The sequence below is a fragment of the Streptomyces sp. NPDC015171 genome (genome assembly GCF_043079545.1).
GTDB lineage: Bacteria > Actinomycetota > Actinomycetes > Streptomycetales > Streptomycetaceae > Streptomyces.
On the sequence record NZ_JBIBUO010000012.1, the window covers coordinates 227,624 to 285,294 of the forward strand.

General features: G+C 72.6%; 47 protein-coding genes and 1 pseudogene (2 of these 48 running past the window's edge). 27 read left to right on the forward strand and 21 right to left on the reverse strand.

What is annotated here, in order from left to right:
• Positions 1–920 (forward strand): annotated as a pseudogene (locus ACF073_RS29470) (nucleobase:cation symporter-2 family protein); its annotated part reaches 465 nt to the left of the window's first position; the annotation flags it as partial.
• Here ACF073_RS29470 and ACF073_RS29475 read toward each other — a convergent pair.
• Positions 846–1,238: an ArsR/SmtB family transcription factor gene (locus ACF073_RS29475; RefSeq protein WP_392074523.1), complete on the reverse strand. Its 393-nt coding sequence runs from the start codon at positions 1,236–1,238 to the stop codon at positions 846–848. The pseudogene ACF073_RS29470 and the gene ACF073_RS29475 overlap by 75 nt on opposite strands.
• Before the next feature lie 89 nt (positions 1,239–1,327).
• Here ACF073_RS29475 and ACF073_RS29480 point away from each other — a divergent pair, with 89 nt between their 5' ends.
• Positions 1,328–2,407: an NADH:flavin oxidoreductase/NADH oxidase gene (locus ACF073_RS29480; protein ID WP_392074436.1), complete on the forward strand. Its 1,080-nt coding sequence runs from the start codon at positions 1,328–1,330 to the stop codon at positions 2,405–2,407.
• Between the two features lie 117 nt (positions 2,408–2,524).
• On the opposite strand, the gene ACF073_RS29485 is transcribed toward ACF073_RS29480, so the two are convergent.
• The 6 genes from ACF073_RS29485 to ACF073_RS29510 form a co-directional block, all read right to left on the reverse strand.
• Entirely contained in the window at positions 2,525–3,847 is a 1,323-nt protein-coding gene (locus tag ACF073_RS29485; protein WP_392074437.1) for a benzoate/H(+) symporter BenE family transporter, read from the reverse strand.
• Positions 3,844–5,046, reverse strand: coding sequence for a trans-sulfuration enzyme family protein (locus tag ACF073_RS29490; RefSeq protein ID WP_392074438.1), 1,203 nt, complete (start codon positions 5,044–5,046; stop codon positions 3,844–3,846). The genes ACF073_RS29485 and ACF073_RS29490 overlap by 4 nt, the downstream gene beginning before the upstream one ends.
• On the reverse strand, positions 5,043–6,896 hold the full coding sequence (locus tag ACF073_RS29495) for an FAD/NAD(P)-binding protein (RefSeq protein ID WP_392074439.1): 1,854 nt from the start codon (positions 6,894–6,896) through the stop codon (positions 5,043–5,045). Before ACF073_RS29495 ends, ACF073_RS29490 begins: the two co-directional genes overlap by 4 nt.
• Positions 6,890–7,891, reverse strand: coding sequence for a 2,3-diaminopropionate biosynthesis protein SbnB (gene sbnB / locus ACF073_RS29500; protein WP_392074440.1), 1,002 nt, complete (start codon positions 7,889–7,891; stop codon positions 6,890–6,892). Before sbnB ends, ACF073_RS29495 begins: the two co-directional genes overlap by 7 nt.
• 59 nt (positions 7,892–7,950) lie before the next feature.
• A complete protein-coding gene (gene sbnA / locus ACF073_RS29505; RefSeq protein WP_392074441.1) occupies positions 7,951–8,898 on the reverse strand; it encodes a 2,3-diaminopropionate biosynthesis protein SbnA in 948 nt (315 codons plus the stop codon).
• Positions 8,899–9,144: 246 nt separating this feature from the next.
• Positions 9,145–9,924 carry a PaaX family transcriptional regulator C-terminal domain-containing protein gene (locus ACF073_RS29510; protein WP_392074442.1) on the reverse strand — a complete coding sequence of 260 codons (780 nt, stop codon included), beginning with the start codon at positions 9,922–9,924 and terminating at the stop codon, positions 9,145–9,147.
• Between the two features lie 71 nt (positions 9,925–9,995).
• Here ACF073_RS29510 and ACF073_RS29515 point away from each other — a divergent pair, with 71 nt between their 5' ends.
• A complete protein-coding gene (locus tag ACF073_RS29515; RefSeq protein ID WP_392074443.1) occupies positions 9,996–11,684 on the forward strand; it encodes a DNA alkylation response protein in 1,689 nt (562 codons plus the stop codon).
• A 144-nt stretch (positions 11,685–11,828) separates the two neighbouring features.
• The gene (locus tag ACF073_RS29520; RefSeq protein WP_392074444.1) at positions 11,829–13,820 is read left to right on the forward strand and encodes a HEAT repeat domain-containing protein; all 1,992 of its coding nucleotides are present in this window, start codon (positions 11,829–11,831) and stop codon (positions 13,818–13,820) included.
• Positions 13,821–14,434: 614 nt separating this feature from the next.
• On the opposite strand, the gene ACF073_RS29525 is transcribed toward ACF073_RS29520, so the two are convergent.
• Positions 14,435–15,028 (reverse strand): hypothetical protein, encoded by a 594-nt coding sequence (locus ACF073_RS29525; RefSeq protein WP_392074445.1) that lies wholly within the window; start codon positions 15,026–15,028, stop codon positions 14,435–14,437.
• A 285-nt stretch (positions 15,029–15,313) separates the two neighbouring features.
• Between ACF073_RS29525 and ACF073_RS29530 the strand changes: the two genes are divergently transcribed.
• The 4 genes from ACF073_RS29530 to ACF073_RS29545 all read left to right on the forward strand — a co-directional run bounded on the left by ACF073_RS29530 (position 15,314) and on the right by ACF073_RS29545 (position 19,322).
• Entirely contained in the window at positions 15,314–16,402 is a 1,089-nt protein-coding gene (locus ACF073_RS29530) for a WD40/YVTN/BNR-like repeat-containing protein (RefSeq protein ID WP_392074446.1), read from the forward strand.
• Positions 16,403–16,581: 179 nt separating this feature from the next.
• Positions 16,582–17,259, forward strand: a complete 678-nt coding sequence (locus tag ACF073_RS29535; RefSeq protein WP_392074447.1) for a uracil-DNA glycosylase — start codon at positions 16,582–16,584, stop codon at positions 17,257–17,259.
• The gene (locus tag ACF073_RS29540) at positions 17,256–18,230 is read left to right on the forward strand and encodes an N-acetylglucosamine kinase (RefSeq protein WP_392074448.1); all 975 of its coding nucleotides are present in this window, start codon (positions 17,256–17,258) and stop codon (positions 18,228–18,230) included. The genes ACF073_RS29535 and ACF073_RS29540 overlap by 4 nt, the downstream gene beginning before the upstream one ends.
• A 165-nt stretch (positions 18,231–18,395) precedes the next feature.
• Positions 18,396–19,322, forward strand: a complete 927-nt coding sequence (locus ACF073_RS29545; protein ID WP_392074449.1) for a sirohydrochlorin chelatase — start codon at positions 18,396–18,398, stop codon at positions 19,320–19,322.
• A 118-nt stretch (positions 19,323–19,440) separates the two neighbouring features.
• On the opposite strand, the gene ACF073_RS29550 is transcribed toward ACF073_RS29545, so the two are convergent.
• Positions 19,441–20,478 carry a lactonase family protein gene (locus ACF073_RS29550; RefSeq protein ID WP_392074450.1) on the reverse strand — a complete coding sequence of 346 codons (1,038 nt, stop codon included), beginning with the start codon at positions 20,476–20,478 and terminating at the stop codon, positions 19,441–19,443.
• A gap of 755 nt (positions 20,479–21,233) precedes the next feature.
• Positions 21,234–22,724, reverse strand: coding sequence for an FUSC family protein (locus ACF073_RS29555; RefSeq protein ID WP_392074451.1), 1,491 nt, complete (start codon positions 22,722–22,724; stop codon positions 21,234–21,236).
• Positions 22,725–22,954: 230 nt separating this feature from the next.
• Between ACF073_RS29555 and ACF073_RS29560 the strand changes: the two genes are divergently transcribed.
• The 3 genes from ACF073_RS29560 (at position 22,955) to ACF073_RS29570 (ending at position 25,685) form a co-directional block, all read left to right on the forward strand.
• Positions 22,955–23,431, forward strand: coding sequence for an Lrp/AsnC family transcriptional regulator (locus ACF073_RS29560; RefSeq protein WP_392074452.1), 477 nt, complete (start codon positions 22,955–22,957; stop codon positions 23,429–23,431).
• A 20-nt stretch (positions 23,432–23,451) separates the two neighbouring features.
• On the forward strand, positions 23,452–24,135 hold the full coding sequence (locus ACF073_RS29565; RefSeq protein ID WP_392074453.1) for an HAD family hydrolase: 684 nt from the start codon (positions 23,452–23,454) through the stop codon (positions 24,133–24,135).
• Between the two features lie 83 nt (positions 24,136–24,218).
• Positions 24,219–25,685: an MFS transporter gene (locus ACF073_RS29570; RefSeq protein WP_392074454.1), complete on the forward strand. Its 1,467-nt coding sequence runs from the start codon at positions 24,219–24,221 to the stop codon at positions 25,683–25,685.
• Between the two features lie 43 nt (positions 25,686–25,728).
• Here the strand turns inward: ACF073_RS29570 and ACF073_RS29575 are convergent, their stop codons facing one another.
• Entirely contained in the window at positions 25,729–26,514 is a 786-nt protein-coding gene (locus tag ACF073_RS29575) for a LysR family substrate-binding domain-containing protein (protein WP_392074455.1), read from the reverse strand.
• 58 nt (positions 26,515–26,572) lie between these two features.
• On the opposite strand from ACF073_RS29575, the gene ACF073_RS29580 reads away from it, so the two are divergent.
• On the forward strand, positions 26,573–26,983 hold the full coding sequence (locus tag ACF073_RS29580) for a DUF5997 family protein (protein WP_392074456.1): 411 nt from the start codon (positions 26,573–26,575) through the stop codon (positions 26,981–26,983).
• 276 nt (positions 26,984–27,259) lie between these two features.
• Positions 27,260–28,066, forward strand: a complete 807-nt coding sequence (locus ACF073_RS29585; protein ID WP_392074457.1) for a response regulator transcription factor — start codon at positions 27,260–27,262, stop codon at positions 28,064–28,066.
• Positions 28,067–28,943: 877 nt separating this feature from the next.
• Here ACF073_RS29585 and ACF073_RS29590 read toward each other — a convergent pair.
• The 5 genes from ACF073_RS29590 to ACF073_RS29610 all read right to left on the reverse strand — a co-directional run bounded on the left by ACF073_RS29590 (position 28,944) and on the right by ACF073_RS29610 (position 35,395).
• The gene (locus ACF073_RS29590) at positions 28,944–29,396 is read right to left on the reverse strand and encodes a hypothetical protein (protein ID WP_392074458.1); all 453 of its coding nucleotides are present in this window, start codon (positions 29,394–29,396) and stop codon (positions 28,944–28,946) included.
• A gap of 87 nt (positions 29,397–29,483) precedes the next feature.
• On the reverse strand, positions 29,484–29,696 hold the full coding sequence (locus tag ACF073_RS29595) for a hypothetical protein (RefSeq protein WP_362686037.1): 213 nt from the start codon (positions 29,694–29,696) through the stop codon (positions 29,484–29,486).
• Positions 29,696–34,003 carry a DUF6531 domain-containing protein gene (locus tag ACF073_RS29600; RefSeq protein WP_392074459.1) on the reverse strand — a complete coding sequence of 1,436 codons (4,308 nt, stop codon included), beginning with the start codon at positions 34,001–34,003 and terminating at the stop codon, positions 29,696–29,698. Before ACF073_RS29600 ends, ACF073_RS29595 begins: the two co-directional genes overlap by 1 nt.
• Entirely contained in the window at positions 33,993–34,358 is a 366-nt protein-coding gene (locus ACF073_RS29605) for a hypothetical protein (protein WP_362686043.1), read from the reverse strand. The genes ACF073_RS29600 and ACF073_RS29605 overlap by 11 nt, the downstream gene beginning before the upstream one ends.
• Before the next feature lie 614 nt (positions 34,359–34,972).
• Complete coding sequence (locus tag ACF073_RS29610; RefSeq protein WP_392074460.1) at positions 34,973–35,395, reverse strand: secondary thiamine-phosphate synthase enzyme YjbQ; 423 nt, start codon at positions 35,393–35,395, stop codon at positions 34,973–34,975.
• A gap of 122 nt (positions 35,396–35,517) precedes the next feature.
• Between ACF073_RS29610 and ACF073_RS29615 the strand changes: the two genes are divergently transcribed.
• The 6 genes from ACF073_RS29615 to ACF073_RS29640 all read left to right on the forward strand — a co-directional run bounded on the left by ACF073_RS29615 (position 35,518) and on the right by ACF073_RS29640 (position 40,798).
• Positions 35,518–35,601, forward strand: coding sequence for a putative leader peptide (locus ACF073_RS29615; RefSeq protein WP_365505671.1), 84 nt, complete (start codon positions 35,518–35,520; stop codon positions 35,599–35,601).
• Positions 35,602–35,774: 173 nt separating this feature from the next.
• Positions 35,775–36,695, forward strand: a complete 921-nt coding sequence (locus ACF073_RS29620; protein WP_392074461.1) for an ABC transporter permease — start codon at positions 35,775–35,777, stop codon at positions 36,693–36,695.
• The gene (locus tag ACF073_RS29625) at positions 36,668–37,423 is read left to right on the forward strand and encodes an ABC transporter ATP-binding protein (RefSeq protein WP_392074462.1); all 756 of its coding nucleotides are present in this window, start codon (positions 36,668–36,670) and stop codon (positions 37,421–37,423) included. Before ACF073_RS29620 ends, ACF073_RS29625 begins: the two co-directional genes overlap by 28 nt.
• An 80-nt stretch (positions 37,424–37,503) precedes the next feature.
• On the forward strand, positions 37,504–38,517 hold the full coding sequence (locus ACF073_RS29630) for an ABC transporter substrate-binding protein (protein ID WP_392074463.1): 1,014 nt from the start codon (positions 37,504–37,506) through the stop codon (positions 38,515–38,517).
• A 16-nt stretch (positions 38,518–38,533) separates the two neighbouring features.
• Positions 38,534–39,679, forward strand: a complete 1,146-nt coding sequence (locus tag ACF073_RS29635; protein WP_392074464.1) for an LLM class flavin-dependent oxidoreductase — start codon at positions 38,534–38,536, stop codon at positions 39,677–39,679.
• A 42-nt stretch (positions 39,680–39,721) separates the two neighbouring features.
• The gene (locus ACF073_RS29640; RefSeq protein WP_392074465.1) at positions 39,722–40,798 is read left to right on the forward strand and encodes an NAD(P)-binding domain-containing protein; all 1,077 of its coding nucleotides are present in this window, start codon (positions 39,722–39,724) and stop codon (positions 40,796–40,798) included.
• A 12-nt stretch (positions 40,799–40,810) separates the two neighbouring features.
• Here ACF073_RS29640 and mltG read toward each other — a convergent pair whose 3' ends face one another.
• Complete coding sequence (gene mltG / locus ACF073_RS29645) at positions 40,811–41,752, reverse strand: endolytic transglycosylase MltG (RefSeq protein ID WP_392074466.1); 942 nt, start codon at positions 41,750–41,752, stop codon at positions 40,811–40,813.
• 43 nt (positions 41,753–41,795) lie between these two features.
• On the reverse strand, positions 41,796–43,598 hold the full coding sequence (locus ACF073_RS29650; protein WP_392074467.1) for an ABC transporter ATP-binding protein: 1,803 nt from the start codon (positions 43,596–43,598) through the stop codon (positions 41,796–41,798).
• Positions 43,599–43,711: 113 nt separating this feature from the next.
• Between ACF073_RS29650 and ACF073_RS29655 the strand changes: the two genes are divergently transcribed.
• Positions 43,712–44,161, forward strand: coding sequence for a MarR family winged helix-turn-helix transcriptional regulator (locus tag ACF073_RS29655; RefSeq protein WP_392074468.1), 450 nt, complete (start codon positions 43,712–43,714; stop codon positions 44,159–44,161).
• A 50-nt stretch (positions 44,162–44,211) separates the two neighbouring features.
• On the opposite strand, the gene ACF073_RS29660 is transcribed toward ACF073_RS29655, so the two are convergent.
• Complete coding sequence (locus tag ACF073_RS29660; RefSeq protein ID WP_392074469.1) at positions 44,212–45,834, reverse strand: peptide-N4-asparagine amidase; 1,623 nt, start codon at positions 45,832–45,834, stop codon at positions 44,212–44,214.
• 270 nt (positions 45,835–46,104) lie between these two features.
• Here ACF073_RS29660 and ACF073_RS29665 point away from each other — a divergent pair, with 270 nt between their 5' ends.
• Together ACF073_RS29665 and ACF073_RS29670 are read left to right on the forward strand one after the other, a co-directional pair.
• Positions 46,105–47,799, forward strand: coding sequence for a M1 family metallopeptidase (locus tag ACF073_RS29665; protein ID WP_392074470.1), 1,695 nt, complete (start codon positions 46,105–46,107; stop codon positions 47,797–47,799).
• 198 nt (positions 47,800–47,997) lie between these two features.
• Positions 47,998–50,397 (forward strand): N-acetylmuramoyl-L-alanine amidase, encoded by a 2,400-nt coding sequence (locus ACF073_RS29670; RefSeq protein ID WP_392074471.1) that lies wholly within the window; start codon positions 47,998–48,000, stop codon positions 50,395–50,397.
• A gap of 74 nt (positions 50,398–50,471) precedes the next feature.
• Here the strand turns inward: ACF073_RS29670 and ACF073_RS29675 are convergent, their stop codons facing one another.
• The gene (locus ACF073_RS29675; RefSeq protein WP_392074472.1) at positions 50,472–51,236 is read right to left on the reverse strand and encodes a L,D-transpeptidase family protein; all 765 of its coding nucleotides are present in this window, start codon (positions 51,234–51,236) and stop codon (positions 50,472–50,474) included.
• Between the two features lie 261 nt (positions 51,237–51,497).
• On the opposite strand from ACF073_RS29675, the gene ACF073_RS29680 reads away from it, so the two are divergent.
• The 4 genes from ACF073_RS29680 (at position 51,498) to ACF073_RS29695 (ending at position 56,392) form a co-directional block, all read left to right on the forward strand.
• Positions 51,498–53,303 carry an ABC transporter transmembrane domain-containing protein gene (locus ACF073_RS29680; RefSeq protein WP_392074473.1) on the forward strand — a complete coding sequence of 602 codons (1,806 nt, stop codon included), beginning with the start codon at positions 51,498–51,500 and terminating at the stop codon, positions 53,301–53,303.
• Entirely contained in the window at positions 53,300–55,084 is a 1,785-nt protein-coding gene (locus ACF073_RS29685) for an ABC transporter ATP-binding protein (protein ID WP_392074474.1), read from the forward strand. Before ACF073_RS29680 ends, ACF073_RS29685 begins: the two co-directional genes overlap by 4 nt.
• Positions 55,085–55,606: 522 nt before the next feature.
• Entirely contained in the window at positions 55,607–56,077 is a 471-nt protein-coding gene (locus ACF073_RS29690) for a DUF5709 domain-containing protein (RefSeq protein WP_392074475.1), read from the forward strand.
• Positions 56,078–56,128: 51 nt separating this feature from the next.
• Positions 56,129–56,392: a type B 50S ribosomal protein L31 gene (locus tag ACF073_RS29695; protein WP_392074476.1), complete on the forward strand. Its 264-nt coding sequence runs from the start codon at positions 56,129–56,131 to the stop codon at positions 56,390–56,392.
• A gap of 14 nt (positions 56,393–56,406) precedes the next feature.
• On the opposite strand, the gene ACF073_RS29700 is transcribed toward ACF073_RS29695, so the two are convergent.
• Positions 56,407–57,201 carry a metal-dependent hydrolase gene (locus tag ACF073_RS29700; RefSeq protein WP_392074477.1) on the reverse strand — a complete coding sequence of 265 codons (795 nt, stop codon included), beginning with the start codon at positions 57,199–57,201 and terminating at the stop codon, positions 56,407–56,409.
• Between the two features lie 145 nt (positions 57,202–57,346).
• Here ACF073_RS29700 and ACF073_RS29705 point away from each other — a divergent pair, with 145 nt between their 5' ends.
• A protein-coding gene (locus ACF073_RS29705) for a DUF3516 domain-containing protein (RefSeq protein ID WP_392074478.1) crosses the window boundary here: on the forward strand, positions 57,347–57,671 show its 5' portion. The gene runs 2,189 nt beyond the window's last position; 325 of the gene's 2,514 nt are visible here — the first part of the coding sequence; it begins with the start codon at positions 57,347–57,349; the stop codon falls past the right edge of the window.

Here is a 57,671-nt window from a genome sequence, read left to right on the forward strand (position 1 = left end):
ACTGGGCGGCGGGCGGCGCGGGCGCCAAGGACTTCGGGGCGCCGAAGAACCTGGCGCTGGCGGGCTTCGTCCTGGTCGTGGTGCTCGGTGTGCAGCGGTTCGCACCGCCCTTCCTCGCCCGGATCGCCGTGCTCATCGGCATCGCGGTCGGCCTGGCGGTGGCGGTGCCGTCCGGGTTCACCGACTTCGGGGCGGTCGGGGCTGCCGACTGGGTGGGCGTGAGCACACCGTTCCACTTCGGTGCGCCGGAGTTCCGGGCGTCCGCCATCGTGTCGATGCTGGTGGTGGCGCTGGTGACGATGACCGAGACGACTGGTGGCCTGATCGCCGTCGGTGAGCTGACCGGGCGGAGGGTCGAGCCGCGCCCGCTGGCCGACGGGCTGCGCGCCGACGGCCTGTCGACCGTGCTGGGCGGGGTCTTCAACACCTTCCCGTACACGGCGTACGCGCAGAACGTGGGCCTGGTCGGGATGACCCGGGTGCGTAGCCGCTGGGTGGTCGCGGCGGCCGGTGGGCTGCTGGTGCTGCTCGGCCTGTTGCCCAAGCTGGGCGCGGTGATCGCGGCGATTCCGGCGCCGGTGCTCGGCGGGGCCGGTCTGGTGATGTTCGGGACGGTCGCGGCGAGCGGTCTGCGCACGCTGGCCCGGGTCGGCTTCAAGGACAACGACAATCTGACCGTGGTGGCCGTCTCGGTGGCGATCGGCATGCTGCCGGTGGGCGTGCCCACGGTGTACGAGAGGTTCCCGGACTGGTTCCGGACGGTGATGAACAGCGGCATCAGCGCGGGCTGCCTGTCCGCGATCCTGCTGAACCTGCTCTTCAACCACCTTCCGGCGAAGGGTGGTTCAGCCGCCGATGCGGGCGGCCTGCCGGTCGGCGGCGGCGAGGAGGCTGTCGAGCAGTCCCGGGAAAAGCCGGTCCAGGTCGTCCCGGCGCAGGCCGTTCATCTTGGCCGTGCCCCGGTAGACCTGCCGGATGACCCCGCTCTCGCGCAGCACCCGGAAGTGGTGCGTGGTGGTGGACTTGGTCACCGGCAGGTCGAAGAACGAGCAGCTCAACTCCGCTTCCGTCGCGGCGAGTTCACGCACGATCCGGAGCCGCATCGAGTCGGAGAGCGCATGCAGCACGGACTCCAGGCGGATCTGCTCGCACTCCGGGTGCGGCAGTGCGCGACCGGTGGTGGCGCTGTCGGTCACGGCGGGTGCCCCTTCGTCACGGATTCCTTCGACGCCGACCATTGTACGAGAGGTGCCGTAGTTTGACATCTCTCGTAGTACGAGGGGTATCGTACGAGCCGGTCAGCGGTCCGTGACGAATGGAGTCCGTCGTGAGCGCGCTCTTCGAGCCCCTCTCTTTGCGTGAAGTGACCATCCCGAACCGGGTGTGGATGGCACCGATGTGCCAGTACTCGGCCGAGCCGGAGGGCCCGCTCGCCGGCGCCCCGCACGACTGGCACTTCGCGCACTACGCGGCGCGGGCCACCGGCGGTACCGGCCTGATCCTGGTGGAGGCCACCGCGGTCTCGCCCGAGGGCCGGATCACCCCCTACGACCTGGGGCTGTGGAACGACACCCAGGTGGAGTCCTTCCGCCGGATCACCCGCTTCCTGGCCGGCCAGGGCACCGTGCCCGGGATCCAGCTCGCCCACGGCGGGCGCAAGTCCTCGACCGACCAGCCGTGGAGGGGCGGAGCACCGGTCGGCGCGGACGCCCACGGCTGGCAGCCGCTCGCCCCGAGCCCGGTGCCGTTCGACGAGCGCCACCCCGTCCCCACCGAGCTGACGGTCGGGCAGATCGCCGAGATCGTGGACCAGTTCAAGGCCGCCGCGCTCCGGGCACGTGCCGCCGGCTTCGAGGTCGTGGAGGTCCACGGAGCCCACGGCTATCTGATCAACGAGTTCCTGTCCCCGTACTCCAACCACCGCACCGACGCCTACGGCGGCTCGTACGAGAACCGCACCCGGTTCGCCCTGGAGGTCGTGGACGCCGTACGGGAGGTGTGGCCCGCGGACAAGCCGGTGTTCTTCCGCATCTCCGCGACCGACTGGCTCGAGGACGCCGGCTGGACCCCGGACGACACGGTCCTTTTCGCCCGCGATCTGCACGCCCACGGCGTCGACCTGCTCGACGTCTCCACCGGCGGCAACGCCGCCCGCGCCAGCATCCCGGCCGGTCCCGGCTACCAGGTCCCGTTCGCCGCCCGGGTGAAGGCCGAGACCCCGCTGCCGGTCGGCGCCGTGGGCCTGATCACCCAGGCCGGGCAGGCCGAGAAGATCCTGGCGAACGGCGAGGCCGACGTGGTCCTGCTCGGCCGCGAGCTGCTGCGCAACCCGTCCTGGGCCCGGCACGCGGCCCGGGAGCTGGACGCGGAGATCCGGGTGCCGGACCAGTACCACCGCATGGTCTGAGCCGGCGCCCCCGGTGCCGGGCGGTCTGGCACCGGCCCGGCAAGGGGGCGGGCGCCCATCGACGTCCGGCACCCCGCTCGGCCCCGGCCGGGCGGGGTGCGCCACGGGCAGCCGTGCTCAGACGGCGGCCGTCCTCCCGCGCCACTTCCCGGACAGGACGAGATGGGCGGCGACCCCGAAGACCAGGCCCCAGAAGGCGGAGCCGATGCCGAACAGGGTGACGCCGGACGCGGTGGCCAGGAACGTGATCAGCGCGGCCTCGCGGTCCTTCTCCTCCTTGACCGCGCCGGTCAGGCCGCCGGCGAGCGCCCCGAACAGGGCGACACCGGCGATGGCGGCGACGAGCTCCTTGGGCAGCCCGGCGAAGAAGGCCACCAGTGTGGACCCGAAGGCTCCGATCAGCAGGTAGAAGGCGCCGCACGAGACACCGGCGACATAGCGCCGCCGCGGATCGGGGTGCGCCTCCGGACCGGTGCAGATCGCGGCGGTGATCGCGGCCAGGTTGATCGCGTGCGACCCGAAGGGGGCGAGCGCGGTGGACGCCAGGCCCGTGGTGCCGATGAGCAGACGGTCCTCGGGCCGGTAGCCGGAGGCGGAGAGCACCGCCATCCCGGGGGCGTTCTGCGAGGCGAGGGTGGCCAGGATCATCGGCACGGCGATGCCGATGAGCGAGGCGACGGAGAACTCCGGCGCGGTGAGCACCGGCCGGGCCAGTTCGATCTTGTCCACGTGGACGTGCAGCCTCGAGGCGGCCGCGCTGGCGGCGACCCCGACGGCCAGCGCGATCAGCACCGCGTACCGGGGCAGCAGCCGCTTGGCCAGGAGGTAGGCGAGCAGCACGGAACCGGCGATGACCGGCGCCGTCTTCAGCGAGGTGAAGACATGGGTGCCGAAGCTGAAGAGGATCCCCGCCAGCATGGCCGAGACCACCGCGGCGGGCACCTGGCGGATCAGCCACCCGAACACCCCGGTCAGCCCGACCAGTGTGATGACGGCGCCGGTGATCAGGAACGCGCCGACGGCCTCCGCGTAGGAGTACGAGCCGAGGCTGGTGACCAGGAGCGCCGCGCCCGGTGTCGACCACGCGGTGATGACCGGCATCCGGGTGCGCAGGCTGAGCCCGATGCAGGTCAGGCCGCTGCCGATGGAGATGGCCCACACCCAGGAACTGGTCTGCCCGGTGTCCAGGTGCCCGGCCGAGGCCGCGGAGAGCACGATGACCAGCGGCCCCGAGTAGGACACGACGACGGCCACGAAGCCCGCCAGTACGGCGGAGAGCGACGCGTCGCGCAGCAGCCGGGGGCGGGGCCCCGGCCCCGGCTCACCGGCCGGTTCCGGGGCCCCGGGCCGCTCCGGTGCGGAGCGGCCGGGAGCGGAGGACGGCGCGCTGGAGCGCGCCGCGTCCGCGGTGGTGTCGGTGTCGGGGGACTCAGGGCTCAACGGTCTTCCTTCGCGGCCCTTTCCAGGGCCTGTTCCAGGTCGGCGGCGAGATCGGCCGGGTTTTCCAGGCCGATGGAGAGACGGACCATGTCCTTCGGTGCGGTACTGCCCGGCCCCTCGAAGGTATAGCGGTGTTCGATCAGACTTTCCACGCCGCCCAACGAAGTGGCGCGGATGAAGAGTTGACAGTTCTGGGCCACGCGGAGCGAGCGCTGCCAGTGCCCGGTGACATGGAGGGAGAGCATGCCGCTGAATCCGCCGGTCATCTGGCGGGCGGCGACCTCGTGTCCCGGGTCCGTCGGCAGGCCCGGATAGGCGACGCGGCTCACCAGCGGGTGCTCGGCGAAGTGCTCGGCGAGGGCGAGGGCGGTGGCCGATATCTGCCGCATGCGCGGGAACAGCGTGCGTATGCCGCGGGTCAGCAGGTAGGTCTCCAGCGGGCCGAGGATCGGACCGGTGAGCCTGCGGTGGAGCTGGAGCCGCTCCCAGACCCGCTCGCGGGCCTCGGTGCGCTCCGGAGCCAGTACGAGGAAGCCGGCGACGACATCCGTGTGTCCGTTGAGGTACTTGGTGCCCGAGTGCATGATCAGGTCGGCACCGAGCTCGAAAGGCCGGCTGTGCACCGGGGTGGGCACGGTGTTGTCGACACCGAGCAGCGCACCGGCCCGGCGGGCGATCTCGCCGACGGCCGCCACATCGGTGACCGTCCAGGTGGGGTTGGCCGGGCTCTCCACCCAGACCAGGGCGGTGGGAGCGGCGCTGACGGCGGCGGCCACGGCGTCCAGGTCGTCCATGGGCACCTGGACGACCTCGAGGCCGCGCTGCGGCCCGAACTCCGTCAGCCACCTGGTCAGTCCGAAGTACATGGTCCTGGGCACGACGACCCGGGAGCCGCCGGGCAGCACCTGGAACACCGCGGTGGCCGCGGCCATGCCGGAGGAGAACACCAGGGCCTCGGCGCCGCCCTCCAGGCCGGCGACCACGTTCTCGACCTGCTCGTAGCCGGGGCTGCCCTGGTCCCGCAGGTAGGCGAGCGAGCCGGGCAGCTGGTAGTCGGCGCCCCTGGCGAAGGTGGCGGCGAGGCTGATGGGCGGCGGCACGGCTCCCGTCACCGGACCGCGCCAGCCGTCGCCCTGCGCGGCCCGTGTCTCGGCCCGGTACTGCGTCGTCCACGGCGTGAACTTCTCGCTGTTGGTCATCGCTTCCTCCTGATCACTGACGGCAGACAGGCGCTCAGGGCGAGTTCCGCGTCCATCAGTGCGCGGGACGGCATGCCCGGAGAGGGGACGTAGTGGTTGTAGTAGCTGGAGCCTTCGGTGTGCGGGCCCAGGAAGAACAGCCGCGGCTGGGTGTCGCCGGCGCGGCCGACGCCCCGGCCCTCGCGGGTGACGTCCAGGCCGTGCGCGGGGCCGCCGCGGGCGCCGAGGGTGCGGACCCGGCCGGCGCCGGCGAGCGTGCCCAGGAGCGAGCCGGGCACCCGGTCGGGGGCGGGCTCGCGGACGTGCGCGTGCACCACGTGGTCGACCTCGACGGAGGCGGGTCGCAGCAGGGCGGTGGATTCGAGGATCCAGGGGCCCTGCCCCGCGGGGGCGATGACCTTGGCCAGCGGGCCGGGGCCGAGTCGCACGACGCCCGCGTCGACGAGGGCCAGCAGTTCGGCCGAGCGGTCCAGCTGCGGTCCGATCACCAGCCGGTTGACGGTGGCGCTGAACGTACCGAAGAACCCGGCCAGGGACGCGTCGTCGAGGCCGGGCGCGTCGACGGCCGTCCGCAGCACGTCCCGGTGGTCCCGCAGGACCTCCAGTGCCTCCTTGAGGGGGCTGCTGCCGAGTCCGGCCCGGGCCTCCACCAGGTCCGCCGCCACCTCGTCGGTGAACCAGCGGGTGTACGCGGCGTGGTCCGCCCACTGCCGGCCGGTCGCGGCCGGGGCGAGGACGCCGCTCAGCGGGCTCGGCCCCCAGCGGGCGCGGCACTCCCGCAGCAGCGCCTCGTACCCGCCGTGCGCGCGGCGGTCGGCGAACTCGCGGCCCGCTGTCGCCGCGTCGCCGCACTCGTGGGACCGCAGGGTGCGGTAGTAGGCCAGCTCCATCTCGGCCTCGACCAGCGGCAGTACGTCCTCGGCGAAGCGCAGGCGGCCGTCGGCACGCCGCAGGCGCAGGCGGGCGATCCCGTCCGCCGTGAGGGCGAGCGGTGCGCATCGCACCCGGTCCGGGGCGAGGTACGGGCGGCTGCGCGAGGGCAGGCCCGAGCGGTTGGCCAGGACGATCGCGGGCTCCCGCCCGCTGGGCACGTACCGCTGTCCCGAGGGGTGCGGTTCGTGCCGGCCGCCGCGGCCGAGGGTCAGGCTCGCGATGACGTCCATGGCGGTGAGGCCCATGCCGAGCACGGCCACGCGCTCGCCGGGCGCGATGCCGTCGAGCACCTCGGGCAGCGGGTACGGGCGGGTGACCAGCCGCGGTTCGGCGGCCGGTGCGGCCGGGCGGTACAGGGAGTGGTGGCCGACGGTGACGAACACGGCGTCGGCGTCGAGCAGGGTGCCGTCGGAGAGTTCCACCGCCTCCGTGCCGCCGGGGCGCGGCCGTACGTCGAGTGCCTCGCAGCGGTGCCGGACGATCGTCAGGCAGTCGGGTGCGGCGGCGACGATCTCGTCCGCGGCCCAGGCGAGGTACTCGCTGAGGAGCCTGCGGGGCAGGAAGTCGTTCGGACGGACGGGGCGGCCCTCGCCGGCGCGCACGGTGTGGCCGTCGTCGGCGAGGCGCAGGTCGCGCTGCCGGCACCACTCGGCGAGCGAGGGGCCGGACAGGGGTGCGGGGCCCTCGACCATCCGCTCGTCGGCGAAGGCCGTCAGCTGGGAGCAGACGGTGTTGAGCAGCAGGTGGTCGGGCTGGTCGGCGCGGTGGAAGCCGGGGCCGGGGGGCTGCGGGTCGACGAGGTGCACGGTCACCGGCGTGGGCCGGGTGAGGAGGTGGGCGACCAGGCGTTCCAGGAGTCCGAGGCCCCGGGAGCCCATGCCGATGATCGCCACGGAGGGTCGTATCGGGGTCACCATCGGCTCGTCTCCCCGAAGAAGTCGGGGATCTCGATGGCCGTGCCGTCGCGGCGGGCCTCTTCGAGGACGAAGGCGCCGACCGCGAGGTCCAGTACGCCGAGGCCGAACGGCGAGAAGATCACCGGGTGTTCGCCGTCCGGCGTCACCTCGCCGTTCAGGACGCCGGCGAGCGTTCCGGTGACGAAGTCGCGGGAGCCGCAGGCCTGTTCGGCGAGGTGCGGGGACGTGTCGGCCTTCAGGCAGTGGTCGACGTCGTCCACGATGTTCTGTGCGCGCAGCACCACTTCGGCGGCCAGGTCGCGCAGCGAGATGTGCAGCACGAGCTGGCCGGGCCTGAACGGGGTGGTGACGTACGGCTTGAGGGCGGTGGTCGCGAACACGACGGTGTCGGCCGCGAGGGCCTCGGCGAGATCCGTGGTGAAGGCGACCGGCGCGGGCTGGGTGGCGCGCAGGTGGTCGGTCAGGGCCTGGCCGGAGGGTTCGTGCAGGTCGTGGACGAGGTAGCGCTCCGGGACGCAGCCCGCGGCGTGCAGGTAGTCGCAGATGTTGCGGGCGATGACCCCGGCCCCCACGACCGCGATGGTCTTCCCCTGGTGTCCCTCGGGGCGCAGGGCGCCGGCCGCCACGGCCGCCGACGCGGCGGTGCGGGCGGAGCTGATGGCGGCGGCTTCCAGGCAGGCCACGGGGTAGCCCGTCGCGTAGTCGTTGAGGACGAGCACCGCGGAGGCGCGGGGCATGCCCCGCCGCGTGTTCTTCGGGAAGCTCGCGATCCATTTGATGCCGGCCACGCCTTCTTCGGGGCCGAGGAAGGCGGGCAGCGCGATGATGCGGGAATCCGGCTTCTCCGGGAAGCGCAGGAAGTAGCTGTCGGGATTGACGGTCCGGCCGGCCTCGTGAATGCGGTAGGTGCGGCTCACCAGGTCCAGGACTTCGCGACGCCGGTTCTGCAGCACATTGCGCACGGTGCCGCCGGCGACTATTTCAAAGTTGAACACTTTTGTTTTCCCCCGTGCCCGGGACACCGCCCGGGCTTTGTTTCCGCCGTGATGGCCTTTCAGAGGTGTCCGGGCCAGCGCTCGGCCACCCATGAATCGTCGTAGACGGAGTCCAGATAGCGGTCGCCGAAGTCCGGCGAGATCGCCGCGACGACGCTGCCGTCCGGAATCTTCTTGGCCGTGCTCTGGACCGCGCTCAGTACCGTTCCCGTCGAACCGCCGAGCAGCAGCCCGCGTTCCCTGGCGAGGGCGCGGCACATGTCGACGGCCTCCGTCTCGGATACCAGCACCACTTCGTCGACCAGGCTCTCGGTGACTATTTCAGGGCGCCTGCTGGTCCCGAGTCCCGGAATGTGCCGGCGGGCGGCCGGTCCCCCGAATGTCACCGACCCCACGCTGTCGACGGCGATGATCCGGGTCCCGGGGCTGTGGCGGCGGAAGAACTCCGCACACCCCATCAGCGTCCCCGTGGTGCCGGCGCCGACGAACACGTAGTCCACCCGGCCGAGCGCCTCGAAGAGGGACCGCCCGGTCCGCTGCCGGTGGGCCCGCGGGCCGGCGGGATTGGCGTACTGGTTGAGCCAGTGCAGGTCGGGCTCCCGGCGGAGCCGGTCCTCGATGTAGTCGATGCGGGACTGCAGATATCCGCCGTTGCCGTCCCGGACGGCCACCGTCACGACCTCGGCGCCGAGGGCCTCCATGAGGCGGACCGTCTGCGCGTTGGCGTTGGGGTCGGTGACACAGGTGAGGGAGTAGCCCTTGGCGGCACAGACCATCGCCAGGGCGACTCCCAGGTTTCCCGAGGTCGATTCGATGAGCCGGGTCCGCGGAAAGCGGAATCCGGACGCCTCGGCTTCTTCGACAAGGGCCACCGCGGTCTTGAGCTTCACCGATCCCGCTGGATTGAGGCCCTCGATCTTGAGGAAGACAGAGCTTCCCGGAACCAGTTGATGGAGCTGGATGAACACGTCGTCCAGCACAAGGTCGTACACTTCTTCCGCTATCACCAGAATCCAAACCGTAGAACTGGGCACGCTCGGCGGGGTCAACGCCGGAGCAGGTGGTGCCCATCGGGCTCGCCGGTCGGTGCGCAACATTCAGCGCACGCTACGCAGAAGGGACTTCTTTCCCCCGTCCCCCGTGTATCGCTGTATCCCCCAGTCATTCGTCGCGATGACGCAACTCTGACATGACGCGACTTATAAGACAAGCAAAGTCTTTCCAACGGGCGTGTCGGCCAGGGGCGTTGATCTTTATGAAGGGCTCATTCGGCGGACGGGACTCCCTTGGGATACGCCCAGCTCCGCCGCCAGTTCCCGCCGATAACCGGCGTAAGCCGTCCGCAGCGCTTCTCCCGGCCAGTCGGGGGGCAGCAGTTCGGACGGCAGGACCGGGTCGGTGAGGAGATGGCGGACGGCCGCCGCGTACGCGGTGAGCCGGTCGGCCGGGCGGCCGGTGCCGGACGCGTGGGCGATCAGGGCGCGGGCGGTGTCCGCCCAGCCGGCCGACGGCCAGAGCCGGGCGGCCAGTTCGCGCGCGGGCTCGTCGGGGCGGGCGGTGTACGTGAGGGCCACCCGGCCCAGCCCGGCGGGCAGCGGGCGGTCGAGGTTGGCCGGGCGCAGCCATACGCCCTCGCGGAGTTCGGCCAGGCGCAGGGCGGTCAGCCGGGTGCGCAGGTCGGCGCGTTCGGCGGGGCCGCGGCCGGTGGCCGTGATCACCACCATCTCCCAGTCGCCGTCCCACGCGCGCGTGCGGGGACGCACGGCGTCGTCCTGGCGGCGCTGCCGGGCCAGCAGCCGGTCGCTCAGCCGGTAGACGGCGTCCGTGCGCCGGAGGTCCCCGGCGGACACCATCCGGCTGAGCGCGGCCCGCAGGGTGGAGCCGCCGACCCCGAACGGCTCGACGAGCCGGACCAGGTCCTTCACCGGCAGCTCCGGCGGATGCGCGCCGAGGAGCAGGCTCAGCACGACCGACCGGGCGGACAGCGGTCGCAGGCCGGCGGCATCCGGCTCGGCTGGGGCGTTCATGGGCATGGACCCGTACTGTACGTGCGTCTTCTTGTTGCATCATTGCTACAGCCGCAGGAGGAGTGCAACATGCTCGTATGGTCTCGATTCCCGCGCAGTCGCAGCAGTCGTCGCAGTCGCAGCAGTCCTGGCAGGGGTACGCCACGCACGACGTCACCAACCAGGCCCCGCCGCTCGCCCCGTACGACGCCTCCGTGGACCCGGCCCTGCTGGAGGGGCTGCGCCGGGAGGGCGCCGGTTGGGCCGAGGACGACATCCGGCGCCTCGGGGCGCACGCCGGCAGCACGGAGGCCCAGGAGTGGGGCGAGCAGGCGAACCGGCACGAGCCGGTGCTGCGCACCCACGACCGGTACGGCAACCGCGTCGACGAGGTCGACTTCCACCCCAGCTGGCACCATCTGATGCGGACGGCGGTCGCCGAGGGCCTGGCCGGCACCCCGTGGGCCGACGACCGGGCGGGCGCGCACGTGGCCCGCACCGCGGGCGGACTGGTGTGGGGGCACACGGAGGCGGGGCACGGCTGCCCCACGTCGATGACCTACGCCGCCGTACCCGCCCTGCGCGCACAGCCGGATCTCGCCAAGGTGTACGAGCCGCTGCTCACCAGCCGGGAGTACGACCCCGAGCTGCGCGTCCCCACCGAGAAGCCGGGGCTGCTCGCCGGGATGGGCATGACCGAGAAGCAGGGCGGCTCCGACGTCCGTACGAACACCACCGCGGCCACCCCCACCGGCGAGGCGGGCGTGTACACCCTGCGGGGGCACAAGTGGTTCACGTCGGCGCCGATGTGCGACGTCTTCCTCGTGCTCGCGCAGGCGCCGGGCGGGCTGTCGTGCTTCCTGGTGCCGCGCGTCCTGCCGGACGGCAGCCGCAACACGTTCCGCATCCAGCGGCTGAAGGACAAGCTGGGCAACCGGTCCAACGCCTCCTCGGAACCGGAGTTCGACCAGACGGTGGCCTGGCTCGTCGGGCCGGAGGGGCGGGGCGTGAAGACCATCATCGAGATGGTCAACTGCACCCGGCTGGACTGCGTGATGTCCTCGGCGGCCCTGATGCGCAAGACGCTGGTGGAGGCGGGGCACCACGCCGGGTACCGCAGCGCGTTCGGCGCCCGGCTGATCGACCAGCCGCTGATGCGCAACGTCCTGGCCGATCTCGCGCTGGAGTCGGAGGCGGCGACGACGCTCACGCTGCGGCTGGCCGGCGCGGCGGACCGCGCGGTGCGCGGGGACGCCGGGGAGCGGGCCTTCCGGCGCATCGCCACCGCCGTCGGCAAGTACTGGGTCACCAAGCGGGGCCCGGCCTTCACCGCCGAGGCCCTGGAATGCCTGGGCGGCAACGGGTACGTCGAGGACTCCGGCATGCCCCGGCACTACCGGGAGGCGCCGCTGCTGTCGATCTGGGAGGGCTCCGGGAACGTCAACGCGCTCGACGTGCTGCGCGCCCTCGGCCGTGAACAGGACACCGCACAGGCCCTGTTCGCCGAACTCGCCCTCGCGCGCGGGGCGGACGCCCGCCTCGACACGGCCGTGGCCGCACTCAAGGACCAATTGGCCGAAACTGATCAGGTGGGCGCCCGCCGGCTGGTCGAGCGGATGGCGCTCGCGCTGCAGGCCTCCCTGCTCGTGCGGTACGCCCCCCACCCGGTGGCGGACGCCTTCTGCGCGTCGCGACTGGGCGGCGACTGGGGCCACGCGTTCGGCACCCTGCCCGCGGGAACGGATCTCGACGGCATCCTGGAGCGCGCCCTGCCCGGCCGGAACTGACCCCTCCACGCGCGCGTGCGGTCACCGGCGCCCCGTGGCCGGTGACCGCCGACGGATCGCACACAGTCAGCATCCCGTTCCGGACCGTTGTCAGTCCCGTGGTGCACACTCGCGATCAGGTGGCACTCGTCTGGGGAGGACAACGTGTTCACGGGGATCGACGAGGTCGACTGGGCCTCGCTGCGGCACGCGCACGGCAGCGCCGAGGACGTGCCCGGATGGTTACGGGCGCTGGCGTCCGCCGACCCGGCCGAGCAAGCGACCGCGCTCGACGGGATGTACGGCGCGGTGCACCACAAGGGACGGGTGTACGACTCGACGCTGGCCTGCGTCCCCTTCCTGTTCGCGCTCCTGGCCCGCGAGGAGGTCCCGGATCGGGGCTGCGTCGTGGAACTCCTGGTCAGCATCGGCGGGGAGAGCGCGGAGGGCGCGGAGCGGGACCGGCGGGCACGGGAGGCGGTGCGGGCGGGTGCCGAGGTGTTCACCGCGCTCGCCGGGGACCCGGACCCCGCCGTGCGCCGGCCGGCGGCCGAGGCCCTGGTGCGCTTCCTCGACGATCCCCCGCGCGTCCTGGAGCTGCTGCGGCGGCGGTTGCGAGCCGAGCGGGACGACTGCGTGCTGCTCTCCCTGACGGTGGCACTCGGCCTCTTCGCGCACCGGTACCCCGGGCACGCGGCGGGCGCGACGGACCTCCTCGCGGAACAGAGCGCGCCGCCCTACGCGCCGGGGCTGCGGCTCGCGGCGCTCGGCCAGCTCGCGCTCCGCGCGCCCGGCAGACTCCCCGCCGACCTGGTGCCGACGGCGGTCCGGCTGCTGCAGCAGCGGTCCGCGCAGCGCGTCCGGAGCCAGGAGCACTCCGGCTCGGACACCCTGGTGCGCCGGATCCGACGCCTGCGTCCCTCCGACGAGCAGGGCGCCGTGCTGCTGCGCACCCTGCACGGCGCGCTCGGCGACCGGGTGGACGACCGTATCGCCCTGCTCATCGGGCAGTTGACCAGTCCGGACCCGGTGGACCGGTGCAACGCGGTGTGGATGTCGGCGGGGCTGTTCCGCGGCTGGCGCGGCACGTACGACGAACCCGTACGGCTGCTCGGCGCCCAACTGAGCACCGACCAGGACCGGTTGCGGGACGGGGCGGTCTCGGTCCTGGCGGAGCTGTTCGCCCTGGCGGCGCCCGCGGCGGACGATCTGCACGCGCTGGTCACCGCCCGGACCGACCTGTGGACGCACCGCTGGGAGCGCTGCCCGCCCACGCTGGGCGGACCGCTCAAGGCGCTGGCCCGCAGCGGCGATCCCCGCGCGCTCCCGGCCCTGGCCCATCTGCTGGCCGGGCCCGCGGCACCCGTCGGGCTCGGCTGGGAGCTCGCCCACCTCGGCCGGGCCGCGGCCCCGCTCGCCCCCGCGCTGCGCCACCGGCTCGCCCGGATCCCCCTCGCCTCGCCCGCCGCGGGCCGGCTCGCCGCCCCCCTGCTGACGGCGCTCAGAGCCATCGGCGACACGGACGCCGTCCCCGAGCTGCTCCGGCTGCTCTCGGGCGCTCCCGACGGCCTGGGGGCGCGGGACGCCGTCGCCGGACAGGTGATCGACATGCTGGCGGAGCTGGGCGCCGCCGCGCAGGCGGCACCGCTCGCGCGCACCCTGCTGCACACCCGGCACGCGGCCACGGCGGCAGGCGTGCTGTGGTCGGCGGACGGGGACGCCTCCGCCGTACTGCCCGTCCTGCTGGGCGAGTTGACCCACCCCGACCCTGCGGCCCGCCGTGGCGCCGCCCGGCAGCTCGGCCGGCTGGGCCCGGCCGCGCGCGCAGCACTGCCCGAGCTGCGCAGGCTCATCAGGTCAGGTCCGGTGCCGGAGCGGATACCGGGCGCGTGCGCGTTGTGGCGGGTCACCGGGGATCCGGAGCCGGTCCGCCCCGTGCTGCGGGCCGCCTGGGCGGCGGAGCCGCGCACCCGCGTCCCGGTCGTCCGCTGCCTGACCGCGATGGGCCCGGCCGCCGCGCCCCTGCGCGACCTGCTCACCGCCGAACTGGCCCGCCCCCGCCGGCACACATCCCGCGAGAGCGCGTACGGCAGCCGCGACATCCCGGACGACGAGGAACTGCTGCGGATGTGTCGGGAGGTGCTGGTGGGGCTGTAGGCGGCGGTGAGGGCGAGGGCAAGGTGTGGTGACGCGGAGGAGGAGGCCGGGTCGTTGACGGCCGGCGACCGGCGTCGGGGCCTTGCCGGGGCCTGGGGGCGATGCGGACCGGGGCGGGGACGGCTGGCCGGGACGGAGGAGGGGGCGTGAGCGGGTAGGGGCGGTGGCGACACGCCCGTCGAGTGGCGTCAAGGGGCCTGCATCGGGCGGCAGGCGCGGGGTGGCGAATTCCGGCCGATCTGCCGGCGGCCCAGGTGGGGAGGGCGCGGTGGCCGAGGCGGAAGCCGGGGCTCGGGCGCGGTGACCACTGAATGCCGCGGACAGGGCTTCGGGTTCGGGTGACGGCGGGGGTGCGGGCGCGGGTGGCTGTGTGTACGGGTTGCGGTGTGTACGGGCCGCGGTGTGTGCGCGGGCAGATGTGCGGGCGCGCGCAGCCGGCTCCGGTGTGTGTGCGGGCGGCGGGCGACAGGAACGTTGACGGCGTCTGGCGTTGACGGCGTCTCACGTTGACGGTTCGCCGCCGCAGGCCCGGCGGTCCCGCTCCGACGGCAGGGAGCAGGACAGACAGCAGGACAGGGCCGGGGCCCGGCCCGGCCGTCGCCCCGGCGCGGGGCTCAGACCATCCGCCCCCACTGGGGGCCGAGGCGGGCCCATTCCGTGTCCCAGGCTTCCATGCGGCGGCGTTCCAGGCGGCTCCGGACGGCCAGCCCGCCGACGAACGGGACGGCCGCCGCGCTCACGCCTACCAGGAGGCCGATCAGGGTGGCCCGGAAGTCGGCCTCGGAGGCGGTGATGGGGCGGGAGACGAGGTGACCCCTCGGGTCGGTCCAGACGGTGACCGGCGTACCGGGCTTGCTGCCGGGCTCCACCCGGATCTGGCCGGTGTGGGCGGAGCCGTCGGCCACCGTCCAGCGGACCTTGGCCCAGACCCGTTCACCGGACGAGACATGCCCGCTGCGCCCGGGGGTCGGCCCCGGCACCTTTCCGACGACCCGGGCCACGGCGGGAAGCCAGGTGGCCCGCTCCCGGGCGAGTCCGTGCTCGACCGAGCGGGCCGCGGCGAGGCCGCCCAGCGCTCCGGCCAGGACGGCCAGCAGACAGGCACCGAGCACGACCCAGGCCTCCAGCACGTCGGCCCGGCGTTTGAGCGGGTTGCGCCGCCAGCGCCACAGCCACACCTTCGGACCACGGAACGCCTTCAAAGGCATCCTCCTCACGAGCGCACCGACCGGCCGGACCGCCCTCCCATACGCGGGAGATCGCTCCGTTGCTCACGACGAGCCGTCACCCCGACGGTCGCACGAGACACCCCTCTCGCGCAGGCGCATCCGGGAACGGGCCGGGCCGATCCGCCGCGAAGGCCGGCGACACAGGCTCTGACCTGCACGGACGCGCACTCCGGGACAGAGTGTCAGTGGCGGGGTGCAGACTGGCCGATATCTGACGACGATTACGACGACTGCCTGGACAACGGCGTCCCGGAGGTGATCGGCATGGCCGAGGTACTGCTGGCGGTGGGCACCCGCAAGGGCCTGTTCATCGGGAGGCGGAGGGGCGGCGGCCCCTGGGAGTTCGACCAAAGTCCGTATTTCAACGCGCAAGCCGTCTACTCGGTCGCGATCGACACCCGCGGGGACCGGCCCCGGCTGCTGGCCGGCGGCGACAGCGCGCACTGGGGCCCCTCGGTGTTCCACTCCGACGACCTGGGCCGCACCTGGACCGAACCGGCCGAGCCCGCGGTGAAGTTCCCCAAGGACACCGGCGCCTCCCTGGAGCGCGTCTGGCAGCTGCACCCGGCCGCCGCCGAGCGGGACGTGGTGTACGCGGGCACGGAACCGGCCGCGCTGTACCGCTCGGCGGACCGCGGCGAGAGCTTCGAGCTGGTCCGGCCGCTGTGGGAGCACCCGACCCGCTCCCGGTGGGTGCCGGGCGGTGGCGGCGAGGGCCTGCACACGGTGCTCACCGACGCACGCGACCCGAGGTCCGTGACCGTGGCCGTCTCCACGGCCGGGGTCTTCCGCACGTCGGACGGCGGCGAGAGCTGGTCCCCGTCCAACTCCGGTGTGTCCGCGGTGTTCCTGCCGGATCCGAACCCGGAGTTCGGCCAGTGCGTGCACAAGGTCGCCAGGGACGCGGGCGACCCGGACCGGCTGTATCTGCAGAACCACTGGGGGGTGTACCGCAGCGACGACGGGGGCGGCCACTGGACGGACATCGGCGCGGGCCTGCCGTCGACGTTCGGCTTCGCCGCGGCCACGCATCCGCGCCGGACCGGCACGGCGTACCTCTTCCCGATCAACGCCGACGCGGACCGGGTGCCGGCCGGGCACCGCTGCCGGGTCTTCCGCACCGCGGACGCGGGCGGCACCTGGGAGCCGTTGTCCGACGGACTGCCGACGGAGGCCCACTACGGCACGGTCCTGCGGGACGCCCTGTGCACGGACGACTCCGACCCCGCCGGGGTGTACTTCGGCAACCGCAACGGCGAGCTGTTCGCCTCGGCGGACGACGGCGACAGCTGGCAGCAGCTGGCCGCGCATCTGCCCGACGTGCTGTGCGTACGGGCGGCGGTGGTCGGCTGACCGCGCACACGGACCGGCCGGGCACCCGACCAGATGCCGGACGCCCGGCCGGATGCCGGATGCCGGACGCCCGGCCGGGTGCCGGACAGCCGACCGGCGTGCCGGAGAGGCCGGCGCTCCCGGTCGTGCCCCGGCCATCGGTTGATCGTCGACCGGTGTACGGCAGTAGGGTGACGCCCGTGGCACCACGACCCTTGCATGAGATCGTCGAACCCGGCTGGGCCAAGGCCCTGGAACCCGTGGCCGGACGGATCGCCGAGATGGGCGACTTCCTGCGCGCCGAGATCGCCGCGGGACGCACGTACCTGCCGGCCGGACCGAACGTCCTACGGGCCTTCCAGCAACCCTTCGACGAGGTGAGGGTCCTGATCGTCGGTCAGGACCCGTATCCGACCCCGGGGCACGCGGTGGGCCTGTCGTTCTCCGTGGCTCCGGAGGTGCGCCCGCTGCCGCCCAGCCTGATCAACATCTTCCGCGAGCTGAACAGCGACCTCGGTCTGCCCCAGCCGTCCACCGGGGACCTCACGCCGTGGACACAGCAGGGTGTGCTGCTGCTCAACAGGGCGCTCACCACGGCGCCGCGCAGTCCGGCCGCGCACCGCGGCAAGGGCTGGGAGGAGGTCACCGAGCAGGCGATCCGCGCCCTGTCGGCGCGCGGCAAGCCGCTGGTGTCCATCCTGTGGGGCCGTGACGCCCGCAACCTGCGTCCGCTGCTGGGCAGCCTGCCCGCGGTGGAATCGGCTCACCCGTCCCCGATGTCGGCCGACCGCGGATTCTTCGGCTCGCGCCCGTTCAGCCGGGCCAACGATCTGCTGATGCAGCAGGGCGGCCAGCCGGTGGACTGGCGTCTGCCGTGACAGCGGCGGGCTACCTCGCCGTGGACTCGGGCGGTTCCGGCCTCCGGGTCGCCGTCGGTGTCCCGGACCGGGAGCCCGCGGCCCAGCGGGAGATCCGGGAACCGGTCCGCACGGGTGCGCGGGGCATCGATCCGGCCCATCTGATGGAACAGCTCGTGCCGGTGGCGCGTGCCCTGGCCGGCCAGGCGGGCCTCGGCGAGCTGGGCACTGCCGTCGTCGGCGCCGCCGGGTTCGCCTCGCTCGGCGACGGCCTGCGCGCCGAACTGCCCGGCGCGCTGGCGCGGGAGCTAGGGGTGCGGACGGTGGCGCTCGCCGCCGACGCCGTCACCGCCTACGTCGGCGCGCTCGGCCCGCGTCCGGGCGCTGTCCTCGCCGCGGGCACCGGGCTGATCGCCCTCGGCACGGACCTGCGGAGCTGGCGGCGGGCCGACGGCTGGGGGCATCTGCTGGGCGACTGCGGCAGCGGGGCCTGGATCGGCCGGGCCGGTCTGGAGGCGGCGCTGCGCGCCCACGACGGCCGGGACGGCGGTTCACCGGCGCTGCTGGCCGGCGCCGAGGAGCAGTTCGGCCCGGTGCGGGACCTGCCCGGCCTGCTGTACCCGCGGAGCGACCGGGCCGCCGTACTGGCCTCCTTCGCGCCGCGGGTGGCCGGCCTCGCCGCACACGATCCGGTCGCCGCGGGCATCCTGCGCACGGCGGCCGGGCACATGGCCGACTCCGCGGGGGCCGTGTGCCCGGCGGACGGCGCCCCCGAAGTGGCGCTCACCGGCGGCCTGCTGAAGCTGGGCGACCCGCTCCTCGTCCCCCTGCGCGAGGAGCTGGCGCGCAGACTGCCGCAGGCCCGGCAGCTGCCCGCCGAGGGCGATCCGCTGCACGGCTCGGTGCGGATCGCGACGGACCTCGCGGCGGGCCGGCTCACCCTGCCGCGGGAGCCGACGCTGCTGTACGTGATCCGCTCCGGAGGCGACTGAGGGCCCCGGACCAGCGGATACGTGCGCGGATGGACTCATGCCCCGGGCATGTGCCGGACACATGTGTCAGCAGGTGCGTAACTCATCAGACAAAACCGGACGGATACCGCTCACCTGCACCCTCCCCGAACGGAGGAACCCGGTAAGCCAGTAACATGCGGCGCCATGAGCTCCCCCACTGGACCCGCGTCCGGCCTGCCCGTACGAATGCCGCGACCCCGCCAGCCCGGACGGCACCGCCGCCCGGAACCGCTGGTGGCTCCCGAGGGCGCCCCCGCGCTTGTTCTCGCGGTGCCCGGTGTGCCCAGCGCCGCCACGCGCAGCCTTGCCGAGGAGGTCGTGAGCATCGCCCGCTCCGAGCTGCCCGGCCTGGACGCCCGGATCGGGTACCTGGACGGGGACGACGCCGAGTTCCCCACGCTCCGCTCCGTGCTCGCGCGCGCCGCCGACGAGCGCACCGCCCGCTTCGAGCAGGCCGTCGCCGCCGGGGTCGAGGGAATCAAGGAGCCCGACGGCCCGGTCGCCGTCGTCGTACCGCTGCTGGCCGGTCCTGACGGCGCGCTGCTGCGGCAGATCCGCCAGTCCGTGATGGACAGCCGGGTCGCCGCCGAGCTGACCGACGTGCTCGGCCCGCACCCGCTGCTCGCCGAGGCGCTGCACGTGCGGCTTTCGGAGGCGGGCCTCGCGCGCGCCGACCGCGCCCGGCTCTTCACCGTGGCCACCGCCGCCGACGGCATCATCCTGGCGTCCGTGGGCGGCGAGGAGGCCGTGCAGGCGGCCGGGATCACCGGCATGCTGCTCGCCGCGCGCCTGGCCGTGCCGGTGATGGCGGCGGCCCTGGACCAGGAGGGTTCCATCTCCTCCGTGGCCGAACAGCTGCGCTCCTCCGGTTCGCAGCAGCTGGCGCTCGCGCCGTACCTGGTCGGCCCGGAGATCGACCCGGGGCTGCTGGCCGCCGCCGCCGAGGAGGCGGGCTGCGCCATGGCCGAGGCGCTCGGCGCGTACCCGGCGATCGGCAAGCTCGCGCTCGCCAAGTACACGACGGCGCTGGGCATCGCCCCGCAGCAGCCGCAGGGCGCTCCGGCGCACTGACGCACATCGCACAAGGCATCCGCACGACACAGGGCCCGCTCCCGTCCCGGGGCGGGCCCTTCGCGTGGGCAAGAGCCTCTCGGCGTCGGCCGGGCCGGGGGCCGGGCGCCGGGCCCGCTCAGCCGAAGACGACGCAGGAGGCCGCGGTGACCCGCACGGAGCCGTCGTAGCGGGGGATGCCCGTCGCCGGGTCCACGGCGAACCAGGTCACCGTGCCGGAGCGCTCGTTGGCGGCGTAGAGGAACCCGGCGTGCTCGGCCAGCGCGCGCGGCCAGTGCCCGCCGCAGGGGACCGTGCCGACGAGCCGGAGGCCGTCCCCCTCGACCGCCAGCACCGACAGGACGTCCGCGCCGCGGGTCGCGGTCCACACGAAGCGGCCGTCGGGTGAGACGACGATCCCGGAGGGGTAGGCGTCGCCGGCCGGTGCGTCCCGCAGCAGGGCGACCTCGGTCAGCGGCTTCAGCGAGCCGCCGGCGGCGTCCCAGCGGCACACCGTGACCGTGGGGGTCAGTTCGTTGACCACGTAGGCGCGCTCGCCGTCCGGGTGGAAGGCCAGGTGGCGCGGGCCGGAGCCGGGGCGCAGGGCGAACTCGCGGTGCATGGCGGGAGCGCCGTCGGCGAGGGTGCACACCCGGACGGAGTCCGTGCCGAGGTCGACGCTGACGGCCCACCGGCCGCTGGGATCGGGCTGCACCTGGTGGGCGTGCGGGCCGCGCTGGCGCCGGTCGTGCGGGCCGGAGCCGGTGTGCTGCAGCCGGCCGGAAGGCTGCCCCGCGAGGGTTCCGTCGGGGCGCAGGGGTACGGCGGAGACACTGCCGCTGCCGTAGTTGGCGGTCAGTACGTGCCCGGCGTGCAGGCTGAGGTGGGTGGGGCCGCTGCCGTCGACCGGTACCGGTGCGCCGAGGGGGGTCGGCCGGTCCCCGCTGACGCGGTAGGCGGCGACGGCTCCGTCGGCCGTCTCGCTGACCGCGTAGAGGGTGCGCCCGTCCGGTGACAGGGCGAGGTAGGAGGGGTCGGGTACGTGGTTCACGGCGGACACCAGGGTGAGGGCCCCGCTGTCCCGGGCGACCTCCGCGGTCACCACTCCGGGACCGCCCGCCGCCGTGAAAGTTCCGATGAACGCCCGGCGCCTGCCCGTGCTGCCGCCCTGTGCCACCGCTGTCCCCTCTCGGTCGAGGCCCGGTCGAGCCGGTTCCGGGGCCGACGGTAGCAGCCGACCCACCGCGGTCTAGACCAAGGGACCGGAGTGGCAAGGGAGTTCTTTCAGCGGACTGCCGGGTCCCGGACGGGCAGCGCGCCGCCCAGCCCCCTGCCCGGCCGGGAGCCCGGCACACCTCCCAGGCCCCGGCCGGCCGAACCGCCGTACCCCCAGGCCCGGACCGGACGGACCGCCGTACCCTCCCCAGGCCCGGACCGGTCGGACCGCCGTACCCGTCAGGCCCGGACCGGTCGGACCGCCGTACCCCTCAGGCCCCGACCGACCGGTGACCCGCCGCGCCCCTCAGGCCCCGCCGATCCAGTGACCCGCCGCGCCCCCCAGGCCCCGACCGGCCAGACCGCCGTACCCTCCCCAGGCCCGGACCGGCCGAACCGCCGTACCCTCCCCAGGCCCGGACCGGTCGGACCGCCGTACCCGTCAGGCCCCGACCGACCGGTGACCCGCCGCGCCCCTCAGGCCCCGCCGATCCAGTGACCCGCCGCGCCCCCCAGGCCCGGACCGGACGGACCGCCGTACCCTCCCCAGGCCCGGACCGGACGGACCGCCGTACCCTCCCCAGGCCCGGACCGGACGGACCGCCGTACCCGTCAGGCCCCGACCGACCGGTGACCCGCCGCGCCCCTCAGGCCCCGCCGATCCAGTGACCCGCCGCGCCCCTCAGGCCCCGCCGAAGCAGTGACCCGCCGCGCCCCTCAGGCCCCGACCAAGCGGGAGCCGGACGGGGCCCGCAGTGGTTCCGCGAGATCGGCGAGGGCGCGCTCCACTCCGTGCAGATGGGCCAGGGCGGGTTCGGCGGGCGGTTCGGCGGGGTGGTGGAGGGGTTCGGCGCGGCCCGCGGTGAGGGCCTCGACGGCGGTCTCCACCCGCCAGCAGGCGGCGGCGAGGCGTGCGTCGTGGGAGGCCTCCGGGTCGGCGGCGATCGCCACGAGCCCCCGGATCTCGCGGGCGCAGTCGTCCAGCAGCGCGAGGACCCGGCGGGCCCGCGCCTTGCGCGCCGGCATCGGGTTCAGCGGGTGCACCAGCGGGGCCAGCGAGAGCCGCACCCGGCCGAGCAGCTGCTCCAGCTCGGCCACGCGCGGTGCGGGGTCGGCCGTGGCGGAGCCGGCCAGCCGGGCCGCGGCCTCGGCCGTGCAGGCGTGCACGCACCGCAGGGCCCGCTGGATCCAGGCATCGGTGGTGGCGTGTGTGGTGACCGGCAGCAGGAGCGCGACGGCGAGGGCGGCGCCGGCCGCGCCGACACCGGTCTCGGCGAGCCGCAGCGCCAGCAGCCCCGGGGTGAGGACGCCGAGCAGGCCGTAGAGGAGTTCGGCGAGCAGGGTCACCCAGAGCATCATCCAGGTGTAGGAGAGGGCGGCCGTGTAGAAGATGCCGAAGACGGCGACCGCGACGAGGACGGCCGTCGGGAGCGGTGCCCCGTGCACCGGGACGGCGACGAGGAAGCCCAGGCAGATGCCGATCACCGTGCCGAGGACCCGGCGGAAGCCGCGGACCAGCGTCTCGCCGCGCGAGGCGGTGTTGACGAAGATCCACCAGGTGGCGCCGACGGCCCAGTACCAGCGTTGCCCGGACACCAGCTGGCCCACGACGAGCGCGAATCCGGCGCCCGCCGTCGCCTGGACGGCCTGCCGGGTGGTCACCCGGGCCAGTCCGCTCCCGGCGGCCGGAGCGGGAACGGCGGCCGGGGGCAGCCGGCGCTCGTAGCACCACAGCCCGAACCGCACGACGGCCGCGCTGAGCACGGACAGCAGGACGGCGGTGTACAGCTCGGGCAGCCGGGCCGGGGTGGCGTGCAGGAACTGGGCCACGAAGAAGGTCATGAAGGCGAACACGCCGAGGCTGTGCCCGCGGGGGCCCCACCGGCGGGCGTACACGCCGGCGCCGACGACGGCCAGGAAGGCGAGATCGCGGGCGACGGGCACATCGTGCAGTTCGGCCGCCGCCGCGAGCACGGGCACGCCCACGACGGGCAGCAGCGCGGTGGTGACGGCCTGCCCGCGCACGGTCGCGTCGGCGACCGTGAACAGAGCGAGCAGCGCGGCGAGGCCGCCGGTGACCGCACCGGCGAGGGAGTGTCCGGCGAGTCCGCAGACCGCGACCGCGAGACCTATGCCGAGGACGGCCCGCGCCGCGAAGCGCAAGCGCACCCGGCCCGGGTCCGGCGCCACGAACACCCTCTTCAGCACTGCTGTCCTCCCCTGGGAACCCCGGCACAGAAAAGGCGCCGCGGGGATCCGCAGCGCCATCGACACGCCCATGAGAGCATCACTGAGGTCACTGGCTCAAGTGATGGCCGAATCACTGGGCCATTGGCCCGGCACCTGTCGGTCACGCGAGTGCGCCGGAATACCAACGCACCAGGTCGGGCGGTACGTCCGGCCCGGGGCGACCTGAGCCATTGGTACAGTCGTACGTCATGGCCGTGGACGAACTCGACACCCGCATCCTGCGGCTGCTCCTGGAGCAGCCGCGCACCAGCGTGCGCGAGTACGCCCGCATCCTCGGCGTGGCCCGCGGCACGCTCCAGGCCCGGCTCGACCGGATGGACCGGGACGGCGTGATCACCGGCACGGGACCCTCCCTGTCCCCCGCCGCGCTCGGGCACCCGGTGCTGGCCTTCGTGCACATCGAGGTGACCCAGGGCCATCTGGACGACGTGGGGGACGCGCTGGCCGCCGTGCCGGAGATCGTGGAGGCCTTCTCGATCACCGGGGGCGGGGATCTGCTCGCCCGGGTGGTGGGCCGGGACAACGCGCACCTGGAGGACGTGATCCAGAAGCTGATCAGCCTCCCCGGCGTGGTGCGCACCCGCACCGAGGTGGCGCTGCGCGAGCGTGTCCCGTACCGGCTGCTTCCGCTGGTGGAGTCGGTCGGCCGGGCGGCCCGCGCCTGACGCTTGGCATCCTGGACGCCATGAGTGATCTCGGCGCCCTCTCGGTCATCTTCGATCTCGACGGAACGCTGGTGGACAGCGAGCCGAACTACTACGAGGCGAGCCGGGAGATCCTGGCCGAGCACGGCGTGCCCGGCTTCTCCTGGGCGGACCACGAGCACTATGTCGGCATCAGCACCCAGGAGACGGTGACGAGCTGGCGGGAACGCTATGGCCTGCGCGTCCCGGCGGCGGAGCTGCTGGCCGCGGTGAACCGCCGCTATCTGGAGCTTGCCCGCACCAGCACGCGCGCGTACCCGGAGATGCGCGCGTTCGTGGAGCTGCTGGCCGCCGCGAACGTGCCGATGGCGGTGGCCTCGGGCTCCTCCCCGGAAGCCATCGAGGCGATCCTGACGGGCACCGGCCTCGGCACCTTCCTGCACACGGTGGTCTCGGCCGACGAGGTCCCCCGCAGCAAGCCCGCCCCCGACGTCTTCCTCGAAGCGGCCCGCCGGCTCGGCGCGGCCCCGGCCGACTGCGTGGTCCTGGAGGACGCGGCGCCCGGCGCGGCCGCCGCCCACGCGGCCGGCATGCGCTGCATCGCGGTCCCGTACGTGGCGGAGCAGGCCGACTGCCCCGGGTTCGCGACCGCGTCCCTGCTCCTGCGGGGCGGCCAGCCGGAGTTCTCGGCACGCTCGGCGTACGCCTGGCTGACCGGCGCGTGACGATGGCGCGCGGCGGAAAAGCGCGGCCGACGCGCGCGGCGTCCTTACGGGCGAGTCGGCCCGCGGCTGCTTAGCGTGATCACATGATCACAGACCTGGCCCGTCCGGCCCCCGACGACCGGCGGTGGAGGGCGCTCGCGGTGTCACTGACCGCGGGCTTCATGACGCTTCTTGACACCTCCATCGTGAACGTGGCCCTGCCCTCGATGGAGCGCGGGCTGCACGCCGACGACGCCCAGCTGTCGTGGGTGGTGTCCGGCTACGCCCTCACCTTCGGGCTCGCGCTGGTACCGGCCGGCCGGCTCGGCGACGTACGCGGACGCCGTGAGGTCTTCCTGCTCGGGCTCGCCCTGTTCACGGTCGCCTCGGCCGCGTGCGGGCTGGCCCCGAACGGGGCGTGGCTGGTGCTGTTCCGGCTGTTCCAGGGGGCGGCAGGGGGCCTGGTCGCACCGCAGACCTCGGGGCTGATCCAGCAGATGTTCGAGGGCGAGGAGCGGGCCCGGGCGTTCGGCATGATGGCCAGCGTCATCGCGACGTCCACGGCGGTCGGCCCGCTCACCGGCGGCCTGCTGCTGCACGCCGCGGGCAGCGACGACGGCTGGCGCTGGGTGTTCTACGTCAATGTGCCGATCGGCGTGGTCGCGTTCCTCGCGGCGCTGCGGCTCTTCCCCCGGCACCCGGTGTCGGCGGACCGGCGCGAGGGACTGGATCTGCCGGGCGTCCTCCTGCTGGGGGCGAGCGTGCTCGCCATCATGCTGCCGTTCGTGCAGGAGCAGCAGTGGCCGGGGCGGCGGAAGTGGGCGCTGCTGCCGCTCGCCGCCCTGCTGCTGGCCGCCTTCTGGGTGTGGGAGCGGCGCCAGGCACAGCGGGGCCGTGCCCCGCTGGTCGACCTGCGGCTGTTCACCCTGCGCTCCTACTCGCTGGGGACCCTGCTGAGCCTGGTCTACTTCGGGGGCTTCACCACCCTGTTCTTCGTCTACACCCTGTTCCTCCAGAACAACATGGGCTACAGCCCGCTCGCTGCGGGCGTGGCCTCGATGCCCTTCGCGGTCGGCTCGGCGGCGATGGCGACCGCCAGCGGGCGGCTGGTCGTGCGCCACGGGCGCCGGCTGGTGATCACCGGGCTGTGCGGGGTGGCGGCGGGGCTGTTCGGCGTCGTCGTGATCGTCCAGTGGGTGCCGGGTCCGGCCCTGGGGTGGGCCGCCGCGCTCCCGCTGCTCGTCGCCGGCGTCGGCTCGGGCCTGATCGTCTCGCCGAACACGACACTGGCGCTCTCCCTCGTCCCGGTGCAGCGGGCCGGGGCGGCCAGCGGAGTGCTCCAGACCGCTCAGCGCATCGGCTCGGCGGCCGGAATCGCGGCCGTCGGCTCGGTGTACTTCGCCCATCTCGCCAATCACGGCAGCCCGCGCACGGCCCTCCAGCTGGCCCTGCTCGGCTCCGTCGGCATCATCCTGCTCGCGCTGGTCCTGGCCGTCGCCGACCTGCGGGAACGCGTGGTCGCCCCGGAGCCGGAGCCACGGGAGGAGGAGCCGGCGCGGCAGGGGTCGTAGCGGCCCGGGTCATGCGCAACGGCGTGTCACGACCGGCGGCGGGTCAGGACCGGCGGCGCGGCTTGCCCCGCTTGTCCGCCGGCTTGCCCCCGCCGGTGCGGGCGCGTCCCGTGCGGCCCGCGGAGTTCGCGGACGGCTTCCCGGCAGTCTTCCCCGCCGTCTTCCCCGACGACTTGGCGGATGCCTTCCCCGAGGGCGTGGCCTCCGGCTTCGCCGCCGTACGGCCTCGTGTGCTGTTGACCGTGCGTCCGCGGACGATGCCGATGAAGTCCTCCACCAGGTCGGTGGTGGCCTCCTCCGGCCAGGACAGGGCGACGCTCGACTGCGGCGCGTCGACGACCGGGCGGTAGGTGAGGTCCCGGCGGTGGTGCAGCCGGGCCAGCGACTGCGGGACGACCAGGAGGCCGATGTTCGCCGCCACCAGTTCGATCGCGTCCGCCGTCGTGGCGGGCCGCTCGAAGGCCGGTTCGCCCGGCGGGGCGTCCCAGTCGAAGACGTCGTCCAGGGGATGGACGAGCACCTCTTCGGCGAGATCGGCCAAGGTCACCTCGTCCGCGGCCGTGATCAGGTGGTCCTTGGGGACGATGACCACCGAGGCCTCGGTGTACAGCGGGATCGCGCTGAAGAACGTACGGTCGACCGGCAGCCGGACGATGCCCGCGTCCGCCTCGCCCGCGCGCAGCACCTCGGGCGCCTCGGCGGCCGGGACCTGGACGAGGGTGAGCGGGATGTCCGGCAGACGCTCGTTCCAGATCTTCACCCATTTGGCGGGCGTCACTCCGGGAACGTACGCGAGCCGGAACGACGGTGATTCCTCCGAGCCTGTCACCAGGCCAGGTTACCGGCCGTGGTCGGCGCTCCCGCACGCGGCCGATACCCTTGACCTCATGAAGTCGCAGCAGAGCACCCAGACGATGAAGCCCGCGACCGCGGCGAAGAAGCTGGGTGTGTACCTCCCCGCCACCCCCGCCTCGTTCCAGGAGGGTGCGGTCTCGCGCGCCGAGCTGAACGAGCTGCAGGCCAACCCGCCGGAGTGGCTGCGTGAGCTGCGGGCGAACGGCCCCCACCCGCGTCCCGTGGTCGCGGCCAAGCTGGGCGTGTCCATCGCGGGTCTCGCCCGGGGCGAGGTCACCGAGCCGCTGACCACCGAGCAGATCGAGGCGCTCAAGCAGGAGCAGCCCGAGTGGCTGGTGAAGGAGCGCGCCACCCAGGCCGAGGTCCGCAAGGAGGCCGCGCGGCTCAAGAACCTGCAGCAGGAGAAGCAGGAGAAGAAGGCGAGCGGCACCGAGCGCGCCTGACCTACCGACTGTCCCCGACGCCCTCCGGCTCCGCCCGGGGGGCGTCGTCGGTTTTCGGTCCCGTCGGTCTGCCGGTCGCCGCCCCTCGCGGCGGCAGGACGGCGGCACCGGACGGGCCGCCGTTCCCCCGTGCCGGCGGCCCCCCGGACATGACGCGTCCGAGCAGGCCGGTGCCGCCGGGTTGAAGTGTGCGCCGGCCGGGGACCGCGGGGGTATGCGTACAAGTACGTACGCCGCGGGCGAGGACGGGTACGCGAGGCGACCGGAGAGGAACCCGTGCGGCTGGACAGGTCCTACGAGCGCATGCTGGCCGTCGCCGTGGCGGCGCTGCACGAACGGGAACCCGAGCGGCTGTGGCCCCTGCTGGCCGGCGCGCTGGCGGAGGTGTGCGGTGGTGAGGCGGTCATCCACAAACGGGACGACTGGAGCGAGCGCACGGGCACGATCGGTACGGTGCCCGCCGGCGCCGCCGAGCGGCTGGCGGGGCTGAGCGAGGCCGGCCTGGGTCTGCTGCGGGCCGGCTACCCGTTCGCCGGACACTACGCGGGCGGCACCGACCGGGCCCCGGTCAGCGCGTACCGGGCGGTGGGCCGTGCATGGCGGGACAGTCCGACGGCACGGCTGCTGGGTGAGGCCCTGGGCGTCGACCATGTGCTGGGCGTGCCGCTCCCGGGGAGCGCCGAGCCGATCACCGGGTGCCTCGTGTATCGCGTCGGCACGGATTTCACCGACGGCCAGCTGGCCCTGGCCGGGCGCGCGCAGCCGCTGCTGGCGGCGGTCGACCGGCAGCGGCAGCTGCTGGAGGAGTGGCGGCGGACGCTCGGTCCGGCCGCGCTGCCCGACGAGCGGGCGGCGGACCGCGCGCTGACCCCGCGCGAGACCTCCGTCCTGCTGCTGCTCACCGACGCGCTGACCGCCGACGCGATCGGGCGCCGGCTCGGCATCTCGGTGCGCACGGTGCACAAGCACGTCGAGAACATCTACCGCAAGCTGGGCACCCGCGACCGGGTCGGCACGGTGCTGCGCGCCCAGCGCCTGGGTCTGGTGCCGACGCCCGGCCGGACCGGGAGCCACCCTCGGTGATCCGGCCCCCCTTGGCCAAGCCTCCGGCACCGCGGCGAAGGCTCACTCCGGCTCCGCGGCCGAAGCCGCGGCGAGGGACAGAGGGAACTCAGGCGCCGAGGAAGCTGAGCCGTACCCGGCGGTCGGGGTTGTCCCGGTTGGGGTCCGCCAACCTCCGCAAAGACAACCCCGATGCTACGGACCCAGGTGCTGACAGAGGTCAGCGTCTCCTCGAAGATGACGGCGACGAACTCATCGTCGCGGCCGGAGAGCAGAGCCGTCCGTTCGGTAGTCAGCAGGTGTGGAGCTGCCACGAGGAACGACAACGGCCACTGCCTCCACTGGAGCAGCGTGCACTTGGTGACACGGTCGGTCCCCCGGCTGCTTCAGCGGACCGTCACGAAACTCACGACCGGCCCAGTTCGTCCGTCAGGGCGATGGGGAGACCTGCCCCGTCGTAGGCGATCTCACGGGTGCGACCGAGGGCGTTGATGATGGACGTCGTCACGATGACTTCCCGGCCCGGCGCCGTTACCAGCCAGGTCACGAAGGCGAAAACGGGTGCGAATGTCGCCTCATCGACCACGTCAGAAGGATCGAAAGTGAACTCGGTCTCTTCGATGGCGAAGAAGTAGCAGGTGAACTACGGGCCGCCGACGTCGAGGGCCAGGCTGGCAGATTCCTCTGGGTCGTCCTGCCTCGAGTCGGCTCCATACGGCAGAGGCATCCAAGGCGCCGCTCTCCGTAGTGCCGGAGAACGTCCGGGCAAGGGCATGGTGCCCCGGGACCGTGCGCAACCCGTCTGACGTGCGCCGCCAGTCGTCGATCGGGATGTCGCGGACGCAGACGTCCCGCAGTGCTCCGCCCGCGACGCCGTTCCGGGCAGTACCCGGGTTCATCATCCCGGCGCCCGCCTCTCACCCCTTCTGGCCCGGTACGAAGAGCTGGAACGCGGCAAGGGAGGCTTCCCTTCGGACGTGATCGGCTCTTCCGGAGAGAGGGCACGACCCAGGCCCAGGCCATCCGCGGCCCGCAGCACGACCGAGGCGAGCGCTCGCGCCGCCGTCCAAGCGACGACCCCGCCCTTGCCGACGACCGACAGACCGTCGTTGGCCCGTCGTACGACCAAACCGAAGGTAGTGTCGGCGCCGGTGAAGTTGAGCAAGCGGGCGTTGCCCCGCAGAAACTGCACCAGGCTGGCCAGCAACTGGACCACGGATAGGTAGATCACCATGCCCTGATCTGGGACGTGCCCGGCCAAGTCGGCTGTGCCGAGGTCCCCGGTGACTGCCTGGTCACCCGGATTGAAACCGCCAATGCCGCCTTGGCCGGACCGTACGGTGAACCGCACAGTAATTATGGGGTCTACCTCTTTACGCATCGGAAGAAAGGCGATGATCTGGTTTCGGTCCCCCGAGCCGACTCACCGGCGGCCTTCTCAGCCACACGGAGTGATGATCTCCCAGTCCTTTCCGGGGTCCCCGGTCAGCAGGTACTCGCTCAGGTACATGTCTGTGTCCTCGTGGAGGTCGTCCTCCAGTTCCCAGACGGACTCGCACTCGGGGCAGAGAAAGAACCTCTGGCCCGTGTCCTTGCGCTCGTAACAACGCACCCAGTCCTGGCCGCAGTGCGCGCAGGCGACCTTGTCCATCAGTTCCAGCTCCTCGGGAAGGCCGTGATCACTTCGTTGCCGTGTTCGACGGTGATCGAAACATATTCCTCTCCGGGGTTGTAACCCACTTGCCGGCCCATCGGGACGATGTAGGTGGTACGAGCGCCCTGCTGGTTGACCGACACCGCAGCGGCGCGCCGGCTCCACGCCTCGTCGACCGTTTCCAGCACGCCCTGGTTACCCGTGTCGAAAACTCCGTGAGCCGGCTTCGCAGGGTTCTCCCGGGTGTGCTGCATGACGTGGGTGATGCGATGCCCCTCGGCCGAACCCGGACCGTAGTCCAATCCTTCGGGCGAGCGGTACCAGCCGCCCCCGAGGTCCTCCAGCTCACAGCCGTACAGACCCAGGGGGTCCGACCAGGTGCCAGGATGGCGGACGTATGCCGAGGGGTTGGGGGCCGGCTTCAAGCCCAGGGGGTCCTGGCTGAGGTAGCAGGCTGTCTCGGGGTCGTAGTAGCGGAAGTAGTTGTAGTGCAGGCCGGTTTCGGCGTCGGCGTACTGGCCCGGGAACCGCAGTGGGCAATCGGCGGAGGAGAACTCGACGGGGCCGGCGAGGGAGGTGCCCCACAGAGTGGTCCGGCTCTGCCATGTCATCTCGCCCTCGGCGGTGACAAGCTCGGTGGGCATGCCGACGGGATCCGTCACGACCGCTTGGAACACGGCCACATGGCCGGGTGCCGACTCCTCGGCCAGCCGGGCGAGGAAGGAGGCATCGCGTCCGACAGCTGATCGCCGGTGATCGGTCTGCGCGATCGGCCGATGGGTGCCAGGCTCGTAGTCCCAGGTGGTCACCTTGCCGTCCGGGCCAGCCTGTTCCGCCAGCCTGGTGTCGTCCCAGAAGAATTCGGTGCGTTCGGCCTGCGTTCCGTCTTCCGCCAGACGATACTTGCGGAGGCGGCGCCCGAGCGGATCGTACGCGTACCTCCAGCGTTCGCCGTCCGGCGTGCCGACCTCGGCCAGGCGGTCCTCGGTGCTCCAGATGTACGTCCAGGTCCGGGTCTGTCCGTTGAGGAGCTTGCGGGTCCTGCGGACCAGGCGTCCCTGGGCGTCGTGCTGGTAGGTGCTGCGGCCCGCGCGGCGGACGAGAGTGCCGTCGAAGTCGCGCTCCCCGGCGGAGCCGTGGCCGGGTGCCGTTGCCTGCACCAGATTGCCGGCCTGATCGTAGGAGTAAGTCTCGGTCCAGCCGTGGGCGCGTACGCCCGTGACGCGGCTCGTCACGTCCAGGTCGAAGCGGCGGGTGCCCGTGGTGAGCTCGCGGATCTCTGTCAGGTAGCCGTCGCTGCGGTAGGCATAGGCGCGGTGCTGAAGGAGGTTCTGCGCATCGGCTGAACCTGCTGTGAGGGACTGGAGGGTCAGGCGGCCGGCACCGTCCCACGTCTGGGTCAGCAGAACATCGAGGCCGAGACGACGCTCCGTCTCATGTCCGGCGGCATCATGGGTGAAGGCGAGGCTGCCCGCCTCCGAACGAAGCTCCGAGGGCCGTCCTGCCGCGTCGTACGTCCACAGTGAGACCAGTCCGGACGGAGTCTCGCGACGGACACAGCGGCCCAACGGGTCGTAGGCGTAAGCCGTGACGCGGCCGTCGACCGTCTCGCTGAGAATGCGCCCGAGAGCGTCCCGATCGAGGATCACCTCGGCGTCTCGGTTGAGCGCCCGGGCGAGCAGTCCGTCCGCGCCGTACTCGAAGGTCGTCGTCTCACCGGTGCTGGTGCGCTGCTCCACGGTGCGGCCAGCCCCGTGCCGGACGAAGTTCAGTGTCTCCCCGGTCCCGTTGGTACGTGAGAGCAGCCGACCCGCCGCGTCGTACATGTACGTCAGCGTGCGGCCGTTGAAGTCAGTCTCAGCCGTCAGACGGCTGGCCTCGTCGTAGGCGTACGACCAGGTCCGGCCCTGCGGGTTGGTGACGCCTGTCAGGCGCAATTCCGTGTCGTACGAGAACGTGTAATGGGCGCCGTCCGGGTCGGTCCGCGTGGCGGGGACGTCGAAGTGCGTCGCCGTGTGGCGGGTCCTGTTACCCGCCGGGTCCGTATGGGCGAGCAGATTGCCCTCGGCATCCCAGGTCCACGACTCGCGGGTGCCGTCGGGCTGCTCGCGCCAGGACGGCTTACCCTCCGTTGTCCAGCTCAGGCGCGTGGTGCGGCCCAAAGGATCGGTCACCTCGATCAGCCGCCCGAAAGCGTTGCGGCGGATCGTGGTCGTGTGGCCCAGTTCATCCGTGAGGGCGATGGGCAGGCCCGCCGCGTCGTAGGCCACCGTGCGGGTGTGGCCGAGGGCGTTGGTGATGACGGTTGGGCGGCCCGCCTCATGGTTCGTGTAGCGCGTCTCAGCGCCGGTCGGATCCACAGTCCTGAGCAGGTTGCCCCGCTCGTCGTACGTGTGCCGCCAGATCGCACCACCCGGCTCGATCACCTCCGTGGGCAGGCCAAGCGCGGTGTAGGAAGCCTGGGCCTGCGAGCCGTCGGGAAGTGTGAGTTCGGTCAGATTGCCGGAGTCGTCGTAGGTGTACCGCGTGATGTGCCCCAGTGGGTCCGTCACGGCGACCGGCCGGGCTCCGTATGCGTCCCACTCCGTGCGCGTGACATGACCCAGCGGGTCCGTCTCCTCCACCACCAGCCCGTCGGCGTTGTACCGGTGGACCGAGACGCGGCCCTGCGAATCCGTGTACGCCGTCGTGCGAGCCGTGTCGTCGTAGGTCAGGGCGCCGGAGAGGATGCCGTCGACGCCCTCGGTGCGGACCACCCGGCCGCGCTCGTCGTAGACGTAACCGAACCAGGTGCCGTTGCGGTCGGTCCAGCGGGTGACGCGACCTTCCGTGTCGTAGGTGAACCGCAGGGGCTCGCCGCTGGAGTTGACGACCTCCGTGAGGTTGCCGGAGGCGTCGTAGCCGTAGCGCATCACGACCGTGCCCTCGTCGGTCGCGGTGCCGGGGCGGTAGCGGGACGGCGGCTCGTCCAGCAGGCGCAGGGCGGTGATGCGCGGGCCCTGCGTGTCGACGGCGACGTAGTAGCCGCCGGAGTGGCGGATGCCGAACGGGACGCCTTCGCCGTCGCGTTCGACGTCGATGCGGTGGCCGTTGCGGTCGCTCCAGGAGTCCAGCGCCAGGTGGAACACGCCGAAGGAGGGGGCGGGGACAGGGGCGGCGAAGGTCCGGGTCACGCCCGTCGACGGGTCAGTGACCGTCATCGCTCCGTCCGGCTTGCCGTCCCACTCCAGGGGCCAGCGCGGGCCCTTCACCGGCATCGTGGGAACGCCGGGCTGCGGCACCGGGTAGACCAGGCGCATGCCGTCGGCCGCGGCGAAGACGACGCCCTCGCCGTCGATCTGAAGGCACTCGTCCAGGGTGGAGATCCAGGTCGGGCCGAAGCAGACGCCGCCTCGGTAGGAGGAGAGGTGGGTGCGGGTGAACTCCAGAGGGAGGCTGCCGGGCAGGGTCAGGTCCGTCTGGGTCATCAGCATGGCGCCGGTCGCCACGTCGATCGGCTCGCCCACACACGGGGTGCGCTCGGCGTTGCGGGCGGCCGGGCCCAGCTCCACCAGGTCGGGGCAGAGCGACGGCGGGCGCAGCAGCAGGGGGGTGGTGTCGGCCAGCCCGCCTTCCATGCTCGCCTTCAGCAGGCCGCCGCCCGCGCCCAGCGCTCCGCCGAAGATCATGCCGTCCTTGGCGGCCTGGTTGACCTCGTCCAGGCTGAAGCCGTGCTGCAGACCGGTCGCCATCTTCAGCGGTTGGGCCACGGCGAGGTCGACCGCCACCGATTCGACCCCGCCGAACGCGGCGGCGACGAGCGTGCCGGCGGCGATCTCGGCCACCGTCGTGGTGACGGCGATGCCCATCGTGGCACCGAACTCGATGACCGCGTCCGCCGCCGCGACGGCCGCCCCGGAAGCAAGACCCGCCGTGAAGAAGGCCAGCGCCACACCGCCCGCGATCACGGCCGCGTCGATGCCGATCTGCGTCCAGAGCTTGTTGATCGCATCATCGATGGCGTCGGCGAACTTCTCCAGCGCGTTGGCCATCTCCCGCGAGGACTTCGCCAGATCGCTCAGCCAGCCGCCGTCCTGATCCTTGGCGTAACGGCCCCAGAACTTCTCGAACGCCTCGATCGACTCACCCGTGTTGTTGTGGATGATCGAGGACGCGCTGCGGTGCACGGGAGAGCGGACATCGTCGACGGCCCCGGCGAACGCACGCCACGCTTTCGCCGCCTCGCGCAGCTGGCCGGAGGCGGCCTCCGGCCACCACAGGCCCAGCTTGAGAAGGATGTGGCGGGCCTTGTCCTCAACGCTCACCGGCACCGTCGCTCTGCTTGCCGGTCTTCACTTTGGTGAACATGCCGGCGATGAGCTGGTCGTTGTCCACGGTCCCGTCGGACATGTCGACCATGGCCTCGTGAATGCTCGTCAGCCCGAGCACCAGGATGCCTGCCGCACTCTCGATCTTCTTCTGCTGCGGCTTGTAGGCCTTGCCGAACTTGTCGCCCTGCTCGTCGTGGCCCCAGGGCTCACCCAGACCGTCCAGGGTCTTGATGAGCGTGGTCAGCGCCTTGCTCAGATCGATGGCCCCCTGCTGGAAGGCAGGTGCCGCCGCCTTGATGTCGGCGGTCTTGATGTCCAGAACCTTGCCGGGGACCTTGCCGTCACCCATCGCTGTCGTCTCCCCCTGGTTCGCAACTGCGGCTTCTGACCCTGGAGGAGGCGAGTCAAGGGAAGGTCATATTGAAGGCATGCAAGGGCAATGTGCTGGCGGTGCCCCAGTGCCCCGCAACGACGTTGCGCGGCACCTCGGAGCTATCGGAAGGCAGCCGCACGTGCGCACAGCAGAGAGGTCAAGTGGCGCCGGCCCGCCGCCGCGACACACCATCCACTCCCGGCTTCGCAGCCTGAGCCGCCACACCCGGCGCGTGCACCCTTACATCTTCGGCGACTGCCGTCGTCATAGCGATCGCCGCCCCGACACGAGCCGCGTCGCTCCTCCTACCAGCACGGGACTGAGGCTCCATCCACTGGGAGCCATCTGGGACCCACCCCGCTCCCAAACCCCCTCCAGTTCAGGCGAGACCATCGGGAGCATCCATGACCGGCACAAACGCCATCCGCCCTGGCAAGCCCAGCAACCGAACCTCATTCGGGAGAGAGGTCGCGGGCTCAAATCTCGCCGCCCGACCGCACCGGGGAACATGACGGTCACGGGCTGATCCCGCATGGGCCAAGGGGCATTGGGCGCGGCTGGAATTCAACGCTACGGGACCGTCACATGCATCAGCCGAGGAAGCTCAGCCGCACCTGACGGTTGGCATTGTCCCTGTTCGTATCGACCAGGCAGACCGATTGCCAGGTGCCCAGTTCCAGCCGTCCCCCGATCACCGGGAGGGTCGCGTGCGGCGGGACGATGGCCGGCAGGACGTGGTCGCGGCCGTGGCCGGGGCTGCCGTGCCGGTGCTGCCAGCGGTCGTCGGCGGGGAGCAGGGTGTGCAGCGCGGCGAGCAGGTCGTCGTCGCTGCCCGCGCCCGTCTCGATGACGGCGATCCCGGCGGTGGCGTGCGGGACGAAGATGTTGAGCAGGCCGTCCCGGCCGGCCGCCGCCTCCCTGAGGAAGTCCTCGCAGTCGGCGGTGAGGTCGACGACGCGCTCCCGGGAACCGGTGGAGACGTGCAGCATGCGTGTGGTCAAGGCTTCGGACATGCCCCCATCCTGACCCATACGCCGGGTTTCACACGCGACGACCGTACCGATTGCCGATACGGCTGGTCCATTGGGCGAGACACCGTTGACCGGCGCGCACCCAGCTGACTACGTTCTGCCGCATGTTGCGTTCAGCCCTGCTCACCACGCGCGGTCACATCGACCTGCTGCGGGTGGCTTCCGCCGCGTGTCGCCGCGGCCACTGACGCCTTTCCCCGCTCTTCTCCCTCCGGCTTTCCGCCTTCCGGCTCTCCGCTGTCTCGTCGCGGACTTCGTCGCCCCACCCGCACGTCATCCCTGACTCCCCGTCGGGCCGGGCATGACGCGGCGGCGCCGAGCCGCGTTCCCTCGCCTCCGGCTCTTCTCCCGTGGAGCATCCATGAGCATCAGCCATGCCCCACCCAACTCCCCTGAACCGGATATTTCCGGTATATCCAAGACCCCGTCCTCCGTCTCCGGGCCGCCCTCGCCCGGGCACACCGCCCCGGACCGCCGGCCCGACCTCCAACCGGTCGTCCCCGTCTCCGCCCGCCGCGCCCGGATCCCCCGCTGGCTGCGCCGCACCACCGGCCCGCTGCTGCTCCTCGTCCTGTGGCAACTGCTCAGCGGGACCGGGCTGCTGGCCGCCGACGTCCTCGCGTCACCGGGCCGGATCGCGCAGGTCGGCTGGGATCTGATCGGCGACGGTTCGCTGCCGTCCGCCATGGCGATCTCGCTCCAGCGCGTCGCGCTCGGGCTGCTCTTCGGCACGGTGACCGGTACCGGACTCGCCCTGCTCTCGGGGCTGTTCCGGATCGGCGAGGACCTGGTGGACGCGCCGGTGCAGATGCTGCGGACGGTGCCGTTCGTCGGTCTCATCCCGCTGTTCATCATCTGGTTCGGTATCGGCGAGGCCCCGAAGATCGCGATCATCACGCTCGGCGTCACCTTCCCGCTCTACCTCAACGTCTACGCCGGCATCCGCGGCGTCGACGCCCAGCTCATCGAGGCCGGAGAGTCGCTGGGGCTGTCCCGCTGGGGCCTGGTACGGCACGTGGTGCTGCCGGGCGCGCTCCCCGGGGCGCTGACCGGGCTGCGCTACTCGCTCGGCATCGCCTGGCTCGCGCTCGTCTTCGCCGAGCAGGTCAACGCCGACGCGGGCATCGGTTTCCTGATGGTGCAGGCGCGGGACTTCCTGCGGACCGACGTGATCGTGGTCTGCCTGATCGTCTACGCCTTCCTCGGCCTGCTCGCCGACTTCATCGTCCGCTCCCTCGAAAGGCTGCTGCTGCAATGGCGACCGACGTTCACCGGACGGTGACCGGACAGGCGGTCCATGTCGAGGGGCTGACCCGCTCCTTCGACGGCCGTGCCGTCATCGACGACCTCCGGCTCGACATCGCGCCCGGCGAGTTCGTCGCCCTGCTCGGCCGCAGCGGCTGCGGCAAGTCGACCCTGCTACGCATCCTCGCGGGCCTCGACCGGGACATCACGGGCACGGCCCTGGTACCGCGCCGCCGGGCCGTCGCCTTCCAGGCACCCCGGCTCATGCCGTGGAAGAGAGTGTGGCGCAACGTCCTGCTCGGACTGCCCGGCAGGCCCGAACGCGCCGTCGCCGAGCAGGCGCTGGACGAGGTCGGTCTCGCCCACCGCGTCCAGGCGTGGCCGAAGACCCTGTCCGGCGGCGAGGCCCAGCGCGCCTCCCTCGCCCGCGCGCTGGTCCGCGAACCCGATCTGCTGCTGCTCGACGAGCCGTTCGGCGCCCTCGACGCCCTCACCCGGATCAAGGCCCAGCGCCTGGTCGGGGAGTTGTGGCAGCGCCGGGGGTGCGCGGTGCTGCTGGTCACGCACGATGTCGAGGAGGCGGTGCTGCTCGCCGACCGCGTCCTGGTGATGGACGGCGGCCGGATCGCCCATGAGGAGGTCATCGACCTCGACCGGCCGCGCGAGATCACCGACCCCCGCTTCGCCGCCCTCCGCGCCCGGCTGCTCGAACGGCTCGGCGTGGACACCGCGGCGGAGGCCGCCCGCACCCCCTCGAAGCCTTGATCCTCCCGCACACGTCCGCACGCACCTCCCGGACCCCCCGCACCTCTCACGCACCTCTCCTGTACACGAACGGAACCGTCATGCGACGACGACACGTCCCCGCCGCACTGCTCCTCCCCTTCGCCCTCCTGCTCACCGCCTGCGGCGGAAACTCGTCCGCCGGCGCGGGCGGCGACGTCGACGGAAAGGGTTCCGTCACCCTGAACGTCGGTGACCAGAAGGGAGGTTCGGAGGCCGTCCTGCGCGCCGCCGGAGAGCTGGAGAATCTGGACTACAAGATCAAGTGGTCGACCTTCACCTCCGGGCCGCCGCTGCTGGAGGCGGTGAACGCGAAGGCCGTGGACATCGGCGGCGTGGGCAACACCCCGCCCGTCTTCGCGGCCGGCGCCGGCTCGAAGATCTCCGTCGTGGCCGCCTGGCACGGCACGTCCAAGGGCGACGCCATCCTCGTACCGAAGGGCTCCGGGCTGACGAAGCCTCAGCAGCTCAAGGGCCGGTCCGTCGCCGTCGCACAGGGTTCCTCCGCGCACTACCAGCTGGTCGCCTCGCTGGCGGCGGCCGGGCTGAGCCTGTCCGACGTGAAGGTCAAGTACCTCCAGCCGGCCGACGCGCTGGCCGCGTTCACCTCCGGCAAGGTCGACGCGTGGGCGGTCTGGGACCCGTACACCTCGCAGGTCCTCCAGGCGAAGCAGGGCCGGGTGCTGACCACCGGCGAGGGCGTCACCAACGGCCTCACCTTCCAGGTCGCCGCGCCCGCCGCGCTGCGGGACCCGAAGAAGGCCGCCGCCGTCAAGGACTATCTGGCGCGGCTGCGGCGGGCCACGGCGTGGGTGTACGACCACCAGGAGGCGTGGGCCAAGGTGTGGGCGAAGGACACCGGCCTGCCGTACGAGGTGGCGCTGGCCTCGGTGCGGCGCACGAACTCCACCCGCGTCTCGGTGGCCGTCGACAAGCCGCTCGTCGCCTCCGAGCAGCAGATCGCCGACGCCTTCACCGACTTGAAGCTCATCCCGCGCAAGGTGGACTTCGCCGGCTTCGTGGATCCGCGGTACAACGGCGGCCTGCCGCCGTCGACGACCCCGGCCAAGGGCTGAGGAAGGGGACACGGACATGACCGTACGACTGCACTGGTTCCTGCCGACCGGCGGTGACGGCCGCACCCTGGTGGACCGGCACGCCTACGGCCCCGCCGAGGCCCGCAGGGCCACGGGGGTGCGGGCCCCGGACATCGAGTACCTCGCGCAGATCGCCAAGGCCGCCGAGCAGCTGGGCTTCGAGGCGGTGCTGACGCCCACCGGCACCTGGTGCGAGGACGCCTGGCTGACCACGGCCGCGCTCGCCCAGCACACCGAGCGGCTGAAGTTCCTGGTGGCGTTCCGGCCCGGGCTGCTCTCGCCGACGCTGGCCGCGCAGATGGCGGCGACCTACCAGCGGGTGACCCGGGGACGGCTGCTGCTCAACGTGGTGACCGGCGGCGACTCGGCCGAGCAGCGGCGGTTCGGCGACCACCTGGACCACGACCAGCGGTACGCGCGCACCGACGAGTTCCTCTCGGTCGTGCGCGGGGTGTGGCGTGGCGAGCCGTACGACTTCCGGGGCGCGCACTACCAGGTCGAGGGCGGCCTAGCCGTGCTGCCGCCCGACCCGGTGCCGCAGCTGTTCTTCGGCGGTTCCTCGCCGGCCGCCGGGCCGGTCGCGGCCCGGCACGCCGATGTGTACCTGACCTGGGGCGAACCACCGGCCCAGGTGCGGGAGAAGACGGACTGGATCCGGTCGCTCGCCGAGCGCGAGGGCCGTACGGTCCGCTTCGGCATCCGGCTGCACACCATCTCCCGGGACTCCTCCGCCGAGGCGTGGGCGACGGCGCAGCGGCTGCTCGACGACCTGGACGCCGACACGATCGCCGCCGCGCAGGCCGCCCTCGGCAGGAGCGAGTCGGTGGGGCAGCGCCGGATGCTGGAGCTGCACGGCGGAGCGCGCGACCGGCTGGAGATCCATCCGAACCTCTGGGCGGGGGTCGGTCTGGTCCGCGGCGGTGCGGGGACCGCGCTGGTCGGCAGCCATGCCGAGGTCGCCGACCGGATCGAGGAGTACCACTCCCTCGGCATCGAGCACTTCGTGCTGTCCGGGTATCCGCACCTGGAGGAGGCGTACTGGTTCGGCGAGGGAGTGATCCCCGAGCTGGCCGCGCGGGGGCTGCTGAAGCGCCAGGTCCCGGCGGACGGCGTGCCGCTGCTCGCGGCGGGCGGACGCTGAGCGGCCGGGAAGATCCGCGGGCGGCTTCCTGTTGGCAGAGGCGTGAACGGAGCACGCGAGGTCGAGGTCGTCGTCATCGGCGCGGGTCAGGCCGGTCTGGCCGCCGCCTACCACCTGCGGCGCTCCGGCTTCGAGCCGGAGCGCGGCTTCGTGGTGCTCGACCATGCTCCCGGGCCGGGCGGCGCCTGGCAGTTCCGGTGGCCTTCGCTGACGTTCGGCAAGGTGCACGGGATGCACGCGCTGCCCGGCATGGAGCTGACGGACGCCGACCCGGCGCGGCCCTCGGCCGAGGTCGTCCGGGAGTACTTCGACCGCTACGAGCGCACCTTCGGCCTGCGGGTGCGGCGGCCCGTGGACGTGCGCGCGGTACGCGAGGGCGCCGGCGGCCGGCTGCTCGTGGAGACGTCGGACGGCTCCTGGTCGACGCGGGCGCTGATCAACGCGACCGGCACCTGGGACCGGCCGTTCTGGCCGCGCTACCCCGGCCAGGAGACCTTCCGGGGACGGCAGTTGCACACCGCGCAGTACGCCGGCCCCGAGGAGTTCGCCGGGAAGCGGGTCGTGGTCGTGGGCGGCGGGGCCTCGGGGACCCAGCATCTGCTGGAGCTGGCCCCGTACGCCGCGGCGACCACCTGGGTCACCCGGCGTCCCGCGGTCTTCCGCGAAGGGCCGTTCGACCAGGACGCGGGCCGTGCGGCCGTCGCGCTGGTGGAGGAGCGGGTGAGTCAGGGGCTTCCGCCGCGCAGTGTGGTCTCGGTCACCGGACTGCCCCTGAACGAGGCCGTGCGCCAGGGCCTCGCGGACGGCGTCCTGGACCGGCGGCCGATGTTCGACCGCGTCACCCCCGACGGCGTCGAATGGCGGGACGGCCGGCGGGTGGGCGCCGATGTGATCCTCTGGGCGACCGGCTTCCGGGCCGCGCTCGATCATCTCGCCCCGCTGCGGCTGCGCGAGCCGGGCGGCGGCATCCGGGTGGAGGGCACCCGCGCGGTCCTCGATCCGCGGGTCCACCTCGTCGGCTACGGGCCCTCGGCCAGCACCATCGGGGCCAACCGGGCCGGGCGCGCGGCCGTACGGGACATCAAGCGGCTGCTGGCCGAGGAGCCGCTCGCCGCGTGAGGTCCCGCCGGCTCAGCGGACCGCGGGCCGGGTGGCGGAGGGAACGGCGGGGACGGCCGGGACGGACGGCGCGGAGGGGGCCGCCGGGGACCCTGACGTGCTGCCGCCCGGGGGCTGGGTCGCCGCCGCGCTCTGGTGAAGGGCGTTGAAGTCGTCGACGTTGTGCAGGTGGGCGGTGTAGTCGGCGGTGAAACGGGTGTCCCCGGCCTTGACCGTGACGAAGTACAGCCAGTCGCCCGGCGTCGGGTTGAGGGCGGCGTGCATGGCGTCCGCGCCGGGGTTGTCGATCGGTGTCGGCGGCAGGCCCACGCGCTGGTAGGAGTTGTAGGGGCTCTCGATCTGGGTGTCGCTCCGGCTGGTGTCGATCGTGTTGCGGTTCAGCGCGTAATGGATGGTCGAGTCCATCTGCAGCGGCATCCCGCGCTCCATCCGGTTGAAGATGACCCGGGCGACCTTGCCCATGTCGGCCTTCGTGCCGGCCTCGGCCTGGATGATGCTGGCGATGGTGACGGCCTGGTAGGTGTCCATCGCGCCGCGCTGTGCGCCGGCCGCGACCGGCGCGGCGGTGTACTTCCGGATCGCGGTGTCGACCATGGTCCGCAGCAGTGTCTCGGGGGTCGCCCCTTTCGGAACGGGATACGTCGCCGGGTAGAGGTAGCCCTCCGGGTTGCTCCCCGCCTCGTTCGGCAGTTTGAGGGCGGCCTTGCCGACGGATGTGCGGGTGCTCCCCGAGGGCAGCTTGAGAACCTTGTCGACCGCGTCGTAGACCTGGCTCGCGCGCCAGCCTTCCGGGATGACCAGCGTGACGGGCTTCGCCTGCTTGCGGCCGGCCTCCAGCATCAGCAGCGGCACCACCACGGCGGTGCCGGCCACGACGGCGCCGATCACGAGGACGGCGAGTCTGCCCCGGCGGGTCAGCCGGGTCGTGCTCCGTGACGGAGTGTTCGTCTGCATGCGGGAACGGTAATACGCATATCCTCACAAACCCGGCATATATTCAGCTTGTCGGCTGCAGTTGCGCGTCCCGGCGGACCAGGGTCGCGTACCGGCCGTCCCGCTCCAGGAGTTCCTCGTGCGTGCCGCGCTCGGCGACCCGGCCGGAGTCCAGCACCACGATCTGATCGGCGCCGCGGATCGTGGACAGGCGGTGGGCGATGGTGATCGTCGTGCGGTCGGCGGACAGTGCGTCGATGGCCTCCTGGACGGCGGCTTCCGTGCGGGTGTCGAGCGCGCTGGTCGCCTCGTCCAGGATGAGGACCGGCGGGTCGCGCAGGATGGTGCGGGCTATCGCCAGGCGCTGCTTCTCGCCGCCGGAGAAGCGGTGTCCGCGTTCGCCGACGACCGTGTCGTAGCCGTCGGGCAGCGCGGCGATGTGCTCGTGTATCTGGGCCGCCCGGGCCGCCGCGTGCAGTTCCTCGTCGGTGGCGTCCGGTTTGGCGAAGCGCAGGTTGTCGGCGATCGAGGCGTGGAAGAGGTACGTCTCCTGCGAGACGACACCGACCGCGCGGGCCAGGGTGTCGAAATCGAGGTCGCGGACGTCCACCCCGTCCAGGGTGACGCGGCCGCCGGTGACGTCGTACAGACGCGGCACCAGGTAGCCGAGGGTGGACTTGCCCGCGCCGGTCGGGCCGACGACGGCGAGGCTGCCGCCGGCGGGCACGGTGATGTCGATGCCGTCGAGGACGGGCCCGCCCTTGCCGTCGTAGCGGAACTCGGTGTCCTCGAAGCGGACTTCACCCTTGACCTCGTCGAGGCGGACCGGCCGATCGCGCTCGGTGATGTCGATCGACAGGTCCAGATACTCGAAGATGCGCTGGAAGAGCGCCAGCGAGGTCTGGATCTGGACGCCCGTCGCGAGCAGGCTCACGGCCGGCCGGAACAGGCCCTGCTGGAGCGAGACGAAGGCGACGATGGTGCCCAGCGAGACCTTGGGTCCGCCGAACTGGAGGGCCAGGCCGGCGGTCCAGTAGATGATCGCGGGCATCGCGGCCATGACGATCGTGATCACGGCCATGCGCCAGCGTCCTGCCATGTTCGACCGGACCTCCAGGTCGACCAAGCGCTCGGAGTCCGTGGCGAAGGACGAGGTCAGCGAGTCGGAGCGGCCCATGGTGCGGCCGAGCAGGATGCCGCTGACCGAGAGCGACTCGGTGACCGTGGCCGCCATCGCGGCCATCTGTTTCTGCCGCTCGGTGGTGATCTTCCTGCGTTCGTCGCCGACGCGGCGGCTGATCCACACGAACACCGGCAGGAGGAGCAGCGAGACGATCGTCAGCCGCCAGTCCAGGGCGATCATCGCGACGATCGTGGCGATCACGCTGGTGGCGTTGGAGACCAGGGAGGTGGCGGTGGAGGTGACGGTGGCCTGCATGCCGCCGATGTCGTTGGCGATGCGGGACTGGACCTCGCCGGTGCGGGTGCGGGTGAAGAAGGCGAGCGACATGCTCTGCAGACGGCCGTAGACCGCTGTGCGCAGGTCGTGCATGACGCGCTGGCCGACGGTGGTCGAGATCAGCGTCTGGAGCACGCCGAAAATGCCGGACAGGACCGCGCTGAGGATCATGCCGAGCGCGAGGAGGCCCAGCAGGCCGGTGCGCCCCTGGGGGATCGCGACGTCCAGCGTCTCCTTCAGCAGGAACGGCGTGGCCACCGAGACCAGCGACGCGGCGCCGACGAGCAGGCCGACGACGGCGAGCCGCCCTCGGTAGGGACGGAAGAGCCGCAGGATGCGGCGCACCTGCCGGGGCTGTTCGCCGGCGTCGGCAGGTGGGGTCCAGGAAGGTTCACGGTCGGGACGCATGGGCTCCTACGGAGGGGAACGGGGCCGGCCGGAGCGCGGCCGACGATGCCTGACGGATCATAGCTCATTGTTACCTATACTCACAATGAACGGCATCCTGATATTGTTCCCGCATGACCACCCCAGATCCCGACGGCCTGCTCGCCGAGCAGTTGCTACGGCTCACCCGCCGGGTGCACCGCATCCAGAAAAGCCATCTGGAACAGCGCGGGCTGGGCGTCACCCCGGCCCAGTCCCGGCTGCTGCGCACCCTCGCCCACTACGCCTCGCCGCCGCGCATGGCCGATCTGGCCGAGCGCCTCGAAGTCGTGCCGCGCGCGGTGACGACGCTGGTGGACGGGCTGGAGGCGAGCGGCAAGGTACGGCGCGCGGCGGACCCGGCGAACCGGCGTGTGACCCGGATCGAGCTGACGGACGAGGGCCGCGCGACCCTGCGCGAGCTGCGCGGCGCCCGCCACTCGGCGGCCGAGGAGATACTGGCGCCACTGACGGAGAAGGAGCGCCAGGTCCTCGGCCTGCTGCTGGACACCCTGGTCGACGGGGACGCCGCCCAGCGCTGCTGAGGGACGCCGGCCGACCGGATCGATGCCGGCCGGCCACCTCCTCGCCTGTGTCAGCAGCGGCTGCGGTCCTCCGTCACTACCCCCTGGACCGTGGTCAGTGAACGGTCGTGGCAGCCGTCCGTGCCGACGAGGCGATAGCGCTCGCTCGACGTGCCGACCGCGTGCCGCTGCTCACGCGGGACATTGATCGTGTACGCGGCGTCGCCGCTGTAGGTGTCGTCCAGCCGCGACCACGCGGTGCGCCGGCCGCCCTCGCGGGTCTCCGCCGAAGCCCGGTCGCCGAGGGTCAGCACGGTGCGCAGCCGGTCGTCCGAGCCGACCGTGGTGGCGCCGTTCACGGTGTACGTCCGGTGCGTCCGCGTCGTCCGCGCGGGACCGTGACCGAGGACGCGCACGGTCTCCGCGTCGGTCCAGGTCGCGTCGAGTCCGTCCGTGGTCTCGCCCTCGGTCCAGCGGTGGACGGAGGTGTTGGCGAGCGTCCGGGTGACGGTCGTGGTGACGCGGCCGTGCGAGGTTTCCAGGTATCCGGAGACGGTGAGCCGGTGCCCGGCCTCGGTGTGCGCCCGGTTCTCCGGACCGGGGGTGTAGGTGGTTATGTCGGCGATGTCGGTCGCCTTGTCCTCGACGAGCGCTCCGGGGACATGGGCGCGGTGCGCGTCCTGCCAGACCAGCACGTTCACCGGGGTGCTCCAGCCCGACTGGCCCGCGGGCACACCAGCGACGGACACCTCCACACGGTGCGGACGGCCGTCGTTGAGGAGGCCGGCGAAGGGCGTGAGGTCGTACTCGACGGGCCGGACGTCGAAGGCGCGCGGGGCCGGGAGGACGTACCAGAGGAACGGGTTGGACCAGCCGCCCGTCCACACGTTCGGGAACGGTGCCGCGATGCCGGCGAGCCGGCCGTCGACACTGATCTGCACCTCGCGGTACGGGCCGCGGTCGGCCTTGCACGAGTACGACGCCGGGTCGGCCACGGTCAGGTACCAGAACTCCTCGCATCCGCCGCCCGACCCGGTGGCGTACACCTCGGCGACGATCCGCTCGCTGTTGCGCGGGGTGGTGAGCGTCGTACCGGCGGACGTGTCGGCGAGGGTGAGGACGCGGTCGGGGGCGGGCGTCTCGGGCCGTCCGGCGTAGAAGGTCAGGGTGACGTGTACGTCGATGACCCCGGTGTAGGTGTCGTCGACCACGTTGCCGATCAGCATCTCGACGTCCTGGGCGGCGCGGAAGGTGGCGCTGTAGCGGGTGACGTCCTTCTCGACGTGCCACTCGATGCCGTCGGGCGAGGGCTCGGGTGTGGAGGTGCGCAGGATCTCGGTGCCACCGACGTGCAGATAGCCGAGCCGGTCGTACTGACGGCCCTTCACCTTGCCGTCGAGCCGCAGGACGACCTTGCTCCAGCGCTCGCCGCAGCCCCGGGGCGGCGTGTACGTGCCGCGATAGGGCGTGAAGTCGCGGAACTGGGTATCGGCGAGGGTGACCTGGCACGAGCGGGTGTGCGGGCGGTCGACGGGCGGCGCCGCGGTCACCGGATCGTGCCAGTCGGTGCCGAACTCGGCCGGTACGCCGACCGGCACACCGGCCGCTTCGGCGGTCGGGGTTCCGGTACCTAAGAGCGCGCCCACCAGGAGACCCGCTCCGGCGAGCATGGACATGACTATCCGTCTTCTCATGGCCGGTGTTCTACGGGGGAGACGGCCCGGCCCGCAATGACGCCTCGGCAGATCGGCGCGATGACGACGAGCGCCGCACCACCCGGCGCGAACAGTCAGCGAAGTGACATTTAGTGATATAAGCACACCAAGCTGGCATAGTGCGGACATGGAGATCATGAACGCCGGACGCCCCCCGGGGCACCCGGCCACGAGCCCGGTCCCCCGACCCCGCCCCCGCATCGCCCACGGGCTCCTCCGGTGACGGCGTCGTCCGGACACCCGGACCATATGGACGGCCAGGACCGTGCGGACGGCCAGAACCGCACGGACCGTCAGGGCCGCACGGACCGCCAGGAGTATCAGGACCGTCAGGAGCACGCAGAGCACGTAGAGCACGCAGAGCACACGGAACGTCCGGACCGACCGGGGTCCCGGCTCCGGCGGCACCGCGACGCCCTGCGCGCGCATCGTGCGAGGCTCGTCCTCGTCGTCACCGGGTCCGTCGCGCTCACGGGGGCCGCCGTACTCGCCGGTGACGCCCTGTTCGCCGGCGGAGCCCCGCCCGCGGGCCACGGCACCCCCGCCGCCGGCGCCAGGGCGGTGCCGGCGGGCCCCGCGCCGTCGCCCGGCGCACCGGGCATCGGCGACCCGCTCATGCCCCTCGCCGGCAACGGCGGCTACACCGTCCGCCGCTACACCCTCGACTTCGACTGGCGGGCCCCGCGGACGCCCTTCGAGGCCGGCGCCACCATCAGCGCCGCCGCCACACAGGCCCTGTCCCGCTTCGACCTCGACTTCGCGGGCAACGAACTGCACCACGTCACCGTCGACGGCGCACCGGCCGCCGCCGTACGCCACGAAGACGAACTCGTCATCACCCCCGCGAAGCCCATCCCCCGCGGCAGCGCGTTCACGGTCCGCGTCGCCTACACCGCCGACCCGGCCCAGGGACGCCACCGCGACGACGCGATCCAGGACTACGGCTGGGTGCCCACGTCCGACGGCACCGTCGTCTGCGCACAGCCCGACGGCGCCCGAATGATCTTCCCGGCGAACGACCACCCGAGCCTGCGGGCACCGGTCACCTTCCGGATCACCACCCCGGCGGGGCTCAGCGCGGTGGCCAACGGCCGGCTCGTCGGCACCGACCGGCGACCCGGCGGCCGTACCCGGTGGACGTACGACTCCGAACAGCCGATCGCGGCCCAGCTGATCCAGCTGGCGATCGGGAAGTTCACCTTCGTCGACAGCCGCGGCCCGCGCGGCCTGCCGGTCCGGGACGTGGTCCCGGACGGCCTGGTCACGGACACCGCGGCGTACCGCTCGCTCACCCCCGGACACCTGGCCTGGCTGGAACAGCGGCTCGGCCCGTACCCGTTCCGCCGCTACGGCGTACTGGTCGGCGACACCGACCTGCCGGTGGCCCTGGAGACCCAGTCCCTCTCCGTGGTGCCACGGGACGACCTGCTCGGCGACCAGGTCGACGCCGAACGCAATCTCGTCCACGAGCTGACACACCATTGGACGGGTGACAGCGTCGCCCTCCGGCGCTGGTCCGACCTGTGGCTGAGTGAGGGTCACGCCCGTTACTACGAACGCCTGTACTCCGACGAGCACGGCGGCGTGAGCCTGGAGTCCACCATGCGTGCGGCGTACGAGCAGCACGACCAGTGGCGGCACGACGAAGGCGCACCGGCCGAACCCACCGAGCGGACGCTGTTCAAGGTGATGCGCTACGACGGCTCCGCGCTGGTGCTGTTCGCACTGCGGGAGAAGGTCGGCGAGGAGACCTTCGGCCGGATCGAGCGGGCCTGGGTGAGCACCTACCGGGGCCGGGCGGCCGGCACCGCGGACTTCGTCGCGCTCGCCTCCCGGGTCGCCGGCGAGGACCTGGAACCGTTTCTGACGCCCTGGCTGTACGGCGCGCACACCCCTCCCATGCCGAACCACCCCGACTGGCAGGCGGACCCGGTCGAGGAGTGAGCCCGTACGCGGACACGCGTGCTGGCCCAGGCAGCCGAACCACTGCCGCCGACCGGGTGGCCTCTGCCCTACCGCTGGTCCACCCCGGTGACGCTCGCCACGACACGGCGCGCGGGGCACGGAAACGTACGAGGGGTGGCGTGACGGGCAACTCCTTTGTCCTGGTTGCGAACGAGCGTGGTTGGGAGAGCCTCTGCGATGAGAAGAAATGTTTCTGCACAAGCCCCCGGGGCCATCCGGAGGTGCCGCCGTACGGCCTGCCTGATCGCGGGGGCGGCTCTGCTGCCACCGCTGCTGATCCTCCCGATGTCCGGTGCCGACGACGCCACGGACCGGCGGCTGCAGGACGCCTTCACGAACGCCTCGCGCGAGTTCCACGTGCCGCGCAGTGTGCTGATGAGCGTGTCCTACATGCAGTCACGATGGGACTCCCACCCGGGCGCCCCCAGCGTCTCGGGCGGTTTCGGGCCGATGCATCTGCTGGACACCGAGCGCCTCCTGCCTCCGGCACCGCAGCACGGCACACCGCCGCCGGACGGCGGTTCCGCGCAGCCTCGGACGGGGGTGGCGGGGCCGCTCGTCGAGGGGACTCCGGGGACTCCGGGTACTTCGGGGGCTTCGGGGGCTTCGGGGGCTTCGGGGGCTTCGGGGAACGCTCCGGCCGGGGGCACTGCGGGGAACGCTCCGGCGGCCGGAACCGCGGGGAAGACGGGGAACACGGGGAACACGGGGAACACACCGGGTGCGGGGGCCGCGGGGAACACCGGGGCCGCTGACACCACGGGGGTCGCAGGGGTCACGGGGAACACAGGCGCCCTGGAAGCCGCAGGCACCGCAGGTACTCCAGGCACCCCGGACGCCGCGGGCACCCCAGGAACCCCCGATGCCGCAAGCACTCCAGGCACTCCTGGCGCCCCGGACGATTCGGCCCGGCACGCCGTGCAGCCCGCTGACCTGCAGCACGCGGCGCGGCTGATCCAGACATCGACCGGGCAGCTGCGGACGGACGCCGTCGCCAACGTACGCGGCGGCGCGGCCCTCCTGGCGGCCACGCAGCGGCAGCTCGGCAAGCCCCTGAGCGCCGATCCGGCGGACTGGTGGGAGGCGGTGGCTCGTTTCCCGGGCACCCGTGACGTGGCGTCAGCCGCGGCCTACGCCGACGACGTCTTCGCCCTGATCCGCCAGGGAGCGCACCGCATCACCGCCGAAGGCCAGGACGTCAGCCTTCCCGCCACCCCCGGCGTGCAGCAGCCGCACCACCGCACCCCGCAGACGAAGGGCCCTCAGCGGCCGAAACAGGTCGAGTGCCCTGCCGAACTCGTCTGCGACTGGCTCGAGGCGCCGTACCAGGAGATCGAGAACGACGACGTCGAGGACAGCGACAACGAGAGCGAGGACGGCGGCAACGAGGACAGCACCGTCGAGTACGGCAACCACGACCTGGCCGACCGGCCCAGGGACCAGCCGATCGAGTACATCGTCATCCATGACACCGAGGCGGGCCTGCCGAGCATGTTCCAGACGGTGCAGGATCCGACGGAGTCCTCGTGGCACTACTCGATCCGCTCCAGCGACGGCCATGTCACCCAGCACATCCGGACCAAGGACGAGGCCTGGCACTCCGGGAGCCAGTTCGTGAACGCCCGCTCGATCGGCATCGAGCACGAGGGGTTCCTGACGCAGCCCGGAACCTGGTTCACCGAGCGGATGTACCAGACCTCGGCGAAGCTGGTGCGGTACCTGGCGAAGAAGTACGGCGTTCCGCTCGACCGGCAGCACATCTTCGGCCATGACAACGTGCCGGCCCCGACCACCGACAGCATCCCCGACATGCACGACGACCCGGGCCCCTTCTGGGACTGGCGGCACTACTTCGACCTCCTCGGGGCACCACTGCGCGCGACAGCGGGACCGAACAGCGACATGGTGACCATCCTGCCGGACTACACCAAGAACCAGCCGCTGTTCACGGGGTGCACCAAGAGTGGTTCACCGTGTCGGCCGCACGGTTCCAGCGCCGTGCGCCTGTACACCGAACCGGACGAGCGCGCTCCGCTGATCCAGGACCCGGGCCGCAAGCCGGAAGGCGACGACTCCACGACGGACGTCAACGACCTGGGATCACGGGTCTCCACCGGCCAGACCTTCGCCGTCGCCGACCGCAGGGGCGACTGGACCGCGATCTGGTTCCAGGGGCACAAGGGGTGGTTCAGGAACCCCGCGCAGCAGCCGACCGCCGTCGGCGCCGCCGGGCGGATGGTCACGCCGAAGGAGGGTCTTGACGAGATCCCGGTGTACGGGCGTGCCCTCCCGGAGGAGGACGCCTATCCGGATGGCGTGGAGGAGCCGACCGAGTCGCCGCTCCCCTACAGCTTCCGGGCGGGGCAGCGGTATGTGACGCAGTCCGGCGTCGGCAGCTCCTACACGGCCAAGTCGTTCAGCGAGACACCCAACCCCGTGGTGTGGGGCCGGGAGCAGTACTACGAGATCCAGTTCGGCCACCGGCTCGCCTACGTCCGGGCGAGCGATGTGGATGTGGTGGACGCTCCCGCAGCGGCGGGGCCGCCCGGGAACGAGGCCGGTTCGTTCGGACGGTGACGGCGTGACAGCGGGCTCCGGGAAGGCGCCGACCAGCGTGGACAGGAGGAACGAGACGCGGCCCGACGTCGCCGCTAGGCCGTCAGCGTCGCCGCGTCTCCCATCACCACCACCGGATCGCGGGCCGGGTCGAGTGTGCGCAGCAGGAACGCCATGCCCTGCTTGGAGAGGCTGACGCAGGCCGAGGTTCCGCTGCCGTGGTCCATGTGCAACCAGATGCCGCCGCCCTTGTCCTGGCCCCAGGGGCGGGTGGCATCGCGCGGCGGACTGCCCTTGCGCCGGTTGTAGTCGATGGCGATGACGTAGTCGAAGTCGTGCTGGTGCGCCTCGTCCCATCCGGCCGGGGGCGCGTAGGCGTGCTCGGCCCGGTCGTACGGCAGCCTGGTGCCCGGGTCGGCGAGCACTCCGCCCGCGTCGGTGAGGGTGAACACGCCGACCGGAGAGCGCTCGTCGCCCTCGTGGTGGTCCGTCGTCCAGCCGTCGCGCCCGTTGTGGGAGCGCCAGTTGCCCACCGGGCGCCAGTACGGGCCCTGCCGGGTGTACAGGACGACCCGGGAGTCGGCCGAGTCCCGGCCCTCGCCGTACACGGCCACGACCTGGCGGGAGTCGGCGGGGATCCGCCGGTGGAGCCGGTCGCCGATGCCCGGGATACGGGTCCGATCGGCCGTTGCGGTCGGTGGCGTGGCGGGGGCCCGCCCGGCCTGGCCGGGTGCGCGCGGTGCTCCGTGGGCCGGGCCGGGGGCGGGGCCGGAGAGGGCGGGGCCGCATGCGGAGAGCGTCGCGAGGAGGGCACCGGCGGCCGTCACGACGGCCGTCAGGCGCGCGCTGTCGATCTGCACCGGCCCAGGGTGCCATCGGGAACCGGATGATCATGCGGCCTTCCGGACATTCACCATGCCGCGTGACACGACCGCCCGGCGCTTGACGATCGGGTGCCACGGCAACGGCAACGGTCATGGCCGGAAGTCGGCGAATCCCCCCGCCGCCGAGAAAAACTGTTTGAAATTCGCCACTCCGCGACGCGAACCTTTCACGGCTCAGTGCCGCACACCACGGCATGCCGCTCCTCCCCTCTCCCTGACACGAGCCACTGGGACGTCATGCAGATTCAAGACCTTCCGTATCCCGATCCGGGCGTGCCCGACGCACGTTCGGGTCCCCGATTCCTGTGGTGGCTCTGGCGCAACCAGCTGGGCGGGCAGCTGAAGTCGCTCGCCTGGGGCCTGCTCCACTTCGTCTCCGTCTCCGCCCTGCCGTTCAATGTCGGTATCGCCGTGCAGGCGGCGGTCGACCGCGACGGCACCCGGCTGGCCTTCGCGGGCGGTCTGATGCTGGTCTGCGGAACCGGCATCGCGGTCGGCGACACCTTCCTGCACCGCACCGCCATCACCAACTGGATCACCGCCGCCGCCCGCGTCCAGCAGTTGCTGGCGCGCAAGGCCGCCCAGCTGGGCTCCGCCCTGACCCGGCGGGTGGCCGCCGGTGAGGTGGTGGCCGTCTCCACCGGTGACGTGGAGAAGATCGGCTGGTTCGTCGAGGCCGTCTCCCGTTTCACCGCCGCCGCGCTGACGGTGGTCGTCGTCGGCGTCGGTCTGCTCGTGTACCAGCCCGCGCTCGGCGTGGTCGTCGCCGTGGGCCTGCCCGTCGTGGCGCTCGCGGTGCTGCCGCTGCTGCCCCCGGCCACGCGCCGCGCCGACGTCCAGCGCGAGAAGGCGGGCCGGGCCACCGAACTGGCCTCGGACACCGTCGCCGGGCTGCGGGTGCTGCGCGGCATCGGCGGTGAGGAGCTGTTCCTCGACCGCTACCGCCGCGCCTCGCAGGAGGTACGGCACGCCGCCGTGCGCAGCGCCCGGATGTGGTCGTTGATCTCCGCCGTCCAGGTGCTGCTGCCGGGACTGCTGCTCATCGCGGTCGTCTGGCACGGCATCGAGCTGACCCGCCAGGGCCGGATCACGATCGGCGAACTCGTCACCGTCTACAGCGCGGTGATGGTCCTCAACTACCCGCTGCGGCACTTCCAGGAGATCGCCATGGCGTACTCCTTCTCCCGCCCCTCGGCCAGACGCGCCGCGCGGGTTCTCTCGCTGGAACGGCCCACGGACACCGACGGCACCCGCGAGGCCGCGACCCCGAACGGCGATCTGTACGACCCCGCGACGGGTCTGCGAGCTCCGGCCGGCCGGTTCACGGCCGTGGTGTGCGGTGACCCGGACGCGGCGGGCGCACTCGCCGAACGGCTCGGCGGCCACCCGGCGGAGCCGGGCCCCTCGGTGCTGCTCGGCGGAGTGCCTCTGGACGAACTCCCCCTCGACAGCGCCCGCACGGCCGTCCTCGTCCAGGACAAGGACCCGGTATTGGTCTCCGGCACCCTGCGCGAGCTGCTCGACGTGCCCGCTTCCGGTGCCGTGCGGGCCGCGGACGCACTGGCGGCGGCACAGTGCGGAGACGTACTGGACGCGCTCGTGCAGGGTTCGCTGGACGCGGCCGATCCGATGGACGCCCGCATCACCGAGCGCGGACGCTCCCTGTCCGGCGGCCAGCGCCAGCGGCTCGCCCTGGCCAGGTCGCTGATCACCGACCCGGAGGTGCTGGTGCTCGACGAGCCGACCTCCGCGGTCGACTCGCACACCGAGGCCCGGATCGCGGACGGGTTGAGCCGGCTGCGGTCGGGGCGGACGACGGTGGTGTTCACCTCCTCGCCGCTGCTGCTCGACCACGCGGACCAGGTCGTCCTGGTGCACGAGGGCGCGGTCGTGGCGGTCGGCGGACACCGCGAACTGGTCAACGGAGAACCGCGGTACCGGGCCGTGGTGACCCGGGAGACCGACGAGGAACGGGCCGCGGCAGACGAAGGCGTGCTGCTGGACGCCCTCCAGGAGCTGGAAGAGATCGAGGAGAGCGCATGATCGGCGTTGCGCCACCGGCGTACGACCCGGCGGCCCCGACGACCGCCACCACCCTGCCCGTAGGCGGCGCGGCGACCGTGCGCGCCTACGTCGGCGAGCTGTTCCGACGGCACCGCCGGGCCTTCCTGTTGCTCGTCACCGTCAACACGGTGGCCGTGATCGCCTCCATGGTGGGCCCGTACCTGGTCGGCGGCCTGGTGGAGCGGGTGACGGACGAGCCCGGCCAGGACCTGCGTCTCGGGCTCACCGCCGGACTGTTCCTGTGCGCGCTGGCCGTGCAGGCCGTGTTCGTCCGGCAGGTGCAACTGCGGGGCGCGATGCTCGGCGAGCGGATGCTGGCCGACCTGCGCGAGGACTTCCTCGTCCGGTCCGTCGGGCTGCCGCCTGGCGTACTGGAGCGGGCGGGCACCGGCGATCTGCTCTCCCGGATCACCACCGACATCGACCGGCTGGCCAACGCCATGCGCGAGGCCGTGCCGCAGCTGGCCATCGGTGCCGTGTGGGCGCTTCTGCTGCTCGGCGGGCTGGTCGTGACGGCCCCGCCGCTGGCCGCCGCCGTACTGCTCGCCGTGCCGGTCCTGGTGATCGGGTGCCGCTGGTACTTCAAGCGGGCGCCGTCCGCCTACCGCTCCGAGGCCGCCGGGTACGCCGCCGTCGCCGCCGCGCTCGCCGAGACCGTGGACGCGGGCCGCACCATCGAGGCCCACCGCCTCGGCGATCGCCGGGTGGCCCTGTCGGAGCAGCGGATCAAGGAGTGGACCGGATGGGAGCGCTACACGCTGTGGCTCCGCTCCGTGCTCTTCCCCGTCATCAACACTGTCCACCTCCTCGTGCTCGGCTCGGTCCTGATGGCCGGCGGCGTGTTCGTCCTGCACGGCTGGATCGGAGTGGGGCAGCTGACCACCGGCGCGCTCATCGCGCAGATGCTCGTCGACCCGGTGAACCTGATCCTGCGCTGGTACGACGAGGTGCAGGTCGCCCAGGTGTCGCTGGCCCGTCTTGTCGGTGTGCGGGACATCGAGCCGGACGCCGGGGACGCCACGCTGGCCCCCGACGGCCGCGCCGTGCACGCCGACCGGGTGCACTTCGGCTACCGCGAGGGTGTCGACGTGCTGCGCAAGGTCTCCCTGGAGGTCGCGCCGGGCACCCGGCTCGCCCTGGTCGGCCCCTCCGGAGCGGGCAAGTCCACCCTGGGCCGGCTGCTCGCCGGGATCTACGCACCCCGGGACGGCCGGATCACCCTGGGCGGCGCGGAGCTGTCCCGGATGCCCGCGGAGCATGTCCGCTCGCACGTCGCCCTGGTCAACCAGGAGCACCACGTCTTCGTGGGCTCCCTGCGGGACAACCTGCTGCTGGCACGCACCGGCGCCACGGACGCCGAGCTGTGGGCGGCCCTGGGCGCGGTCGACGCGGACGGGTGGGCGCGGGCGCTGGACGAGGGCCTGGACAGCGAGGTGGGGTCCGGCGGCCTTGCGCTGACCCCGGCGCAGGCACAGCAGATCGCGCTGGCCCGGCTGGTCCTCGCCGACCCGCACACTCTGGTCCTGGACGAGGCGACGTCGCTGCTCGACCCGCGTGCCGCCCGCCATCTGGAACGCTCCCTGGCGCGGGTGCTCGACGGCCGCACCGTCGTCGCCATCGCTCACCGGCTGCACACCGCCCATGACGCCGATGTGATCGCGGTCGTGGAGAACGGCCTCATCAGCGAGCTGGGCAGCCACGACGAGCTGGTCGCGGCGGAGGGGGCGTACGCGGCGCTGTGGCGGTCCTGGCACGGGTGAGGGACCGCCGATGGCTCCGGTGCCGGCACGCCCGGCGGGCGCCGGAGCCCCGGCCACCCCGGCTGCTACAGCCGACCTGGCCACACCGGCTGCTACAGCCGACCTGGCCACTCCGGCCGCTCCAGGCGACCTGGCCACTCCGGTCACATGGGCCACACCGGCCACTCCGGTCACTTCGGCCGCTTCGGCCAGTCCGGCCACTTCGGTCACGGAAAGTCCCCTGACGGGCACGGATCGCATCCCGGCTGCCGTGTCCCCGGACACCGGGCCGCGCAGCCGTCGGCCCGCGCTGTGCCAGGGCCCGGCGGGTCCTGTCCGGCCGCTGACCGCCCGCGTGCGGCCCCGCCTGGACTCGTGCCGTTGCGCGGTGCCGAGCAGGGGTGGAAGGCTGGAAAGCGGCACCGGCTCGGGGCGTGCCCGGGAACCACGCGGTTCACGGCGTGTGTCCCGTGTGCCGTGCGTGCCGACGGCCCGCCGTCCGCTGGGGCGGCACCCGGCCGTCCTCACCACCTGGAGGTAGTCGTGGACAGCGCCGACGGCTGGGGGGACGACGTCTACCAGCCCGATTCCTCGGAGATCCGGGAGGATTCGGGAGTTCTCGACGTCGAGGACACTCTTGACCTCGACGGCGTCGCCGACCCGCTCGACCGCGGCTGGTCCCCTCCCGAGCGACCGTGGGCGGTCGAGCACACCGGCGTGACGGCGGCTGAACGCCAGGCGGGCGAAACACTCGACCAGCGGCTCGCCGAGGAGACGCCGGACCTCGCCATGCCCGATGGCGACGGCATCGGCGACTGCGACGGCACGGACGGAGAGCTGCTGGACAACGAGGTGGGCAGCTCCCGCTCCGGCCGGCTGGTGGCACCCGACGAGGGTGCGCACGAGGACGAGGAGGCCGCCCTCGTCGCCACCGACGTCGGCATCGACGGTGCCGGCGCCTCCGCCGAGGAGGCCGCCATGCACATCGTCGACGAGGACTCCCTCTCCGGCTGAACCGGACCCTTCGGCAGCGCCCGTTCCGACCGCCCCGCACGAGGAGCCCCCATGCAGCAGGACAAGCACCCCGACTACCACCCCGTGGTCTTCCGTGACCGCGCCGCCGGGTACGCCTTCCTGACCCGGTCCACCGCACAGAGCGAGCAGACCATCGAGTGGGACGACGGCCAGAGCTACCCGGTGGTCGATGTGGAGATCTCCTCGGAGAGCCACCCCTTCTACACGGGCAAGGCCCGCACGGTCGACACCGAGGGCCGCGTCGCCCGCTTCGAGCGCCGCTACGGCGGGGCGGACGCGGGCGAGTCGACCTGAGCCCGAGGGCTTCGTCAGATCACGTTGAGTGCCGCGGCGCAGCCCACGCCGCCGAGCAGCATGAACACCGGCATCAGCACCTTCAGCTCGACCCAGCTGCCCGCCCGGAACCGGATCGCCTTCGGCGGCCCCAGCGGATACCAGCGCTTGCGGCCCACCGGGATCGGCCACAGGATCGGGCAGCCGGACACCGTGAGCGCGTCCCCGATGTCGTGGACCAGCGCGCCCAGCACGACCGGCAAACCCAACCACAGGTACTCCTGCCCGGGCGCGGTGAACAGCCAGTCGGATCCGTTGCCCGGCTTGTCCAGCACCCCGGCGAGGATCCACGCACTGGTCGCCGCCAGCAGCCAGACCAGGACATCGCTGCTGGAGCCGCGCGCCGCCCGCCACAGCAGGCCCTCGATCGCCAGCACCATGTGCACGAAGAGGATCGCCAGCACCGCCCAGCGGCCTCCCGTGATCGCCGCCACGGAGCAGCCGGCGCCGATCAGGACCGCCCACACCCAGGTGTGCGTCAGCGTCCGGTGCCCACCGGAGCGGCGCGGGTCGCCCTGCTTCCTGGTCGCCTTGTAGACGGCGTACGACAGCTTGTCCACGATCTCGCAGAACCAGCGGGAGATCGGCCCGAAGGCCCGGGAGATGGTGGCCGCCTTGTGGTCGAGGTCCGGGGCGAGTGCGGCCCCGGCGCAGATCAGGGCGCCTACGAGGAGGACCGGCCAGGGCATCGCGTGCCCGGCCGCCGCGGCTGCGGCGCCGACCCCCAGCCAGGCCGCGGCCCCCGACAGTGAGTGTGCTGGTCCCATCATGGCCGCTTCCCGCCCCATTCCTCGTGTGCCGCTGTCCAGTTGACCTGGCGCGCTGACGACGCGTCGGCGACACAGCGTAGCGGCCATGATCTTCGTGCCCACAGCCGATTCCCCGCTCGGGGGGTAGGCCAGGCAAGATGGGGGCGTGACCCTCATCGATCAGCTGCCGCCGACCGCCGACCCCGACGCCCTCTACGAAGCCTTCGAGTCGTGGGCGCAGGAGCGCGGCCTCACCCTCTATCCCCACCAGGAGGAGGCGCTGATCGAGGTGGTCTCCGGGGCGAACGTGATCGTCTCGACGCCCACCGGCTCCGGCAAGAGCATGATCGCGGCGGGTGCGCACTTCGCCGCGCTGGCCCGGGACGAGGTCACCTTCTACACGGCGCCGATCAAGGCGCTGGTGTCGGAGAAGTTCTTCGAGCTGTGCAAGCTCTTCGGCACCGAGAACGTCGGCATGCTCACCGGCGACG

Excerpts from the sequence above, each read along its gene's own strand:
- ACF073_RS29560 (WP_392074452.1), top strand. The coding sequence starts at position 22,955 with ATGGCCGTGGACGAACTCGACACCCGCATCCTGCGGCTGCTCCTGGAG.
- ACF073_RS29650 (WP_392074467.1), bottom strand. The coding sequence starts at position 43,598 with ATGCGTCCCGACCGTGAACCTTCCTGGACCCCACCTGCCGACGCCGGC.
- ACF073_RS29655 (WP_392074468.1), top strand. The coding sequence starts at position 43,712 with ATGACCACCCCAGATCCCGACGGCCTGCTCGCCGAGCAGTTGCTACGG.
- ACF073_RS29510 (WP_392074442.1), bottom strand. The coding sequence starts at position 9,924 with ATGCCCATGAACGCCCCAGCCGAGCCGGATGCCGCCGGCCTGCGACCG.
- ACF073_RS29515 (WP_392074443.1), top strand. The coding sequence starts at position 9,996 with ATGGTCTCGATTCCCGCGCAGTCGCAGCAGTCGTCGCAGTCGCAGCAG.
- ACF073_RS29530 (WP_392074446.1), top strand. The coding sequence starts at position 15,314 with ATGGCCGAGGTACTGCTGGCGGTGGGCACCCGCAAGGGCCTGTTCATC.
- ACF073_RS29700 (WP_392074477.1), bottom strand. The coding sequence starts at position 57,201 with ATGATGGGACCAGCACACTCACTGTCGGGGGCCGCGGCCTGGCTGGGG.
- ACF073_RS29565 (WP_392074453.1), top strand. The coding sequence starts at position 23,452 with ATGAGTGATCTCGGCGCCCTCTCGGTCATCTTCGATCTCGACGGAACG.
- ACF073_RS29580 (WP_392074456.1), top strand. The coding sequence starts at position 26,573 with ATGAAGTCGCAGCAGAGCACCCAGACGATGAAGCCCGCGACCGCGGCG.
- ACF073_RS29545 (WP_392074449.1), top strand. The coding sequence starts at position 18,396 with ATGAGCTCCCCCACTGGACCCGCGTCCGGCCTGCCCGTACGAATGCCG.
- ACF073_RS29475 (WP_392074523.1), bottom strand. The coding sequence starts at position 1,238 with ATGGTCGGCGTCGAAGGAATCCGTGACGAAGGGGCACCCGCCGTGACC.
- ACF073_RS29635 (WP_392074464.1), top strand. The coding sequence starts at position 38,534 with ATGACCGTACGACTGCACTGGTTCCTGCCGACCGGCGGTGACGGCCGC.
- ACF073_RS29610 (WP_392074460.1), bottom strand. The coding sequence starts at position 35,395 with ATGTCCGAAGCCTTGACCACACGCATGCTGCACGTCTCCACCGGTTCC.
- ACF073_RS29495 (WP_392074439.1), bottom strand. The coding sequence starts at position 6,896 with ATGGTGACCCCGATACGACCCTCCGTGGCGATCATCGGCATGGGCTCC.
- ACF073_RS29630 (WP_392074463.1), top strand. The coding sequence starts at position 37,504 with ATGCGACGACGACACGTCCCCGCCGCACTGCTCCTCCCCTTCGCCCTC.
- ACF073_RS29685 (WP_392074474.1), top strand. The coding sequence starts at position 53,300 with ATGATCGGCGTTGCGCCACCGGCGTACGACCCGGCGGCCCCGACGACC.
- ACF073_RS29490 (WP_392074438.1), bottom strand. The coding sequence starts at position 5,046 with ATGACCAACAGCGAGAAGTTCACGCCGTGGACGACGCAGTACCGGGCC.
- ACF073_RS29620 (WP_392074461.1), top strand. The coding sequence starts at position 35,775 with ATGAGCATCAGCCATGCCCCACCCAACTCCCCTGAACCGGATATTTCC.
- ACF073_RS29625 (WP_392074462.1), top strand. The coding sequence starts at position 36,668 with ATGGCGACCGACGTTCACCGGACGGTGACCGGACAGGCGGTCCATGTC.
- ACF073_RS29525 (WP_392074445.1), bottom strand. The coding sequence starts at position 15,028 with ATGCCTTTGAAGGCGTTCCGTGGTCCGAAGGTGTGGCTGTGGCGCTGG.
- ACF073_RS29570 (WP_392074454.1), top strand. The coding sequence starts at position 24,219 with ATGATCACAGACCTGGCCCGTCCGGCCCCCGACGACCGGCGGTGGAGG.
- ACF073_RS29695 (WP_392074476.1), top strand. The coding sequence starts at position 56,129 with ATGCAGCAGGACAAGCACCCCGACTACCACCCCGTGGTCTTCCGTGAC.
- ACF073_RS29670 (WP_392074471.1), top strand. The coding sequence starts at position 47,998 with ATGAGAAGAAATGTTTCTGCACAAGCCCCCGGGGCCATCCGGAGGTGC.
- ACF073_RS29660 (WP_392074469.1), bottom strand. The coding sequence starts at position 45,834 with ATGAGAAGACGGATAGTCATGTCCATGCTCGCCGGAGCGGGTCTCCTG.
- ACF073_RS29615 (WP_365505671.1), top strand. The coding sequence starts at position 35,518 with ATGTTGCGTTCAGCCCTGCTCACCACGCGCGGTCACATCGACCTGCTG.
- ACF073_RS29665 (WP_392074470.1), top strand. The coding sequence starts at position 46,105 with ATGGACGGCCAGGACCGTGCGGACGGCCAGAACCGCACGGACCGTCAG.
- ACF073_RS29595 (WP_362686037.1), bottom strand. The coding sequence starts at position 29,696 with ATGGACAAGGTCGCCTGCGCGCACTGCGGCCAGGACTGGGTGCGTTGT.
- ACF073_RS29680 (WP_392074473.1), top strand. The coding sequence starts at position 51,498 with ATGCAGATTCAAGACCTTCCGTATCCCGATCCGGGCGTGCCCGACGCA.
- mltG (WP_392074466.1), bottom strand. The coding sequence starts at position 41,752 with ATGCAGACGAACACTCCGTCACGGAGCACGACCCGGCTGACCCGCCGG.
- ACF073_RS29605 (WP_362686043.1), bottom strand. The coding sequence starts at position 34,358 with ATGGGTGACGGCAAGGTCCCCGGCAAGGTTCTGGACATCAAGACCGCC.